Annotated in this window: 44 protein-coding genes (1 of these 44 running past the window's edge); 30 read left to right on the top strand and 14 right to left on the bottom strand. The window is 57.5% G+C overall.

Going from position 1 to position 57,671, the window contains the following annotated elements; all coding sequences use genetic code 11:
- Nucleotides 1-621: the 3' end of a phospholipase D-like domain-containing protein gene (locus MJ639_RS13015; RefSeq protein ID WP_243373410.1), read on the top strand. 891 nt of this gene lie to the left of the window's left edge; only the last 621 of its 1,512 coding nucleotides appear in the window; the start codon falls outside the window, past its left edge; it ends in the stop codon at nucleotides 619-621.
- Nucleotides 622-624: 3 nt separating this feature from the next.
- Here MJ639_RS13015 and MJ639_RS13010 read toward each other — a convergent pair whose 3' ends face one another.
- Nucleotides 625-1,572 carry a lysylphosphatidylglycerol synthase domain-containing protein gene (locus MJ639_RS13010; RefSeq protein WP_243373408.1) on the bottom strand — a complete coding sequence of 316 codons (948 nt, stop codon included), beginning with the start codon at nucleotides 1,570-1,572 and terminating at the stop codon, nucleotides 625-627.
- A 60-nt stretch (nucleotides 1,573-1,632) separates the two neighbouring features.
- Complete coding sequence (locus MJ639_RS13005) at nucleotides 1,633-2,406, bottom strand: endonuclease/exonuclease/phosphatase family protein (protein WP_243373406.1); 774 nt, start codon at nucleotides 2,404-2,406, stop codon at nucleotides 1,633-1,635.
- Nucleotides 2,407-2,864: 458 nt separating this feature from the next.
- Between MJ639_RS13005 and serA the strand changes: the two genes are divergently transcribed.
- From serA to MJ639_RS12990, 3 genes are all read left to right on the top strand, one after another.
- Nucleotides 2,865-4,112: a phosphoglycerate dehydrogenase gene (gene serA, locus MJ639_RS13000; protein WP_243373403.1), complete on the top strand. Its 1,248-nt coding sequence runs from the start codon at nucleotides 2,865-2,867 to the stop codon at nucleotides 4,110-4,112.
- A 64-nt stretch (nucleotides 4,113-4,176) separates the two neighbouring features.
- Complete coding sequence (locus MJ639_RS12995; RefSeq protein ID WP_243373401.1) at nucleotides 4,177-4,710, top strand: hypothetical protein; 534 nt, start codon at nucleotides 4,177-4,179, stop codon at nucleotides 4,708-4,710.
- A 172-nt stretch (nucleotides 4,711-4,882) separates the two neighbouring features.
- Nucleotides 4,883-5,506, top strand: a complete 624-nt coding sequence (locus MJ639_RS12990; RefSeq protein WP_243373399.1) for a hypothetical protein — start codon at nucleotides 4,883-4,885, stop codon at nucleotides 5,504-5,506.
- On the opposite strand, the gene MJ639_RS12985 is transcribed toward MJ639_RS12990, so the two are convergent.
- From MJ639_RS12985 to MJ639_RS12975, 3 genes are all read right to left on the bottom strand, one after another.
- Nucleotides 5,497-6,330, bottom strand: a complete 834-nt coding sequence (locus MJ639_RS12985) for an inositol monophosphatase family protein (protein WP_243373397.1) — start codon at nucleotides 6,328-6,330, stop codon at nucleotides 5,497-5,499. The genes MJ639_RS12990 and MJ639_RS12985 overlap by 10 nt on opposite strands.
- A 25-nt stretch (nucleotides 6,331-6,355) precedes the next feature.
- Complete coding sequence (locus MJ639_RS12980; protein ID WP_243373390.1) at nucleotides 6,356-7,192, bottom strand: aldo/keto reductase; 837 nt, start codon at nucleotides 7,190-7,192, stop codon at nucleotides 6,356-6,358.
- Nucleotides 7,193-7,253: 61 nt separating this feature from the next.
- Complete coding sequence (locus MJ639_RS12975) at nucleotides 7,254-8,234, bottom strand: S1C family serine protease (protein ID WP_243373388.1); 981 nt, start codon at nucleotides 8,232-8,234, stop codon at nucleotides 7,254-7,256.
- Between the two features lie 181 nt (nucleotides 8,235-8,415).
- Here MJ639_RS12975 and hemN point away from each other — a divergent pair, with 181 nt between their 5' ends.
- The 14 genes from hemN to MJ639_RS12905 all read left to right on the top strand — a co-directional run bounded on the left by hemN (nucleotide 8,416) and on the right by MJ639_RS12905 (nucleotide 22,593).
- On the top strand, nucleotides 8,416-9,759 hold the full coding sequence (gene hemN / locus MJ639_RS12970; RefSeq protein WP_243373386.1) for an oxygen-independent coproporphyrinogen III oxidase: 1,344 nt from the start codon (nucleotides 8,416-8,418) through the stop codon (nucleotides 9,757-9,759).
- 147 nt (nucleotides 9,760-9,906) lie between these two features.
- On the top strand, nucleotides 9,907-11,571 hold the full coding sequence (ccoN, locus tag MJ639_RS12965; RefSeq protein WP_243373384.1) for a cytochrome-c oxidase, cbb3-type subunit I: 1,665 nt from the start codon (nucleotides 9,907-9,909) through the stop codon (nucleotides 11,569-11,571).
- An 11-nt stretch (nucleotides 11,572-11,582) separates the two neighbouring features.
- The gene (gene ccoO, locus MJ639_RS12960) at nucleotides 11,583-12,317 is read left to right on the top strand and encodes a cytochrome-c oxidase, cbb3-type subunit II (RefSeq protein ID WP_243373382.1); all 735 of its coding nucleotides are present in this window, start codon (nucleotides 11,583-11,585) and stop codon (nucleotides 12,315-12,317) included.
- A 10-nt stretch (nucleotides 12,318-12,327) separates the two neighbouring features.
- Nucleotides 12,328-12,483, top strand: a complete 156-nt coding sequence (locus MJ639_RS12955; RefSeq protein ID WP_243373374.1) for a cbb3-type cytochrome c oxidase subunit 3 — start codon at nucleotides 12,328-12,330, stop codon at nucleotides 12,481-12,483.
- Between the two features lie 4 nt (nucleotides 12,484-12,487).
- The gene (ccoP, locus tag MJ639_RS12950) at nucleotides 12,488-13,372 is read left to right on the top strand and encodes a cytochrome-c oxidase, cbb3-type subunit III (RefSeq protein WP_243373373.1); all 885 of its coding nucleotides are present in this window, start codon (nucleotides 12,488-12,490) and stop codon (nucleotides 13,370-13,372) included.
- A gap of 143 nt (nucleotides 13,373-13,515) precedes the next feature.
- Nucleotides 13,516-14,976 carry a cytochrome c oxidase accessory protein CcoG gene (ccoG, locus tag MJ639_RS12945; RefSeq protein ID WP_243373372.1) on the top strand — a complete coding sequence of 487 codons (1,461 nt, stop codon included), beginning with the start codon at nucleotides 13,516-13,518 and terminating at the stop codon, nucleotides 14,974-14,976.
- 13 nt (nucleotides 14,977-14,989) lie between these two features.
- A complete protein-coding gene (locus MJ639_RS12940; RefSeq protein WP_243373371.1) occupies nucleotides 14,990-15,484 on the top strand; it encodes a FixH family protein in 495 nt (164 codons plus the stop codon).
- Between the two features lie 15 nt (nucleotides 15,485-15,499).
- Nucleotides 15,500-17,749, top strand: coding sequence for a heavy metal translocating P-type ATPase (locus MJ639_RS12935; protein WP_243373369.1), 2,250 nt, complete (start codon nucleotides 15,500-15,502; stop codon nucleotides 17,747-17,749).
- A 3-nt stretch (nucleotides 17,750-17,752) separates the two neighbouring features.
- The gene (ccoS, locus tag MJ639_RS12930; RefSeq protein ID WP_243373367.1) at nucleotides 17,753-17,902 is read left to right on the top strand and encodes a cbb3-type cytochrome oxidase assembly protein CcoS; all 150 of its coding nucleotides are present in this window, start codon (nucleotides 17,753-17,755) and stop codon (nucleotides 17,900-17,902) included.
- Nucleotides 17,899-19,014: a hypothetical protein gene (locus tag MJ639_RS12925; RefSeq protein WP_243373366.1), complete on the top strand. Its 1,116-nt coding sequence runs from the start codon at nucleotides 17,899-17,901 to the stop codon at nucleotides 19,012-19,014. The genes ccoS and MJ639_RS12925 overlap by 4 nt, the downstream gene beginning before the upstream one ends.
- 180 nt (nucleotides 19,015-19,194) lie before the next feature.
- Entirely contained in the window at nucleotides 19,195-20,691 is a 1,497-nt protein-coding gene (locus MJ639_RS12920; protein WP_341482666.1) for a PAS domain S-box protein, read from the top strand.
- Nucleotides 20,681-21,295, top strand: a complete 615-nt coding sequence (fixJ, locus tag MJ639_RS12915; RefSeq protein ID WP_243373350.1) for a response regulator FixJ — start codon at nucleotides 20,681-20,683, stop codon at nucleotides 21,293-21,295. Before MJ639_RS12920 ends, fixJ begins: the two co-directional genes overlap by 11 nt.
- Before the next feature lie 125 nt (nucleotides 21,296-21,420).
- A complete protein-coding gene (locus MJ639_RS12910) occupies nucleotides 21,421-21,801 on the top strand; it encodes a response regulator transcription factor (RefSeq protein ID WP_341482663.1) in 381 nt (126 codons plus the stop codon).
- Nucleotides 21,802-21,915: 114 nt separating this feature from the next.
- The gene (locus MJ639_RS12905) at nucleotides 21,916-22,593 is read left to right on the top strand and encodes a helix-turn-helix domain-containing protein (protein WP_243373348.1); all 678 of its coding nucleotides are present in this window, start codon (nucleotides 21,916-21,918) and stop codon (nucleotides 22,591-22,593) included.
- Between the two features lie 29 nt (nucleotides 22,594-22,622).
- On the opposite strand, the gene MJ639_RS12900 is transcribed toward MJ639_RS12905, so the two are convergent.
- From MJ639_RS12900 to MJ639_RS12885, 4 genes are all read right to left on the bottom strand, one after another.
- The gene (locus MJ639_RS12900) at nucleotides 22,623-23,210 is read right to left on the bottom strand and encodes a 3'-5' exonuclease family protein (protein WP_243373345.1); all 588 of its coding nucleotides are present in this window, start codon (nucleotides 23,208-23,210) and stop codon (nucleotides 22,623-22,625) included.
- A 23-nt stretch (nucleotides 23,211-23,233) separates the two neighbouring features.
- Entirely contained in the window at nucleotides 23,234-25,330 is a 2,097-nt protein-coding gene (locus MJ639_RS12895; RefSeq protein WP_243373343.1) for a response regulator, read from the bottom strand.
- A complete protein-coding gene (locus MJ639_RS12890; RefSeq protein ID WP_243373340.1) occupies nucleotides 25,327-31,164 on the bottom strand; it encodes a HAMP domain-containing protein in 5,838 nt (1,945 codons plus the stop codon). The genes MJ639_RS12895 and MJ639_RS12890 overlap by 4 nt, the downstream gene beginning before the upstream one ends.
- A 217-nt stretch (nucleotides 31,165-31,381) precedes the next feature.
- The gene (locus MJ639_RS12885) at nucleotides 31,382-32,305 is read right to left on the bottom strand and encodes a LysR family transcriptional regulator (protein ID WP_243373332.1); all 924 of its coding nucleotides are present in this window, start codon (nucleotides 32,303-32,305) and stop codon (nucleotides 31,382-31,384) included.
- 143 nt (nucleotides 32,306-32,448) lie between these two features.
- Here MJ639_RS12885 and MJ639_RS12880 point away from each other — a divergent pair, with 143 nt between their 5' ends.
- The 4 genes from MJ639_RS12880 (at nucleotide 32,449) to MJ639_RS12865 (ending at nucleotide 37,192) form a co-directional block, all read left to right on the top strand.
- Entirely contained in the window at nucleotides 32,449-33,405 is a 957-nt protein-coding gene (locus MJ639_RS12880; protein ID WP_243373330.1) for a glutathione S-transferase family protein, read from the top strand.
- 60 nt (nucleotides 33,406-33,465) lie between these two features.
- The gene (locus MJ639_RS12875; RefSeq protein WP_243373328.1) at nucleotides 33,466-34,515 is read left to right on the top strand and encodes an LLM class flavin-dependent oxidoreductase; all 1,050 of its coding nucleotides are present in this window, start codon (nucleotides 33,466-33,468) and stop codon (nucleotides 34,513-34,515) included.
- 143 nt (nucleotides 34,516-34,658) lie between these two features.
- Nucleotides 34,659-36,035: a pyridoxal-phosphate dependent enzyme gene (locus MJ639_RS12870; protein WP_243373326.1), complete on the top strand. Its 1,377-nt coding sequence runs from the start codon at nucleotides 34,659-34,661 to the stop codon at nucleotides 36,033-36,035.
- Nucleotides 36,032-37,192, top strand: a complete 1,161-nt coding sequence (locus MJ639_RS12865) for a cystathionine gamma-synthase (protein WP_243373324.1) — start codon at nucleotides 36,032-36,034, stop codon at nucleotides 37,190-37,192. Before MJ639_RS12870 ends, MJ639_RS12865 begins: the two co-directional genes overlap by 4 nt.
- A gap of 48 nt (nucleotides 37,193-37,240) precedes the next feature.
- On the opposite strand, the gene MJ639_RS12860 is transcribed toward MJ639_RS12865, so the two are convergent.
- Nucleotides 37,241-37,498: a hypothetical protein gene (locus MJ639_RS12860; protein WP_243373322.1), complete on the bottom strand. Its 258-nt coding sequence runs from the start codon at nucleotides 37,496-37,498 to the stop codon at nucleotides 37,241-37,243.
- Nucleotides 37,499-37,969: 471 nt separating this feature from the next.
- On the opposite strand from MJ639_RS12860, the gene MJ639_RS12855 reads away from it, so the two are divergent.
- Entirely contained in the window at nucleotides 37,970-41,188 is a 3,219-nt protein-coding gene (locus MJ639_RS12855; protein WP_243373320.1) for an acetoacetate--CoA ligase, read from the top strand.
- Nucleotides 41,189-41,313: 125 nt separating this feature from the next.
- Here the strand turns inward: MJ639_RS12855 and MJ639_RS12850 are convergent, their stop codons facing one another.
- A complete protein-coding gene (locus MJ639_RS12850; RefSeq protein WP_243373318.1) occupies nucleotides 41,314-42,747 on the bottom strand; it encodes a glycosyltransferase in 1,434 nt (477 codons plus the stop codon).
- Between the two features lie 522 nt (nucleotides 42,748-43,269).
- Here MJ639_RS12850 and MJ639_RS12845 point away from each other — a divergent pair.
- The 3 genes from MJ639_RS12845 to MJ639_RS12835 all read left to right on the top strand — a co-directional run bounded on the left by MJ639_RS12845 (nucleotide 43,270) and on the right by MJ639_RS12835 (nucleotide 47,050).
- On the top strand, nucleotides 43,270-44,256 hold the full coding sequence (locus MJ639_RS12845) for a UDP-glucuronic acid decarboxylase family protein (RefSeq protein WP_243373316.1): 987 nt from the start codon (nucleotides 43,270-43,272) through the stop codon (nucleotides 44,254-44,256).
- Nucleotides 44,257-44,298: 42 nt separating this feature from the next.
- Nucleotides 44,299-45,594 carry a lipopolysaccharide biosynthesis protein gene (locus MJ639_RS12840; RefSeq protein ID WP_243373314.1) on the top strand — a complete coding sequence of 432 codons (1,296 nt, stop codon included), beginning with the start codon at nucleotides 44,299-44,301 and terminating at the stop codon, nucleotides 45,592-45,594.
- Nucleotides 45,595-45,733: 139 nt separating this feature from the next.
- Nucleotides 45,734-47,050 carry an O-antigen ligase family protein gene (locus tag MJ639_RS12835; protein ID WP_243373312.1) on the top strand — a complete coding sequence of 439 codons (1,317 nt, stop codon included), beginning with the start codon at nucleotides 45,734-45,736 and terminating at the stop codon, nucleotides 47,048-47,050.
- Between the two features lie 34 nt (nucleotides 47,051-47,084).
- On the opposite strand, the gene MJ639_RS12830 is transcribed toward MJ639_RS12835, so the two are convergent.
- Complete coding sequence (locus MJ639_RS12830; RefSeq protein WP_243373310.1) at nucleotides 47,085-47,939, bottom strand: glycosyltransferase family A protein; 855 nt, start codon at nucleotides 47,937-47,939, stop codon at nucleotides 47,085-47,087.
- 878 nt (nucleotides 47,940-48,817) lie between these two features.
- Between MJ639_RS12830 and MJ639_RS12825 the strand changes: the two genes are divergently transcribed.
- From MJ639_RS12825 to MJ639_RS12815, 3 genes are read left to right on the top strand one after another with little or no spacing between them, the layout of a single operon-like run.
- Entirely contained in the window at nucleotides 48,818-50,278 is a 1,461-nt protein-coding gene (locus MJ639_RS12825) for a sugar transferase (RefSeq protein WP_243373308.1), read from the top strand.
- A 47-nt stretch (nucleotides 50,279-50,325) separates the two neighbouring features.
- Nucleotides 50,326-51,156 carry a WecB/TagA/CpsF family glycosyltransferase gene (locus MJ639_RS12820; RefSeq protein WP_243373292.1) on the top strand — a complete coding sequence of 277 codons (831 nt, stop codon included), beginning with the start codon at nucleotides 50,326-50,328 and terminating at the stop codon, nucleotides 51,154-51,156.
- 3 nt (nucleotides 51,157-51,159) lie between these two features.
- Entirely contained in the window at nucleotides 51,160-52,239 is a 1,080-nt protein-coding gene (locus tag MJ639_RS12815; RefSeq protein WP_243373290.1) for an NAD-dependent epimerase/dehydratase family protein, read from the top strand.
- 218 nt (nucleotides 52,240-52,457) lie between these two features.
- Here MJ639_RS12815 and MJ639_RS12810 read toward each other — a convergent pair whose 3' ends face one another.
- A complete protein-coding gene (locus MJ639_RS12810) occupies nucleotides 52,458-53,804 on the bottom strand; it encodes a polysaccharide biosynthesis/export family protein (RefSeq protein WP_243373288.1) in 1,347 nt (448 codons plus the stop codon).
- A 223-nt stretch (nucleotides 53,805-54,027) separates the two neighbouring features.
- Nucleotides 54,028-55,698 carry an FAD-dependent oxidoreductase gene (locus MJ639_RS12805; RefSeq protein WP_243373279.1) on the bottom strand — a complete coding sequence of 557 codons (1,671 nt, stop codon included), beginning with the start codon at nucleotides 55,696-55,698 and terminating at the stop codon, nucleotides 54,028-54,030.
- Between the two features lie 335 nt (nucleotides 55,699-56,033).
- Between MJ639_RS12805 and MJ639_RS12800 the strand changes: the two genes are divergently transcribed.
- Nucleotides 56,034-57,428: an aspartate aminotransferase family protein gene (locus MJ639_RS12800; RefSeq protein WP_243373277.1), complete on the top strand. Its 1,395-nt coding sequence runs from the start codon at nucleotides 56,034-56,036 to the stop codon at nucleotides 57,426-57,428.
- The last annotated feature ends 243 nt before the right edge of the window (nucleotides 57,429-57,671 follow it).

Here is a 57,671-nt window from a genome sequence, read left to right as displayed (position 1 = left end):
CAGTACATGACGGCGCCCTATATCGGCGATGTCCTGGAACAGCACCTTTCCGATCCTCTCGGCCCGGAAATCGTGGTCATTCAGACACATGAATCGCACGGCTGGGCGGAAAAGAAGGTGATGGGGACGAACCGAGACCGTCTCATCCGCCGCCTACGCAAGGCCGACCGCTATGACCGCCTGCGGGCTTATTATCCAGTCGTGCCGTCCGAAGGTGGCTCCTGCCAGGTTCTGATCCATTCCAAACTTATCATCGTGGATGATACGTTCCTGCGCATCGGATCCTCGAACCTGAACAACCGTTCGATCGGCCTCGATACGGAATGCGACCTCGCGATCGAGGCGACGAACGACGAGATGCGTCGGACAATTGCCGGCTTGCGAAACCGTCTCTTGGCGGAACATCTCGATACTGATCCAGATGTGTTTGCGGGGATGGTCGCGGAAGCTTCCGGCTCTCTAATTGCCGCCATTGAGCGTCTCAACGTAAACAGACGTCGCCTGCATTCTTTTGATGCGATGTTCGATGAAGGCCCGGCTGCTCCAGCCATCGGCACGGGGCTGCTCGATCCCCTCGAACCGTTCGAGCCTCTCTGGTTCCTGAAGCGTCCGAGAGATTGAGGCTCAAGCCCTCGCCGGCGCGTCACTTATCTCGGCATGGTTCTGCCCCTTCCGACGGTAGGCAAGTTCCGTGATGAGGAAGACGAGGATGCCGATGCAAAGCGGGATGAGGAAGTAGACGAAGCGGAAGACCAGAAGAGGTCCGATCAGGTCCTGCCCCGGCAGGAGATACATGACGACACTTTCGATGACTCCCAACCCACCTGGAACATGGCTGACGAGCGCTGTCGTGTTGGCGATCACATAAACCGACGCGACGCCGACATAAGCCACGTCGGTCACGGCTGCCAGCGCCTGATGAAGACAGGCTGCAACAAAAGCAAAGTTGACCGCGCCGATAATAGTCTGTGGGATGGCCAGGCGCAGCGGCGGGATTTCAAATGTCCAGCGCCAAATACGCAGTGGCTTCTTCACGATGGCGGAAAGCACGAGGTATAGCACTGGCAAGGCTAAGCAGCCGGCGCCGAGAGCAATCACAATGGGCTTCGAGAGGCCCGTGATCTCAACGGCAAGGCTCGTTTGCAGGAGCAGAGCTGCTCCTCCGAGGACCATAAGACCCAGCCCGACTGTGATGCCGCAAAAGACGATCACCTTGGCGACCTGCTCTGCGCTCAAGCCCCATCGCGTATAAAAGCGATAGCGCACGGCTCCACTGCTCAGAAAGGCAAGGCCGATATTGTGACCGATCGACAGGCTGGTGAAGGAAGCCCAGGCCGCCCTGTAATAGGGCTGAGGGCGCCCCACATAGCGCAGGGCGAGATAATCGAAACCGCTGAGGCAAAGATAGCTGGCGGCTGCAAACCCGCCTGCCGCGGCTAGGCGCGCCGCAGGAATGGCAGCGACGGCATCAAAGAGCTGATCCAGGCTGTAGCGGCTGAGCGTCCGATAAAGCAGGAAACCCGCAAGGCCGATGGCCAATACCGCAATCAGAGGCTTCCAGATCTTACGCATCCATACTCCTGTCTTCCGAACTCTTCACATCAAGCAATCCTTGGCCGTAGAGGTTCCCTGCTATTCGCGTGCATGCTCGGCATCGATCTTGTGGCTTCTGACAGGCATGACCTGGAACTCGACCATGAGGGGCAAATGATCGGAGGCGACGCGAGCCGCGGGTGAGCGCAGAGACTCGACCCGAACCACATGGATCGACCGGCTGACGAAAGCATGGTCGATCCTCAACATCGGCAGACGTGACGGAAAAGTCGGCTGCGCGCGCTGCAGCGGCAGGGCAACCTGCGCATCACGCAGATAGGCTGTCAGACGCCGATACGCGCGAGACCGGGGAGAGGCATTGAAGTCGCCAAGCAGGATCACCGGCTCCCGGCAGGCCGGATGGCCGAGCCATTGAGGCCCAAGCAGGCAATCCACCTGCGCCAGTCGCTCGCTCCGGCGAAGACCGAGATGCGTTGTGATGATCTGGACATCGGTTCCGCCGAGATTGATCGATGCCCATAGGGCGCCCCTCGGCTCAGGCGCGAAGCGCCCTGTTCCGCCTGGGAGAGGCCCTGCTTTTACCAGCCGGGAGGGACGATGGGTGAGGATGGCGTTGCCATATTCCTCCTCCAGAACGCGAAGGCTGGCATGAAAGTGCATCTGCATGCCGAGCGCCTGGGCGATGGCATGGGCCTGATCCACGCTGCCGGTCCGCACGCGCCCGACATCGAGTTCCTGGAGCGCCACCACATCGGGCTCATAGGCCGCAATCACATCGGCAATGCGCCCCGGCGAGAGCCGCCCGTCCGTTCCAAGACAGCGACGCACGTTGTAGGTCAGTATCCGGGGCACCTCGCCTCCTTTCCATGGCCATCTCTGCACAGGCAACAGGCTGCGCAACGGCAGCCTCACCAGCACTAACCCTCAAAGCGCGCATAATTTCCCTGCAAAGCTGCGCAATATCGTTTTATGAGAAGATCGGAGACGCCCTTGCTGGATCAGAGGGCGAGGCCAGTGCCTCAAAAAAAACGGGAGCCGTGCGTACATCCGGCACCGGCTCCCGCCCTGATGACCAGCTGCCCCGAGCAACCGGATTGGTTCATCATAGTCCTGAACCCGAGGACGGCGGGGGCGCATAGGGGGTATGAAATTCCCTCCTTCGGGGAACCTCCCCCCTTGCAGACTCCTATGGGAATAAGGCACTGACCATACCGGGCGGCAGAGCCATAGCCGGCAAGGGCACCAATAGGGAAATTTCCCCATTACCCTCAAAAGCCTATGGCGTGGCCTGATAGGTGAATGGAGCCGATATGAGCGAGCAGTTCTCTCTGCAGAAAGATAAGATCCGCGTGCTCCTGCTCGAAGGAGTCAACGAGAGCGCTGTCGAGCTGATCCGCTCCGCCGGGTACACCAACGTGACCTATCTGAAGACAGCACTCGATGAGAAGGAGCTGATCGAAGCTCTCCAGGGCGTGCACATTCTTGGTATTCGTTCGCGAACCCAGCTGACTGCCGAGGTCTTCGAGGCTGCAAACCGCCTCATCGCCGTTGGCTGCTTCAGTGTGGGCACGAACCAGGTGGATCTCGAAGCCGCCCGCCATGCCGGTATCCCGATCTTCAATGCTCCCTTCTCCAATACGCGCAGCGTCGCCGAGCTCGTGATCGGCGAAGTTGTCATGTTGCTGCGACGTGTCCTCCCGAAATCTGCGGCGGCTCATGTGGGCGGCTGGGACAAGTCGGCCATCGACAGCCACGAGGTACGCGGCAAGACGCTCGGTATCGTTGGCTACGGCAATATCGGATCGCAGCTTTCATACCTTGCCGAGTCCATGGGCATGCGTGTGATCTTCTTCGATCTGACCGACAAGCTGCGGCATGGCAACACCGAGCCTGCAGATAGCCTGCACGATCTTCTTGCGCAAAGCGACGTGGTGAGCCTGCATGTTCCGGAGACACCCGCCACTCATGGCATGATCGGCGCAGCCGAGATCGCCACCATGAAGAAGGGTGCCTACCTCATCAACAACAGCCGTGGCACGGTCGTGGATCTGGATGCGCTTGCAGAAGCATTGAAGAGCGGCCATCTGCGCGGTGCGGCCGTCGACGTATTCCCTGTGGAGCCTGCCTCCAACAAAGATCGTTTCGAGACACCGCTCCAAGGTCTCGACAACGTCATTCTCACACCACATATCGGCGGCTCCACGGAAGAAGCGCAGGAGCGCATCGGCGCCGAAGTGGCCCGAAAGCTCATTGACTATTCCGATGTCGGCTCGACCATCGGCGCCGTGAACTTCCCGCAGGTGCAATTGTCGTCCCGCGCCACGGGAACGCGCTACATTCACGTCCACCGCAACGTGCCGGGCATGCTCGGACGCCTCAACCAAGCCTTCTCCAAGCGAGGCCTCAACATCACGGCGCAGCATCTGCAGACTGATGGCGAGATCGGCTATGTGGTGATCGAGGTGGAAGGGCAGCCCGAACACAGCCGAGAGACCCTTGAGGAAATCCGCAACCTGGAAGGCACAATCCGCGCCCGCCTGCTCTATGCCCTGGGCTGATTGAGCCGACCTCTCCAAGTGCTGGCCCTTTTCTAAAGGTCCCGATCATGCTTGGATTGCCGAGATGTTGACCCGCGTTCAGGAACGGATTCGCAGCATTCTGCAGCACACGGCGACACGGGTCGCTGATAGGGCGCGACTTCCTGCTGTAGTCGTGGACGACGTCGAAGTGATACTTGGGCTCGAACAATCACAAGAGAGGCCAGCAGAGGGACGGCACACAAGGTATGTGCGTTCCGCATCCATCACTCCAGAAGAGCCGGATTCTTCAAAAGACATGAGCGCTTCCGTCGATACACTTGCCGAGCAGATGCTGACCCTGGTGGATATCGTTTCCGCCCAGGAAAAGGACATCAAGGCCCTCAAGGAACAGTGCCGGAAACTGGAAGAACACAACCAAGCTGTCATGGTCGCCTTCTCCGCTTTCTTCCACGTGCTGTCGGTGGGCCGTGTGGCGAAGGCCAGCGAGATCACATCCCTGCTGCAGAACATCAGCAAGATCGCCGAACAGGAAGGACGTCCAAAGGAATCCGTGGCCTTCCTCCAGGAACTCGCCAGGATGGTGCCCGGGCATTCCGATGCCGAACCCGGCGCTTAGGCAAGATTTCTCCCTTTCTGGCGTTGCGCCTCAAATTTTAAGCTTCCCTTAACCTTAAGAATTCATGATCAGGCGTGCCGCACCTTGCGCGGCCATCCGGCACGAGCACCCTGACCTCTCTGCCTTGCCAGGATTCATCCGTTGACGGCACCTTCAGGGAAGGAAGCAGTTCATGCCGGTGGAAAGGGCTCACGTCGCGATTGAGAACCTCATCGCCGACCATGTCGCCGCTTCCTTCAGGTCGAAGGAGCGAACCGCCGTCGCTGATAACACGGCAGCCCAGATTCGCAGCCGCATTACGGATCGTTTCCAGCATGCCAAGATCGGTTCCGAACAGGATAACGCTCCGCCGGCGATCGTGGCCCTGCGCGACCGCATCATCACGATTTTCTCGCCGCCCCAGAAACTCGATCCCGCTCACGATCGAGCGGAGCAGCTGACTCTCCTGCAGGCCAGCATTGAAGAGCTTCGCCGCCATACCGCGACAATCGCCATAGAGCGGCGCGAAGAGCAATCCCGCAAGCCGCGTCACGTCGATCTGCTGTTGGAGCGTCAGCAACTCGTTTTGAAGAACGAGTTCACGGAAGGCTTCGGCCGGGTCGAGACATGGCTCGTGTCGATAGCGGCACTCGCTCTCGTTCTGCTCAGAGCCATCGACTTCCTTTGGGCTCTGCCGATCCTCGCTCTCGGCATCGGACGGTCATGCTATCTCGACCGGCAATGCAAGAAGCGCAGCGCGAGGATTGCCGAGATCGATGCAATGATCGAACCTGCGCCAAGACAGCCTTACAACTGAGACAGCAGAAGCGCATCGCGCAAGACCTGCCAGCTTTCCCTGTCCGGCGCAGAGATTAGGCCGCCTCCCCGATTGGAGGCCCGATATGGCGATCCATCGAAATGCGCCGTATAGCCCCCGGCTTCTTTGTGGATCAGCCAGCCTGCGGCGTGATCCCACGGCAGCACGCTCGATGAGAATGAAAAATGCATGTGCCCGCTAGCGATCTGGCGATAGGCATGCGCCGCACATCTCAAATTGGTGACCATGGCTATACGCGGGAAAGAGCCAGTTACAACAGGCATCAAATCCGGCGGAAGATAGCGCCACGACACATTGCCAGCCATTTCTGCGAGCGCAACAGGGGATGCGACACGCAAAGGCGTGGTGCTACCGTCTGGCCTCTGCAGCCATGCACCCTCTCCCCGCACGGCCACGGCCCAGTCATCGCAGATCGGGTCGAGAATGACGCCACAGACCACCTCTCCCTTCATGACGACGGATGCCATGACGCCGAACAACGGCAGACCCGATGCAAAATTGAGCGTTCCGTCGACGGGATCGAGGATAAAGGCGAGATCCGCATCATCCAATCCATCGAGCAATGCCGGATCACGGCTTACGCCCTCTTCACCAATCACGAGCGCATTCGAAAAGGCGCGCAGAAGCTCTGCTCCGATCTTACGTTCCGCTGCTTCATCCGCGTCCGTGACCAGATCGAGCTGCGATGACTTGGTGCGTATCTCACCGGCGGATAGATTTCTGAAACGTGGGAGGATCTCTGTCTGCGCGGCATCTCTCAGGATTTCCGCAACTCTGAGGGCATCGGCTCTGGAAAAAATCATAAGGCTCACGTGCGAAGAAGAGGCATCAGATCATTTCGAGCGGACGCTTGCGCCTCGGCGCCGGAAACGCGGCATCAATGGCATCCAACTCCTCAGCACTCAACCGAATATCGAGGGCCTTCCTATTGTCGCGCACATGAGAGATGCTGGAAGCCTTGGGAATTGCAATAGTTCCGGGCTTCAGAAGCAGCCAAGCAAGGGCGATCTGGTAAGAGCTTGCGCCATGGTTACGGCCAATCTCCTGTAGAATACCGGATTTCGGAAGCCTCCCCTGCTCGATGGGACTATAGGCCATCACGGGCATGTTTCGCTCGGCCATCCAGGGGATCAGATCGTATTCCGGCCCACGCCGCGTCACGTTGTAGAGCACCTGATTGGTCGCGCAGTTTCGCCCATTGTCGACAGAGAACAGTTCTTCCATGTCATCCGTGTCGAAATTGCTCACGCCCCAATGGCGGATCTTGCCTTCGAGGCGCAGTTCCTCAAAAGCCGCGACGGTCTCCTCCAGTGGAACACCGCCTCGCCAATGCAGCAGATACAGATCGAGACGGTCCGTGTTGAGGCGCTTCAGGCTTCTCTCGCATGCTTCGCGGACACCGTTGTGGCTGGCATTATGCGGATAGACCTTGCTCACGAGGAACAGATTATCACGCTCAGTCCCGAGGGCTTCTGCGATGAGTTTTTCCGACGCTCCCTCACCATACATTTCAGCCGTGTCGATCAGTGTCATGCCCAGTTCGACGCCGAGACGCAGCGCTTCGATTTCCTGTGCATGTCTGCTGCTAGTCTCGGCCATCTGCCAAGTGCCTTGGCCAAGCGCGGGAACGGCTTCGCCCGTTGGCAGCGTCACTGTTCGTGTCATCGGATTATCCTGAGGAGTTGAGGCCACATGTTCGGAGCGTGATTGAAGTCGCCCCCTCAATCTATTGCAGTTTCGGCGTTTTCATGAAGCGTCCGCGATCGGCTGAGCGGATCGTCACGTCGAAGGTATCCCCTTCCCGCTCCAGCGTCAGCGGCACATCCACGCCTGCAGGCCCCAGCGCCCAGATGGCTTGGTAGAACTCCGCGAGCGATGTCACGGCCTGCCCGGCGACGGCATGAACATTGTCGCCAGCCCTCAGGCCCGCCCGCTGCGCGGGCGCGTCGCCTGCAAGACCGATGATGGAAACCAAGTCCTCTTCCGTCTCGGACACATAGAAGCCGAGCCAGGGCTTAGCAGGCTTGCCGACCCGGCCGAGGGTCAGAAGATCGTCGAGGATGGGCTTCAGGAGGTCGATCGGCACGCTCATGTTCAGGGGGACGATAGCACCGCCTTGCGCCTGGTGCTGCAGTTGGAGGGAGCCGATGCCGACCAGATCGCCACGTGGGCCAATGAGGGCCGTGCCGCCCCAATTGGGGTGAGCGGGAACAGTGAAGATGGCATTGTCGATCAGATATTCCCAATAGCCCGCAAATTCCTGGCAGGCGACCACCTGGGCCGAAAGAGAATGGGTGCTGCCACCGGCGCCGCCCATGACTACCTGATCCCCCGGCGACAGGCGCCTGGAATCGCCTAGCGACAAAACCGGCAGCCCGAGAGGTTCGAGCGCCTGCACCAGCCCGAAGCCACTGTCGTAATCATAGGCGATCACGTGAGCCTCGACCGTCCGCCCCTTGTTGGTGGTGAGCCAGACCTCCTCGGCTTCGGCGATCAGGTATCCGATGGTCACGACAAGGCCATCGGCGCGGATGACGACACCCTGTCCGGCCCGCTCGATGCCAAGAGTCTCCGCCGTGAAAGCATCCTCCGGCACCCGGGCGCGGAGCGAAACAACGGCGCTCAGGGCTTCCCGGAGATCATAGGAGAGAGTGTCCTGGTCGGGCTGGAATTCGGGCGGGATCTGCCATTCTTCCGGAGATTGCATCGGAAAACTCCTTGAACCCTGCCCTCCAGCCGGCGGATGCCGGAAGACGCATCATCTTATCAAGATGGCGGAAAACGCCCGCCGTTCAACCCACAACCCCATGATGAGTGGAAACGGAGCCAGTTCCAGAGGCTTGACCTAAATCAAGGCCTTCTGCGCAAGGGCAGCGCAAGAAGCTGTCATGACGCCAGAACTCATTGCCCGCTACGATCAGCGCGTGCCGCGCTACACGAGCTATCCCACCGCCCCGCATTTCAAACCGGAGGTGGGAGCGGATACCTATGCCAAATGGCTTGCGGAGCTTTCTCCCAGAACGGCTCTATCCCTTTATCTGCACGTTCCGTTCTGCGCCGAGCTGTGCCTCTATTGCGGCTGCCACACCACGGTCGCCCGCAGCTACAGCCCTGTTGCGTCCTATGTGGAGCTTCTGGAGCAAGAGATCGAACTCGTCGCCCAACAGCTGCCGGAGCGCATGGACGTCACGCATATCCATTGGGGCGGCGGAACGCCGACGATCCTGTCAGGTGCCGATCTCAGGCGCATCATGGGCCTGCTGGAGCGCTCCTTCGGCATCAGCTCCACCGCCGAGATCGCGGTCGAGATCGATCCGCGCACGCTCACTCTGGAACATGTGAACGCACTCGCTGCCTCTGGCCTGAACCGGGCGAGCCTTGGCGTGCAGGATTTCGATCCCAAGGTTCAGAAAACCATCAACCGCATCCAATCCTTCGAGCAAACCGCCAAGGTGGCTGACTGGCTGCGGAATGCCGGCGTGACCGGACTGAACCTCGACCTGATGTATGGCCTTCCCTACCAAACGACGGAAAGCGTGCTGCGCACGGTAGAGCAGGCTCTGCAGCTCGACCCCGACCGGATCGCACTCTTCGGCTATGCCCATGTTCCCTGGATGAAACGCCACCAGGCCCTCCTGCCTGAGGAAACCATGCCGGACGCCATCGAGCGGGTCGAACAGAACACGGCAGCGGCAGCTGCTCTCGTCGAAGCAGGCTATGTCCAGATCGGGCTGGATCACTTCGCAAAGCCGAGCGACCCCATGGTAGCGCAACAGCGCGAAGGCCGCCTGCACCGGAATTTCCAGGGTTACACGACCGACGAAGCCACGGCTCTCATCGGCTTCGGCACCTCGGCCATCGGCTCCCTGCCTCAGGGCTATGTTCAGAACGCATCGAGCACTGTTGCCTATCGCGAGGCTATCACAAAGGGGCAGCTCGCCACTGTGCGCGGAATTGTCCTGACGGATGACGACCGGCTGCGCCGGAGCATCATCGAGCGCCTGATGTGCGACTTCTCGGTCGATCTTCGAGGAATCACACCTGACGAAGCAGCCTCCACCTTTGCGGGCGAGCTTGCCGCCATCGATGACATGGCGCGCGACGGGCTTGTGAAGCGCAAAGGCCTATCCATCCAAATTCCGGAGGAGAGCCATCTTCTGGTTCGCAACGTCTGCGCGGCCTTCGACCGCTATCTCGAGAACGGGGCGGCGCGTCACTCTCGCGCCGTGTAGGTACTCAACGGGTTGTTTCAAGGGATTTCACGGGGGCTTTAGGCCCCCGTTTGATTTGCATCAATGCCCCTTGCCTATCCCACTCCTAGTGAGGGAGCTGATGGCGAAGCTCAGGGCCTCGCCAAAATTTCAAAACGGTCGAGACCTATGGCTCAAACGGCAACAACTCCTAAAGGAATGACCTTCGGCGAAGCAGGCTCCGCTCTTGCCTTCGCCGCCCTTGGCTTCCTGAGCATCATCATCGCGGCAAAAGCCTACACGCCCGAATACGCGTTCCATGCCTATCTCTTTGCGGCCGCGAGCGTCGCGTCCGTGTTCGTCATCGTCAATCGCTACTACGAGCGCCCGGCCGCACTACCGCCGCTGACGATCAACGGCAAGCCCAATTACAATATGGGGCCTGTGAAATTCGCCACCATCGCCTCCATCGTCTGGGGCATCGCCGGCTTCACCATTGGTCTCCTCATTGCCCTGCAGCTCGCGTTCCCGTCGCTCAACTTCGACACGTCCTGGCTGTCCTTCGGGCGCATGCGGCCGCTGCACACTTCCGCAGTGATCTTCGCCTTCGGCGGCAACGTGCTGATCGCCTCGTCGTTCTATGTCGTACAGCGCACCTGCCGCGCACGGATGGTTGGCGACATCGCACCCTGGTTCGTTGTTCTCGGCTATAATTTCTTCATCGTCATCGCGGGCACGGGCTATCTGCTCGGCATCACGCAGGGCAAGGAATATGCCGAGCCCGAGTGGTATGCCGATCTGTTCCTCACCATCGTCTGGGTCACGTATTTCCTGGTCTTCCTTGGCACGGTCATGCGCCGCAAGGAATCCCACATCTACGTGGCGAACTGGTTCTATCTCGCCTTCATCCTGACCATCGCCGTTCTGCACCTCGGCAATAACGCGACGATCCCCGTCTCGATCTTCTCGCCGAAGAGCTACATCGTGTGGTCGGGCGTGCAGGATGCGCTGGTGCAGTGGTGGTACGGCCATAACGCGGTCGGCTTCTTCCTCACCGCCGGCTTCCTCGCCATCATGTATTACTTCATCCCGAAGCGGGCCGAGCGGCCGGTCTATTCCTACCGCCTCTCCATCATCCACTTCTGGTCCCTGATCTTCATGTATATCTGGGCCGGTCCGCACCACCTGCACTACACCGCGCTTCCCGATTGGGCGCAGACTCTCGGCATGGTGTTCTCGGTGATGCTGTGGATGCCCTCCTGGGGCGGCATGATCAACGGCCTCATGACGCTCTCAGGCGCATGGGACAAGCTCCGCACCGATCCCGTGCTGCGCCTGATGGTGGTGTCCGTCGCCTTCTACGGCATGGCTACCTTCGAGGGCCCGCTCATGTCCGTGAAGGCAGTGAACTCCCTGTCGCACTACACCGACTGGACCATCGGCCACGTGCATGCCGGCGCTCTAGGCTGGGTCGCCTACATCTCCTTCGGCTGCGTCTACTGCCTCGTTCCGTGGCTGTGGAACAAGAAGGAGCTGTACTCGATGAAGGCCGTCTCCTGGCACTTCTGGATCTCGACCCTCGGCATCGTCCTGTACATCTCCTCGATGTGGGTCGCGGGCATCCTGCAGGGCCTCATGTGGCGCGCCTATACCAGCCTCGGCTTCCTCGAATACTCGTTCATCGAGACCGTTGAGGCGATGCATCCCTTCTACATCATCCGTGCACTCGGCGGCGCATTCTTCGTGGCCGGCAGCCTGATCATGGCGTGGAACGTCTGGAAGACGATCACCAGCGCTGAGGCTGCCGTGGAAGAAGCCCATCCGGCACAGCCCGTCCTTGTCGCGGCGGAGTAAAGGAACCGATCATGTCATTCTGGTCCCGTCACAAAATCTTCGAGACCAACTCGATCATCCTCGTCATCGGCGTGCTGTTCGTAATTGCGATTGGCGGCCTCGTGGAAATCGTGCCGCTCTTCTACCTGAAGAGCACGATCGAGAAGGCTGAAGGGATACGTCCCTACACACCCCTCGAACTCGCTGGTCGCAACATCTATGTGCGTGAAGGCTGCTACAACTGCCACAGCCAGATGATCCGCCCGCTGCGCGACGAGGTGGAGCGTTACGGCCACTACTCTCTCGCCGCAGAGAGCATGTACGACCGTCCGTTCCAGTGGGGTTCCAAGCGCACCGGTCCGGATCTCGCCCGCGTCGGCAACAAGTATTCCGACGATTGGCACCGCGACCACCTGAAGGACCCTCGCGCCGTCGTGCCCGGTTCGATCATGCCGAGCTATCCGTGGCTTGAGAAGAACGAGCTCGACATGTCCTCCGTCTCCGAGGACATGAAGATCCAGGCAATGCTCGGCGTTCCTTACACCGAGGACATGCTGAAGCTGGCTGAAACCGATGTTCGCATCCAGGCCAATGCCGACGATCCGAACGCCATCGATCTCGCCAAGCGTTACCCGAACGCTCAGTCGCGCAGCTTCGACGGCAATCCGCAGAAGGTCACCGAAGCGGATGCTCTGATCGCCTATCTGCAGATGCTCGGCACGCAGGTGGACTTCAAGCTCTACGACAATAAAGCCAACGTGCGCTGAGGATAGAGACATGCCAGCCGCCTACAAATTCTTCGCCGAATTCGCCCAGACTTGGGGACTGCTCTACTTCGTAGGCGTCTTCCTGATTGTTCTGGTTTATGCCCTCGCACCCTCGCGGAAGGAGCGCTTCGACGCAGCCGCCCGCATGCCTCTCCAGGAGGATTGATCCTATGGCCCATGAAAACCACGGAAAGGTCGACGCCGTCACCGGCGTGGCCACGACCGGTCATAGCTGGGACGATATCGAAGAGCTCAACAATCCGCTGCCGCGCTGGTGGCTGTGGACCTTCTATCTCTGCATCGTGTGGGCGATTGCCTATTGCATCGTCTATCCGGCCTGGCCGCTGGTGTCGTCCTACACCAAGGGCGCTTTCGGCTGGCACTCCCGCGATGCGGTGGAAGTCGAGCTCGCAGCCCTGAAGGATCAGCGCTCGGGCATGACGGCGAAACTCGCTGCAAGCTCGCTCGATGAGATCAAGCAGGACCCCGAGATGTTCGCGTTCGCGCGCGCCCAGGGCAAGGCTTCCTTCGGCGACAATTGCGCGCCCTGCCATGGAGCAGGCGGCGGTGGCGCCAAGGGCTATCCGAACCTGAACGATGACGATTGGCTGTGGGGCGGCTCGCTGGAGCAGGTCCATAAGACGATCCAGTTCGGTGCCCGCTCCACCAGCGACCAGGGCCATTCCGGCAGCATGCCTGCCTTCGGTCGCGATGGAATGCTCAAGCGCGAGGAAATCTCACAGGTGGCGGATTTCGTGCGCTCCCTATCGGGTCTGCCCACGGAGAAAGGCATCGACCTCGCAGCCGGTGCCAAGGTCTTCGCCGACAATTGCGCGGCCTGTCACGGCGACAAGGGCCAGGGCATGCAGGAGATGGGCGCGCCGAACCTGTCGGATAAGATCTGGCTGTTCGGCTCCGACAAGGCGATCATCATTGAGGGCCTCAATAATGGCCGTGGCGGCGTGATGCCTGCCTGGCATGGACGCCTCGACGACACAACCATCAAGGCTCTGACGCTCTACGTCCATTCCCTGGGCGGCGAGCTGAACCGCTAAACTGCGTCAGACGAACCTCATACGTATTTCCACTGGTGGCCGGAGGACCTTTCTCTGGCCGCTTGCTTGACCCAAATCAAGGCACCGCCTCGACCCGTCTTCTATTCAGGTCTCTCTTGGACTGAGAACCTGCGACGGATTCGATGGCTGAAGCTCCAGTTTCCTCCTCTCTTGCGACGGCAAAAGCCGAAGACGCCCCGCTTTATGCGCCGCGCAAGCAGATCTACCCGCAGGCCGTGAAAGGCCGCCTCCGCACGATCAAATGGATCGTGCTGGCCATCACCCTCGGCATCTATTATCTCCTGCCCTTCATCCGCTGGGACCGTGGCCCCAACGCTCCCGATCAAGCGATCCTCGTCGATCTTGCGAACGGCCGCTTCTATTTCTTCTTCATCGAGATCTGGCCGCAGGAAGTCTATTATTTCACCGGCCTCCTTGTGCTGGCCGCGCTCGCTCTCTTCCTCATGAATGCGGTCGCGGGCCGTGTCTGGTGCGGCTATCTCTGTCCCCAAACCGTCTGGACGGACCTGTTCTATGCCGTCGAGCGCTGGGTCGAGGGCGACCGTCGCGAGCGCATGCGCCATGACAAGGAGAAGCTCACCCTCAAAGTGGCGGCGAGGAAAGGCCTGAAACACTTCATCTGGCTGATGATCGCCTGGTGGACCGGCGGCGCGTGGGTTCTCTATTTTTCCGACGCGCCGACGCTCGTCTATGACCTTGCCACCTTCCAGGCGCCGATGGTCGCCTATATCTGGATCGGCATTCTCACCTTCACCACCTACACGCTTGCAGGCTTCATGCGCGAGCAGGTCTGCACCTATATGTGCCCCTGGCCGCGCATTCAGGCCGCGCTGACGGATGAATACGCCCTCAACGTCACCTATCGCTATGACCGTGGCGAGCCGCGCGGCTCGATGAAGAAGAACGAAGTCCTGCGTAAGCAGGGTCTACCGGCAGGCGATTGCATCGATTGCGATCAATGCGTCGCCGTGTGCCCCACCGGTGTCGACATCCGCAAGGGCCTGCAGCTCGACTGCATTCAGTGCGGCCTGTGCATCGACGCATGCAACTCGGTGATGGAAAAGATCAACCGTCCCCTGAACTTGATCGCCTACGACACGGACATGAACGTAAAGGCCCGCATAGAGGGTCGCCCGGAAGTGCGCAAGATTGTGCGCCCGCGCACCGTCTTCTATGCCGGCATCATCGCCATCGTCGGCGCCGTCATGATCGGCTCGCTCGCCATGCGCCAGACAATCTATCTGAGCGTCATGCACGACCGCAACCCGCTCTTTGTGCGCCTCTCCGACGGCTCGATCCGCAACGGCTTCACTATCCGCGTGGCCAACAAGAACCTGGATGAGCGCAGCTACGCCCTCACCGTGGATGGTCTCTCCGGCGCAAAGCTCGACATCGTGGGTGGCGAGATCGACCAGCAGGGACGTGCTGTCATTAAGGTCGGTCCCGATCAGACTCTGGAAGCGCGCGTGCTCGTGAGCTCCCATGGAGCCGATGTGCCCGCATCCACAGACATTCATTTCACGCTCTCCGACATCGTCACCGGCGACACCACACGGATGAGCGACTACTTCAAGGCGCCTTAGGAGGATCATGCCCATGTCCGCGACAACAGCCGCACGTTCTCCCCGCGTTATCACAGGGCGAACCGTCCTCATCTATTTCATCTCGTTCTTCGGTGTCATCTTCGCCATGAACTTCGTGATGATCCGCTTTGCCCTATCGAGCTTCAGCGGCGTTGAGACCGAGAGTTCCTACAAGGCGGGTCTCACTTTCAAGAACGATGTGGCGGCAGCTCATGCGCAGGATGCCCTGCACTGGTCCGTGGAAGCGAATGTCCAGCGCGGCGAGAACAGCATCATCCTCATCACGGCCCGCGACACCAAGGCTCAAGCCCTCTCCGGTCTCACCGCACAGGTGAGGCTCGGCCATCCCACGGACAAGCGCAAGGACGTCACCGTCGATTTCGTGGAGACCTCCACCGGTCAGTTCCGAAGCCTTACTCCGCTTCCCGAAGGCCGCTGGGATCTCGTGATCGACCTGAAGCGTGGGGAAGATGTTGTCTTCCGTTCCAAGAGCCGTGTATCCCTTTAACGAAAGAACAGGATCATGCCCGAGGCTCTCGATCTATCCATCTTCGTCAAGCGTCAGGACGACGGGACGGCGCATCTCGATCTGGCGATCGAGGGCATCGATTGCGCCGCTTGCATCGACGAGATCGAGGGCGGCCTGTGCCGGTTGGATGGCATCCTTGATGCACGCCTGAACTACACAACGCATCGCCTTGCGGTGCAGTGGCAGGATGGGACGGTGACGCCCTCCGCCGTGGTCCAGGAGCTGCAGCGTCTCGGCTATCGCGCCCATCCTTATCAGTCACGCCTTGTGGAAGAAGAGGAAACCAGGCGTTCACAATGGCTGTTGAAGTGTCTGGCAGTTGCCGGCTTCGCCTCCATGAACATCATGCTTCTGGCGGTCTCCGTCTGGTCCGGCAACGTGACCGACATCACCCCAGAAACGCGCGATTTCTTCCACTGGCTTGCTGCCTTCATTGCAATGCCGGCCGTGGCCTATGCAGGCCAGCCGTTCTTCCGCAGCGCCATCGGGGCATTGAAAGCCAAACGCACCAATATGGATGTGCCTATCACCATCGGCATCCTGCTCGCGCTCATCATGAGCGTGGTGGAAACCATCAACCACGCAGAGCATACCTATTTCGACTCGGTCGTGATGCTGCTCTTTTTTCTGCTGTGTGGACGCTATCTCGATCAGGCCATGCGCCGCCGCACCCGAGCCGTGGCAGGGAATCTCGCTGCACTCAAGGCCGAGGTAGCGCACCGCCTCGATGACAACGGTGAAGCCGTTCTGGTGCCGACTGCCGCGCTCAATCCCGGCGACCGTGTCTTGATTCGCCCCGGCGAGCGCATCGCCGTCGACGGCATCGTGATCGCCGGCAGCTCCGAACTCGATGAGAGCCTCGTCACAGGCGAAACTATCCGCCGCTCGGCTGCCTCGGGAGACGCAGTTTATGCGGGCAGCATGAACTACGACGGCACGCTCACCCTCCAGGTAACCGCGGCCGGCAAGGGCACGCTTCTCGACGAAGTGGAGCGACTTCTCGAAACGGCAGCCGCTGCGAAATCTCGCTATGTGCAGTTGGCTGACAAGGTCGCACGCGGCTATGCACCTGTGGTGCATCTGACCGCGGCCCTGACGGCAATCATCTGGATCGCCTTTGGCGCATCTGTGCATGATGCGATCATCACCGCCGTGGCTGTTCTCATCATTACCTGCCCCTGCGCGCTGGCATTGGCGGTTCCCGTCGTGCAGGTTGTGGCCTCGGGCGCCCTCTTCCGCTCGAATGTCTTCCTTAATTCCGGAGACGCTCTGGAGCGCCTCGCATCGACCGACACCATCGTGTTCGACAAGACGGGTACGCTAACCTTGCCCGAGATGCGCGTCGTCAATGCGGGCGCAATCCGCCCTGATTTGCTGGAAGCGGCAGCAAAGCTTGCTCTTTCGAGCCATCATCCCCTGGCAGCAGCGGTGGCACAGGAATCGAAGGAGCATCGTCCGTACGAGGAAGCGACGGAGGTTACGGGCCAAGGTGTGAAGGCCGTCGTTCACGGCGTCGAACTCCGCCTCGGCAGCCCGGCATTCTGCGGCGCCGTCGATCTTGCGGCGGCGATTGCAAACAAGGATGCCGACGTTTCCCTCATTGCCTTTGCCTGCGGCCATGAGCGCACCCTTCTGCTCGTTCGTCAGGCTTTACGTCCGGATGCCGTGGCGTCGGTCAAGGCGCTGCAGGATCTCGGCGTCGATTGCCGCATTCTCTCGGGCGACCGGCCTGAAGCAGTCGCTCCCATCGCGGCGGCTCTCGGCATCCGCGATTGGCGCGGCGCTGCAAAGCCAGCCGACAAGATCGCCGCCATCGAGGCTTTGAAAGTGCAGGGCCGCAAGGTTCTTATGGTGGGCGATGGCCTCAATGATGCGCCTGCCCTTGCATCGGCGGATGTCTCCATGTCCCCTATCACCGCCGCCGACATCACGCAGGCGCAAGCGGACGCAGTTTTTCTTGGCGATAGACTCTCGCCAGTGCTTGATGCGCTAACCATTGCCCGCCGCGCCCGCGCGCTGATGCGTCAGAATCTCATGATCGCGCTGGTCTATAACCTGATCGCCGTTCCTCTGGCTTTCATGGGCTATGTGACCCCGTTGATCGCGGCACTCGCCATGTCCGGCTCGTCGAGCCTGGTCACCCTGAACGCCCTGCGCGCAAGAAGCATGAAGGCTAAGGCCTTGTCAGAGACTAGCATGCCTACCAATGCAACATCGGCCGTTCCGGCCCTCCAGGGAGCATGATCCATGGAAGTCCTTATTTATCTCGTACCGACGGCATTGCTGCTGGGTCTCTCCGGTCTCGCAGCCTTTCTCTGGTCGCTCAAGAACGGCCAGTATGACGATGTGGAAGGCGCTGCCCTGCGCATGCTGAGAGACGATGACATCACCAAATGACCATCTCTTCTGCCATACCGCGAGCGGGACGGCTCGACTGCCTCTGCGAACCGATCGAAGCATCTGACGGCGCGCCGGATCACGGCGGAACCGCATTGCTCGCGATCGCCTTTGCGCTGTCCGTGCTCTCACAGGTTCTGACCCTCACCATTCTTCCGCTCGCGGGCCTGTCGTTCGCACCGAGCGGAGCATGGGCAACTCTGCCCTATGCCGCCTTCTATGCCGGTGCGGCGCTGGCAAGCCTGCCTGCCTCCCTGCTGCTTGATGCCTTCGGCCGCCGCGCCGCGTTTTCGCTCGGCGCAGGCCTCGGTGTCGCAGGCGGAATGCTGACAGCCTGGTCTCTTCTGCAATGGCAATTCACGGGCTTGGTGTTGGGCGCTTTCTGGCTTGGTATCGCCAGCGGGTTCAGCCTGTTCTATCGCCATGCGGCTGCACCGCTTGGCGTTAAAGGCACGGGTGCCGTTCTTATGGTCTTCGGAGCCGCGACCCTTGCCGGGATACTGGCGCCAAGCGTCGCCGCCTTTGCCGAAAGCCTTGCCGTTCCCCACACTCTCGTGGGCATGGCAGGCGCTGCCGCCTTGGCGCATGTGGGCTCGCTTCTGGCGACTGCAGCACTGCCCTACAGGCGCTTTCGCCGTCCTGCGGGCGAAGTCGCTCCACTCTTGGGATGGCGGCGCATCCTGTTGCCGAGCCTCGTGGGAGCACTCGGCTGGTTCGCCATGACAGCGCTGATGGGTGCAACGCCGATTGTCATGGTCGGCTGCGGCCTTGAAGAGGCTGTCTCAGGCACGATCGCTTGGCATGTGATTGCCATGTACGCGCCATCTCTTGCTCTTGCTGGCCTCCCAAAATCCATCCGGCCCCGCTCGATTGCTATGTCTGGATGCGTTCTGATTGCAGGAGCTACAATCGTCTTCATGATGTCCACGGCAACGGCTGCCTTCACCCTTTCGGCCGCGCTTCTTGGGGTCGGCTGGTCCCTTGTGACCATGGGCACGACCCTCTGGGTCCATGAGGGTGGCGAACCTTCCCGCTGGCTCCTCGGCCTGCACGATGCAGCACTACTCGGCTCGGCCTTGCTGGGAGCTCTGACTGCCGGCCTCCTGCAGTAGCCTTACGACCCGGCGCAGCAACAAGACCGGTATGAACGCGCCTATGCCTGTGCTAGGAACGCGATAGGAATGGTGACCGTTTCCCTGAGGCGAGCATTGCCGCCTCGTGAGAAGGCACCCTGACTGGAGTTTCCTTTGACTGCCTCGGCCCTTGTCCCTTCTTCCCTTTCGCAGCAGGATATCAGTTTTCAACTCCTGGTCGACGCAGTCACGGACTATGCGATCTGCATGCTCGACACTGAAGGAAGAATCATCAGCTGGAACACCGGTGCCGAGCATATCGGCGGATGGGGCAAGGACGAGATTCGCGGGCGTCACTTCTCCATCTTTCACACGCCCGAGGATCTCGAAAACGGCAAGGCTTCCCGCGAGCTTGAGATCGCTCGTGACACAGGGCGCTATGAAGAACAGGGCGTCCGCCTGCGTAAGGATGGATCCAGCTTCATTGCCAATGTCAGCCTCACGACCTTGAGGAATGAGACTGGCGAACTTCTCGGCTATGCCAAGGTCATGCGCGACATCACGGAGCGTGTCGCTGCCGAGGAGGCATTGAGAACCCGAGAAGCGCATCTGCGTTCCATCCTGGAAACAGTACCGGATGCCATGATCGTTATCGACGAGCAGGCGCGAATCCAGTTCTTCAGCGCCGCCGCCGAGCGCCTGTTCGGCTATAGGGACCGCGAGATCATCGGCAAGAATATCAAGATCCTCATGCCGAACCCGTATCGGGACCAGCATGACGGTTACATGCATCGCTATCTCACTACGGGCGAGCGCCGGATTATCGGCATCGGCCGCGTGGTAGTGGGCCAAAGCAAGGATGGCTCCACCTTCCCCATCGAGCTTGCCGTCGGTGAGATGCGCTCGGGCGGCCAGCGCTATTTCACCGGTTTCATCCGCGATCTGACGGAACGCCAAAGAACGGAAGCCCGTTTGCAAGAATTGCAGTCGGAGCTCGTGCACATGTCGCGCTTCACCGCTCTCGGCGAAATGGCCTCGACTCTGGCACACGAGATCAACCAGCCGCTTACCGCCATCGCGAACTATCTGAAGGGCTGCCGGCGAATTCTTCAGCGGATGGAAGGACAGGATGTCCCGATGCTCGAAGGCGCCGTCAATCAGGCCGCCGAGCAGGCCCTGCGCGCAGGCCAAGTCATCCGTCATCTGCGTGAATTCGTAGCCAGGGGCGAAAGCGAACGCCACATCGAAAGCCTGCCCAAGCTCGTTCAGGAAGCCAGCGCCCTCGCCCTTGTCGGCGCGCGGGAAAAGGGCGTGCGCGTCACATATGAGTTCGATCCCAACGCTCCTCTCGTTCTGGCGGATCGAATCCAGATTCAACAGGTGCTTCTCAATCTTATCCGCAACGCCATCGAGGCCATGCAGGACGAACCGCGCCGTGAAATGGTGATCGCGACGCATGCATTGCCGATAGATGGGCTCGTGGAAATCAGCGTGGCCGATACCGGCACCGGCATCGAACCGGAGGTTCTCGAAAAGCTCTTCCAGCCCTTCGTCACGACGAAGAAACACGGCATGGGTGTAGGGCTTTCAATCTGCCGAACCATTGTCGAATCCCATGGCGGAAAGATTTGGATCGAGTCGGAAGTAGGCCGGGGCACGACGTTCCGGTTTACGCTGCGTAGTGTCAGTCAGGAGGAGTTAGCGAATGCCGAGTGAAGCGATCGTGCATGTGGTGGATGATGATCTGGCGGTGCGCCAATCGCTGTCATTCCTGCTCGCCTCGGACGGCTTGCCGGTGCGCCTCCACGAGTCGGCTTCCGCCTTCCTGGACAGCGTCACGACTTCTCCTGACGGATGCATCGTGACGGATGTGAGAATGCCGGGGATCGACGGCATCGAGTTCCTCCGTCGCCTGAAAAGCCGGGGCTTCACCTTGCCCGTCATCGTCATGACAGGGCACGCAGATGTGCCGCTTGCGGTGGAAGCCATGAAGGAAGGGGCTATCGATTTCATCGAGAAGCCGTTCGATGACGATCTTTTCCTAGCCGCCGTAAGGGCTGCTCTAAAGCAGCAAGAGAAACATGCGCACCAGGATGCCCATGCGGCCGAGGTTCGAGCCCGTGTCGGAGCCCTGTCGGAACGCGAGAGCCAAGTGCTTGAAGGCCTCGTTGCCGGCAAGGCTAATAAAGTGATTGCATACGATCTCGGCATCAGCCCGCGCACGGTTGAGATCTATCGTGCGAACGTGATGACGAAGATGCAGGCTTCCAGTCTCTCCGAGTTGGTGCGCATGGCCCTCCTCGTGGGCGTGCGATCGTAAATCCGGTAGCCCTTAAGGACTATTCCTGAGGTTTCAGAATGCTGGGGGTTGACCCATATCAAGCCCTCCCTTCTCAAATTGGATTACGTTTCCCCTAATCCAAACCCAGGGGCCTTTAGGACCTGATGATGTCCATCACACCAGGGCCGGTTATCGTCGTGGACGACGATGCCGCCGTTCGACAATCATTGAAGTTCGCCCTCGAGCTCGAGGGGATGAACGTGCGCCTCTATGAGAGCGGCGCCGAACTGCTGGCCGAACAGAACCTGCCCGAAGACGGCTGCTTGGTTGTCGATTACTACATGCCCTCCATGAACGGGGTCGAGCTGATGGACAGGCTCCGACGACGTCTGGTCAAGCTTCCGGCGATCCTGATCACTGCCCGGATTACGGATGATATGCGCAAGCGCGCCGCCCGCTCCGGATTCCGCCAAGTCATTGAAAAACCTTTGGAAGACAGCACTTTGCTCGACAGCATCCGGGGAGCCCTCGGCACTCCGGCCTGACAATTTCCAGCCGGCATCAGGGATATCCCTTAGGAGAGCATCTGAATTTTGCCCTCCGCAGCGTCAGGCTACCTCTGGGCTCACGTCAGACACGAACCAACGACGAGAGTTCCGATGCACACCGCGCAGGCTTCCCTCAACACCCAGTCCATCCCGAATGCTGCGCTCCTCCGCACGCCCACCGCTTCGCGCAATACTCCGGAACTCGGCACCACCCGGACAGTGGCCAAGGACGAGGAAGTCTTCGCCGAAGGGGATCGGGCTGCTTACTTCTACAAGGTCGTCTCCGGTGCGGTGCGCACTTTCAAGCTTCTCAGCGACGGACGCCGCCAGATCGATGCCTTTCACCTTCCGGGCGACATTTTCGGCCTTGAATCGGGCGATGAGCATCGCTTCAGCGCCGAGGCACTGGGCGATGCCACCATCATTGCCTATCGCCGTTGCAGCCTGGAAGTTCTCGCAACCCGCGATCAGGCTTTTGCCAATCAGGTGATCGCCTCCACGATGCGCGCTCTCGAACGCGCTCAGGATCATATGCTGCTGCTTGGCCGCAAGCACGCACTTGAAAAGATCGCCACCTTCCTGCTCGTTCTGTCGGAACGCCTGACAGAAGATGGTCATGTCGATCTGCCCATGTCGCGCATCGATATTGCCGACCATCTGGGTCTCACCATCGAGACGGTATCCCGCTCGTTGACCCAGCTTGAGCGTCAGGGCGTCATCGAGCTCCCGGCCCACCGCCGTTCCATCGTCCTGCGCGACAAGGCTGCTCTCCAGCGTCTCGAAGCCTGATTTTCTGGCTTTCTTAGTCGTACGAAGCCTCAGGCCGATGGTTTGTGGCTTCGCACGTATTCATGCGCGCGTATCTGTACATCCCGCCAGATACCGAGTTCACGCTTGGTATCTGCAAGAGCACGATGAGCGGGATCGCCTTGGTCTTCATCTTTCAAGCGAGCTTGCGCAAGAATATCCTTTGCTAGCCGCGCATGATCGCTTTCCGCGATCCCAGCCCCCCGCAAGATCTTTATGATCGCGTTCGCGTGCGCAACGTCCGTGTCTTCTAGACGTAAGGCGTGACGAGGTAACCCAGCCCCGCGTAATAACTTGCTGAGCCACTGCCCGTCCCAGGAGGGAGCGGTGGCATAAAGAGAATGTCCTGCAAGAACCTTCAGCATGCGCCTTGCGACGTCGTCATGCGGCGTGCCTTCGGATATGATTTCTTCACGTGTCAGGCGATGTGTCGCCTCCGCTGCTGGATCCCAATCCGTCCAGAAATCCGGCGGTTTGATGAGGTAGCTTTCTTCTCCCCCAGAGGCGAAGACCCATGCAACTTCGATCGGATAACTTTCCTTGCCGAGCGATGAGGCTTCGAAGTCGAGGAAAACAATATCCTGATTTTCGCTCATCATGGGCTCTTAAGCAGAGGGGCGTCTTAAGCGGATGCGGCAGCCAACATGGGGAGGACGTTTCCGTTAAGCAGCTGCGGCCTTTCCAGAAGAGCCTGGATTTTCTCGGCAAGATCCGTCGCGCGATAAGGCTTATAGAGGAGATCGACATCCTCGATCGTTTCTTCGCCATCCACATAACCTGTGGTGAGAAGCACCTGAATATCGGGCTTCTCGTCCCGGATCATCCGCGCGAGATCGATGCCGCTGAGCCCGCCCGGCATTCGCACATCGGAGAGAACCAAGCGCACCCGATTATTGGCCTTCAGCAAGCGCGCGGCCTCATCGCCCGTTTCCGCCTCAATCACATCGAAACCCAGCGATCTAAGGGTTGAGATCGCGACCTGCCTGACAGCCGGGTTGTCTTCAACGACTAGAACTGTCTGTCCGGCCCCGAAGGGTTTCGCATCTAAAATCTGCTTTTCGCTTAGGCTATTTGCCACTCCGTGAGCCCGAGGCAGGAAGATGCGGATAGTCGTTCCTTCATTGGGAATGCTATCGATTTCCACATGGCCGTGGGATTGCTGAACAAAACCATAAACCATGGAAAGACCTAGACCGGTTCCCTTGCCGCTCTCCTTGGTCGTAAAGAATGGCTCGAACACACGCTGGAGCACTTCCGGAGGCATGCCAGTTCCTGTGTCACGAACCGTGATCAGGACAAACTCGCCAGGATTCTCGACTTTCTCATCCAGCCTTTGCGTACCAATAGAGATCGACAGGTCGCCTCCTTCCGGCATTGCATCCCGCGCATTGACTGCGAGGTTTAGAAGAGCAGCCTCAAGCTGCGCACGATCAACCTCGATCGGATAAACCTTATCGGAAAGGTCCAAATTGACGTTGACGCGCTCGCCGAGCGTACGGCGCATCAGCTCCAAAAGGCCAGGCATTAAGGCTCCGACATCGATAACGGAAACCTGCAGGGGCTGGCGGCGCGAGAAGGCCAGGAGCCTGTGGGTGAGATCCGCACAACGCTGTGCGCCCTCCATAGCCATCCGGACTCTGGGCTCCGCCTTTGCATTCCCCTTGATGGTTTTCTGCAGAAGATCGAGATTTCCGATGACGACGCTCAGCATGTTGTTGAAGTCATGCGCGATGCCGCCCGTCAAACGTCCCACCGCCTCGAGCTTACTGGCATGGAGCAAGTTCTGCTCCATCTGCTTGCGCTCAGTGATGTCGAACCACATACCGAAGAATTCGCGCGGGCGCCCTTCGTCATCATGCATCAACATCGTCTGGTCGAGGAAGTAGCGCTCCGTGCCATCCGCACATCTCCACCGATATTCCAGAGTCACAGCTCCCTGGTTTGTCAGCTCCTTGAGCTGACTCAGCACACGTTCGCTGTCATCCGGGTGGAGACGTGACGACCAGAAATCGGGGGATTCCAGAAAGGCCTTGGGCGGAAAGCCCGTGATGCGTTCGATACTCTCGTTCGTGAAGTGAAGCTGGCGATGATCTTCCGCGACCGAAGCGGTGTAGAGGGCAATCGGCAGCGATTCCAGAACGATGGATTGATGCTCCTCTCGGCGGCGGAGAGCCTGTTCAGTTTTGAGCTTTTCGCTACGGACCCTCAGGTTCTCCATGAGAAGGCGACGCTCCTCCTCGCCCTGCCGTCGGATCTCCTCCGTCTTGCGATACAGATCGACAAACACGTCGACCTTCGAGCGTAAGATAAGCGGCTCGATAGGCTTGAAGACATAGTCCACCGCGCCGGCGGAATAGCCGCGGAAGACATGCATGTCGTCTTTGTTGAACGCGGTGAGGAATAGGATCGGGACACGCGACGAGCGGGGCCGGTTACGAATAAGCCCGGCCACTTCGTAACCGTCGAGACGCGGCATCTGTACATCAAGCAGGATGACGGCAAAGTCATGCTTCAGGACGTGCCTGAGAGCAGCTTCGCCGCTATCCGCCGTGACAATTTCGATCCCCGGCGCCCGAAGAATCTCCTCAACCGCAACAAGGTTGCGCGGGTCGTCGTCAACGACCAATATCTTCGCAAGCACGGGATTGGACATGGCGCGCCCTTGGATCTGAGGCCTCAGATCCAGTTCCGGCCCGCCCTGTCCGCTACGTTCCATCATGTCCTCAGACCGGTCTCTGCTGCACCATTGGAGTGCATCTTCCCCTCAGGCACATAGGTGCTTCGACTCAGTTGAACGCGCAAAACCGCGAGAAGTTGATCAATGTCCACAGGTTTCGAGACATAATCCGTCGCACCCGCCTCCAGACATTTCTCCCGATCGCCTTTCATGGCCTTGGCCGTGACGGCAATCAGCGGAAGATCGCGGTAACGAGGATCCTTGCGAATTTCACGCATGGTCTCGTACCCGTCCATTTCAGGCATCATGATGTCGACAAGTGCGATATCAATATCTGGAGCGTCCCGTAGCTTCTCTATGCCCTCCAAGCCGTTTTCGGCGAAGATGACGCTGAGACCGTATTGCTCGAGTGCGCTTGTCAGCGAGAAGATGTTGCGCATGTCATCATCGATGATGAGGACCTTATGTCCTTCAAGCGCGACCTCCCCCTTCGGACTGACGATGATTTGCTCCTCCTCCGGGATCGCATTGATCGAACGGTGCAGGAAGAGCGCCGTATCGTTGAGAAGACGCTCGGACGACCCCTCACCTTTCAGGATCACCGTCGCCGCGATCTGCTCCAGGCGGCGTTCTTCCGCACGGCTCAGATCCTGCCCGGTGTAAATGACGATGGGGAGTTCCTCGCCGCCCTTGGTCTTACGAATGCGTTCGATGAGTTCCGCTCCCGGAAGGTCAGGAAGTCCGAGATCAACCACGGCACAATCGAACCGGCGCGCTTGGATCGTTTCCAACGCCTCCTCGGCCGTCGCAACAGCCGTCACATCCACCTCTTCGCCTTTCATCAACTCGAAGATACTCATGCGCTGATTATCGTCGTCTTCGACCAGGATCAGCTTCTTCACCGGGCGGTCGATGAAATCCTTGGTGCGGTTGAGCGCCGTCAGCAGGGATTCACGGTCGACCGGCTTTTCGAGGAATCCGAAGGCACCGGCCCTGAGACCGCGCTTCTTCTGATCATCCACCGAGATCACATGGATCGGCACATGACGGGTCCGCGGATCATGCTTGAGCAAATCGAGCAGCGCCCATCCGTCCATGTCGGGCAGACCGATATCGAGCGTTATCGCATGCGGCTTGTAGCGATGCGCGAGAGCCAACGCAGCAGCGCCATCCATGGCGATGAGACCCTTGAAGCCCTGCTCGCGCGCCAACTCGAGAAGGACGGACGCAAACATCGCATCATCTTCAATGATCAGGACGACCCGATCACCGGACACGATGGCATGCCTGTCATCGAGCGATGCAGAGAGTGCCATGGGAGCAGATGGCTGACGCAGAATCGTGGAAACCTCTTCTGGGATGACCGCTCCTCCACCATTGGGGCGAGCGTTTGCAGCCGGAGCCTGAGCACCGTGATTGGCTGGCGGCTCAAGCGGCACGAACAGGGTGAAGGTCGAACCCTGTCCCGGCGAGCTCGACACTACGATCTCACCACCGAGAAGGCGCGCGATCTCGCGGCTGATCGAGAGGCCGAGACCCGTCCCGCCGTATTTGCGACTCGTGGTTCCGTCGGCCTGCTGGAAGGCCTCGAAGATGATGCGCTGCTTATCTTCCGGAATACCGATTCCGGTATCCGTCACGGCAATCGAAATCCATTGGCTTCCGGCACGCAGGGGTGATCCTTCAGCCGATCCGATCTGCAACCGTACGCCTCCTTTTTCGGTGAACTTGAAGGCGTTCGACAGAAGATTGCGGAGCACCTGCTGGAGCCGTTTCGAATCCGTACGGATCGTCGGCGGCAGGTTCGGCTCGACGTCGATATGGAAGTCGAGCTTCCGCTCTTCGGCGATCTGACGGAAGGTGCGTTCCATGTGGTTCACGAGATCCTTGAAACCAACACTCGTGACCTCCAGGCTCACCGTCCCGGATTCGATCTTCGACAGATCAAGAATGTCGTTGATCAGCGCCAGAAGGTCGGAACCCGCGGCGTGGATGGTCTTCGAGAACTCTTTCTGCTTGTCCGTCAGATTTCCATCCGGATTCTCGGTGAGGAGTTTTGAGAGGATCAGAAGCGAGTTGAGCGGGGTTCGCAGCTCGTGGCTCATATTGGCCAGGAACTGGGACTTATAGCGCGATGTGAGAGAGAGCTGCTCGGCTTTCTCCTCCAGGGCGGTTTTAGCCATGGAGACCTCGCGGTTCTTGTCCTCGACCTCCTGCTTTTGGAGTTCGAGCAGGCGAGCCTTGTCCTCCAGTTCCTCATTGGATTTCTGCAGGGCTTCCTGCTGCTGGCGAAGGAGCTCCTCCGACTGGCGCAGGGTAGCGGCCTGCTGCTCAAGGCGATCGTTGGTATTCCTCAGCTCCTCCTGCTGGCTCTGCAGCTCAGTGGTGAGAAGCTGAGACTGCTTGAGCAGACCTTCCGTCCGCATGTTGGCAGCGATCGTATTGAGAACGATGCCGATCGATTCCGTCAGCTGGTCGAGGAACGACTGGTGCGTTTCCGAGAAGCGGCTGAACGAGGCGAGCTCGATGACGGCCTTGACTTCCTGCTCGAATAGAACCGGAAGCACGATGATGTTGAGAGGCGTCGCTTCACCCAAAGCCGAGCTGATGCTGATGTAATCGCTCGGGGCATTGGCAACGAGAATGCGTTTCTTCTCATATGCCACCTGGCCCACGAGGCCTTCCTTCAACCGGAAGCGATTGTTGAGATGCTTGCGTTCCGTGAAGGCATAGGATGCCACGAGTTCGAGCATCGGCTCGCTCTCGTCGGTATCGACCGTATAGAATACACCGTGCTGCGCATTCACCAGCGGGGCGATTTCCGACAGGATCATGTTGGAGACGGTAGTGAGATCGCGCTCGCCCTGCAGCATCCGCGTGAACTTGGCGAGATTGGTCTTGAGCCAGTCCTGCTCCGCATTCTTGAGCGTCGTATCGCGCAAGTTTCGGATCATCTCGTTGACGTTGTCTTTCAGCGAAGCAAGCTCGCCGGATGCCTCCACCGAGATCGACCGGGTCAGATCGCCCTTTGTCACGGCGGTTGCCACGTCTGCGATGGCGCGCACCTGCGTGGTGAGGTTAGCGGCCAGTTGGTTCACGTTGTCGGTAAGGTCGCGCCACAGGCCGGCAGCGCCCGGCACCCTCGCCTGGCCGCCCAGCTTTCCTTCGACGCCCACTTCGCGGGCCACGTTCGTCACCTGATCGGCGAAGGTGGCAAGCGTGTCGATCATCTCGTTGATCGTATCGGCCAGAGCCGCGATCTCGCCCTTAGCATCCACGGTGAGCTTGCGCTTGAGGTCGCCTTCTGCAACCGCTGTCACGACGCTGGCGATACCGCGCACCTGACCGGTGAGGTTATTCGCCATCATGTTCACGTTATCCGTGAGATCCTTCCAGGTGCCGGCAACACCTCGCACCTGCGCCTGACCACCGAGTTTGCCCTCGATACCCACTTCACGGGCCACGCGGGTCACTTCCGACGCGAAGGAGTTAAGCTGGTCCACCATCGTGTTGATCGTGGATTTGAGTTCGAGGATTTCACCGCGCACATCCACGGTGATTTTCTTCGACAGGTCGCCGTTCGCGACCGCTGTGGTGACTTCCGCGATGTTACGAACCTGGCCGGTCAGGTTCGCGGCCATCATGTTCACATTCTCGGTCAGGTCTTTCCAGACGCCGCCGACGCCGCGCACTTGGGCCTGGCCGCCGAGCTTGCCTTCCGTGCCCACTTCGCGGGCCACACGGGTCACCTCGCCCGCGAAGGAGTTAAGCTGGTCCACCATGGTATTGATGGTATTCTTCAGTTCAAGAATTTCACCCTCGACCGCGACGGTGATCTTCTTTGACAAGTCGCCCATGGCGACGGCCGTGGTGACTTCCGCGATGTTACGTACCTGCCCTGTCAGGTTTGCGGCCATCATATTCACGTTGTCGGTGAGGTCTTTCCACGTGCCGGCCACGCCGCGCACCTGGGCCTGGCCGCCTAGCTTACCCTCGGAGCCCACTTCCTTCGCAACACGGGTCACTTCCGAAGCAAACGAGTTGAGCTGATCCACCATGGTGTTGATGGTGTTCTTCAACTCAAGAATTTCGCCGCGCACTTCCACGGTGATCTTCTTGGACAAGTCGCCCATGGCGACGGCGGTGGTGACTTCGGCAATGTTACGGACCTGACCAGTCAGGTTCGCAGCCATGAGGTTCACGTTGTCGGTGAGGTCCTTCCACGTACCAGCGACACCTTCCACGCGGGCCTGACCACCGAGCTTACCCTCGGAGCCCACCTCACGCGCCACACGCGTCACTTCGCCTGCAAACGAGTTGAGCTGATCCACCATGGTATTGATGGTATTCTTCAGCTCAAGAATTTCACCGCGCACTTCCACGGTGATCTTCTTCGATAGATCGCCGTTCGCGACTGCGGTCGTGACTTCCGCGATATTACGCACCTGGCCCGTCAGATTGGCGGCCATGAGGTTCACGTTGTCGGTGAGGTCTTTCCACGTTCCGGCCACGCCGCGCACCTGCGCCTGACCACCGAGCTTACCCTCGGAGCCCACCTCACGCGCCACGCGAGTCACTTCGGAGGCGAAGGAATTAAGCTGGTCCACCATGGTATTGATGGTGTTCTTCAGCTCAAGAATTTCACCCCTCACCTCCACGGTGATCTTCTTCGATAGATCACCGTTTGCGACCGCGGTCGTCACTTCGGCGATGTTACGCACCTGTCCTGTCAGGTTCGCAGCCATCATGTTCACGTTCTCGGTGAGATCGCGCCAGACACCGCCGACGCCTTCCACCTGCGCCTGACCACCGAGCTTACCCTCGGAGCCCACTTCCTTCGCGACGCGGGTCACTTCGGAGGCGAAGGAATTGAGCTGGTCCACCATCGTGTTGATCGTGGATTTGAGCGCCAGGATCTCGCCCTTTACATCCACGGTGATCTTCTTGGATAGGTCGCCGCGTGCAACGGCGGTGGTCACTTCGGCGATGTTACGGACCTGACCCGTCAGATTCGCCGCCATCATGTTCACATTCTCGGTCAGGTCTTTCCAGACGCCGCCGACGCCGCGCACTTGCGCTTGACCACCGAGCTTGCCTTCGGTTCCCACCTCGCGCGCCACGCGCGTCACTTCGCCCGCGAATGAATTGAGCTGATCCACCATGGTATTGATGGTGTTTTTCAGCTCAAGAATTTCACCCTTCACATCGACAGTGATCTTTTTCGACAGGTCACCCATGGCGACGGCGGTGGTGACTTCGGCGATGTTACGCACCTGGCCGGTCAGGTTCGCGGCCATCAGGTTCACGTTGTCGGTGAGATCCTTCCACGTGCCTGCGACGCCTTTCACCTTCGCTTGACCACCGAGCTTACCTTCCGAACCCACCTCGCGCGCCACGCGCGTCACTTCGGAGGCAAAGCTACCGAGCTGGCCCACCATGGTGTTGACCACCTTACCGATACGCAGGAACTCACCGCGCAAGGGACGGCCTTCAGTCTCAAGTTCGATGGTCTGGCTGAGATCGCCCTTCGCCACGGCGCCGATCACGCGGGCCACTTCGACGGTCGGCTGAACGATGTCGCCGATCATGGAATTCACGGAATTGATGCATTCGCTCCAGCAGCCTGTCGCTGCATCCAGGCGGCCGCGTTCGCTGATGCGGCCTTCCTTGCCCACGACCTTCGCAACGCGGTCGAGCTCGCTGGCGAGCCCCTGGTTCAAATCGGCAATGTCGTTGAAAGCCTCTGCAATTTCGCCATCGATCCCGATCAAATCGGACGGCAGGCGAACCGAAAAGTCGCCCTTCCGAAACGCACGCAGGACTTTGAGCAGCAGCCTGGGATCAAGCTGCGATGTGGCAGATTCAACTTGTGGCATGAAGCCCCCCGTAACACTTTCCCGGGCGTACGGCCCGGCACCCCTTGCTGTCAGGCAAGCCGACGGGTGTGTTCACCACCTCTGGACGGAAGCCGACCATGCTCAACGTAGGCACCCGGCAAAAGTTCCAAGGGAGGCAGGATACCAAGGTATGCTCAGAGAGCACGCCGCATGGCATGGTTAATCCTCAGACGGGAAACCCAAGCTTTTGATTCATTTATAGTTTGAGACCACGATCCCAAGGCGGATTGGGTCCGAACCGTTGCGCCAAAAAATCGACGAAGGCTCTCACCTTGGCAGGTGGGTGGCGGTTCGCTGGGTAGACCGCAAAAACCCCCGGCAGTTCGAGCGGAGGATGATCGAGCGTCAGCGCCTTGAGACGCCCAGCCCGGAGTTCATCGCTGACGACGAAGGTGGGTTCATAAATCAGCCCTTGCCCCGCAACAGCTGCCGCCACCAGTGCATCGCCGTTATTGACGCGGAGGTTTCCTCTGATCGCCACCTTCACCTTGCCGTCATCGTCGAAGGCCCATTCATCGGGCCCCAGGGCGCGGGACAAGGTATAGCCCAGGCAGTTGTGATCCTTGAGATCAGCAACCGTTTTTGGCGCTCCCTTCTCGGCGAGATAAGCGGGCGATGCACATACCACGAGCCGGCACGGCGCTATCCTGCGGGCGATCATCGTGGAATCCCTTAGGCGCCCGATGCGAACGGCCACGTCCCACCCTTCCTCTATCAGATCGACGAAGCGATCATTTAAGCCGAGATCCACCGTCACAGCCGGGTGGAGGCGGGAGAACTCCGCCATCAGCGGCGCCACCTCACGGAAACCGAAGGAGAGCGGCGCATTCACGCGTAGCATGCCCCGGACCTCGACGCGCTCGGCGGAAGCTGCGGCTTCCGCCTCCTCGACCTCGGCTAGAATCCGCTCTGCGCTCTCCAGATAGCGCCGCCCTGCCTCAGTCAGAGTCAACCGGCGGGTGGTGCGGTGCAGGAGCTTGACGCCAAGCCTCTCCTCGATGGCGCCCACATGCTTCGTCGCCATCGTTTGGGAAATCCCCAGAGACCGGGCCGCCGCCGACAGACTGCCGAGGGCGGCAACCCGCACGAAAATCTGCATACCGGTGACGCGATCAAGCATGGATTTCACTCCCCAGAGGTGAAGTCTTATCCGTCGGGCCCGGATTATCAACAAAAGAGGTGATGACTAGATGAGATTTAACAGCTTCCCATTAGCCCGCTTGCCGAGCCGACGAAGCTATCAACCTCCCCAAGGATCTCACCATGCTCGTGAATGGAAAATGGACTGCCGACTGGCACCCGGTTCAGGCCAAGGATGCTAAAGGCGGTTTCGTCAGGCAGACATCGAGCTTCCGTAATTGGGTCACACCCGACGGCAGCGCGGGCCCTACGGGAGAAGGCGGGTTCAGGGCAGAGGCCGGGCGTTATCACCTTTACGTCGCACTGATCTGCCCCTGGGCTTCGCGTACGCTCATTGCACGCACTCTGAAGGGGCTTGAGAGCGCCATCAGCCTTTCCATCGTCGAGCCCGCCCTTACCGATCAGGGCTGGCGCTTCGGCGAGGGCGCCGGCGCCTGTGACGCGATCAATGGCGCAACCTACATGCATGAGATCTATACGAAGGCCGATCCCGCATTCACGGGCCGCGCGACCGTGCCGGTGCTGTGGGACAAGGAACGGCAGACGATCGTCAACAACGAATCCGCCGATATCGTGCGCATGTTCAATTCAGGTTTCGGCAAGCTCGCGAATGATCGCTTCGATCTCTATCCGCAAGACCTGCGCGCCAGCATCGATGCCCTCAATGACATGATTTATCCAAGTCTCAACAACGGCGTTTACCGCGCAGGCTTCGCGACGACGCAGGAAGCCTATGAGGAAGCCTTTCATCAGGTCTTCGCCACGCTGGACCGGCTGGAAGGTCTGTTGTCGGATCGCCCCTTTCTTTTCGGCGAGTGCCTGACGGAAACGGATATCCGTCTCTTCGTCACGCTCATCCGCTTCGATGCGGCTTATCATGGGTTGTTCAAGTGCAACCTGCGGCGCATCGTGGATTACCGGAATCTCTCCGCCTATCTCGATCGCATGCTGGATATTCCCGGCATTGCCGGCACGGTGCGCATCGACCACATCAAGAAGGGCTATTATTCCATCAAGGCTCTCAATCCTAACGGCATCGTGCCTGTCGGGCCCGATCTGCCCTTTGCCGGAAAGCTCTAGGGTATCGGCGAGAAGGCTGCGGCCTGATAAGATCTTAGATAGTTGTCTCACGAGGCTGCCATGGAACTCGGCATTTACACCTTTGCGGAAAGAACTCCGGATCCGAAGACGGGACATCTCGTGAGCGCCGAGCAGCGATTGCGCGATCTCATCGAGGAAATCGAGCTGGCCGATCAGCTCGGCATCGATGTCTTCGGTGTCGGCGAGCATCATCGTGCCGACTACGTCGCATCCGCTCCCGCCGTCGTTCTGGCGGCGGCAGCAGTGCGTACGAAGAACATTCGCCTGACAAGCGCCGTCACGGTGCTGAGCTCGGATGATCCTGTGCGCGTGTTTCAAGATTTCGCGACCCTCGACCTGCTCTCAGGCGGACGCGCGGAGATCATGGCGGGACGCGGCTCCTTCATCGAGTCGTTCCCGCTCTTCGGTTACGATCTCAACGATTACGACGCACTCTTTGCCGAGAAGCTCGATCTGCTTCTGAAGATCCGCGATCAGGAGCGCGTGACATGGTCAGGCGAGCATCGGGCGCCGCTCCACGAGCAGCCGGTCTATCCGCGCCCCGTTCAAAATCCTCTGCCGATCTGGATCGCGGTGGGTGGCACGCCGCAATCGGTGGCGCGTGCAGGCGCACTTGGTCTTCCCCTCGCGATCGCCATCATCGGCGGAGAGCCGGAGCGCTTTGCGCCGCTCGTCTCGCTCTATCGGGAAGCGGGGCGCCGTGCCGGGCATGATCCGTCTCGCCTGAAGGTCGGCATCAACACCCATGCCTATGTGGCGCCCGCGTCCAAACAGGCCGCCGACGAATTCTTCCCGCCCTATGCGGATGTGATGTCGAAGCTCGGTCGCGAGCGCGGCTGGGGGCCAACGACACGGGAGCATTTCGAGGCTATGCGCTCCCCTCGTGGCGCTCTGGCTGTCGGCAGCCCGCAGGAGGTGATCGACAAGATTCTCTTCCAACACGAGATCTTCGGCCATGACCGCTATCTGGCCCAATTCAGCGTCGGCACCATGCCTCATGACCAGATCATGAGAAGCATCGAGCTGTTCGGAACGAAGGTCGCGCCAGCCGTTCGCCAGGCTCTTCGAGGCCGCGCCCTATCCGAGTGAGCGCCTTTTGCCGGGATCCCGCCCCTGCCCTTCCACATTGAGCGGATAACACCTCCAGGGAAATCTTGGGGAGGCCTATAGGCAGATATATTTTTCACATCTATATAGAAGCAATAATATATTTCACATAAGGATTAAGTGAAATGAATGCTCGTGGAGCCTTGGACCTGATCGGCAGGACACCTCTTGTGGAGGTGACGCACCTGGATACTGGTCCTTGCCGGCTTTTCCTGAAACTCGAAAGCGCCAATCCGAGCGGGTCCATCAAGGACCGCCCGGCCCGCGCCATGATCGAGGCAGCGGAAAAGAACGGCAGCCTGAAGCCGGGCGGCACCATCGTGGAAGCCACGGCAGGCAACACGGGCGTAGGCCTTGCCTTGGTCGGCGCGAGCAAGGGCTATCGCACCCTGCTCGTGGTGCCGGACAAGATGTCCCGTGAGAAGGTGCTGCACGCCAAGGCTCTGGGGGCAGAGGTCGTGATCACGCGCTCGGATGTCGGCAAGGGGCATCCCGACTACTATCAGGACCTGGCTCAGAAGATCACGAACCAGACGCCCGGGGCCGTCTATATCAACCAGTTCGAGAACCCGGCCAATCCGGCAGCACACGAGGCAAGCACGGGACCTGAGATCCTCGATGGCATGGATGGGGATGTGGATGCAGTCGTCGTCGGCGTAGGCTCCGGCGGCACGCTGACGGGCATCGGGCGCTTCCTCAAGAAGGCCTCTCCCAAGACCGTCATGGTTCTGGCCGATCCCGCAGGCTCCATTCTCGCACCCCTTGTCGAGACCGGCGAAATGACGGAAGCCGGCTCCTGGGCCGTCGAAGGCATCGGCGAGGATTTCGTTCCGCCCAATTGCGACCTGTCGCTGGTGAAGAAAGCCTATTCGATCACCGACAAGGAAAGCTTCTCGGCTGCGCGCGAATTGCTGCGCAAGGAAGGCATCCTCGCGGGTTCGTCCTCGGGCACGCTGCTTGCTGCCGCTTTGCGCTATTGCCGCGAGCAAAAAGAGCCGAAGCGCGTGGTCACCCTCGTCTGTGATACGGGCGCGAAATATCTGTCGAAGGTCTTCAACGACGCCTTCATCGCACAGGAAGGCTGGCTCGACCGCAAGCCGACGGGCACCGCGCGCGACGTGGTGATCAACCCCTTCGGAGAAGGCGCCACGATCTTCGTCTCCCCTAATGAGACGCTCCGCTCGGCTTTTGCCCGCATGCGCTCATCCGACATCTCTCAGTTGCCGGTGATCGACGAAGGCCGCGTGGTCGGACTCATCGACGAGAGCGATATTCTCGACGCGCTTGTTGCGCATGAGAGCGCTCCGCAGAGCGTCTTCAACAAGCCTGTGCGCGACGTGATGGTCACGCGCCTCCAGACCATCGCTGCCGAGGCGCCGGTCAAGGACCTTCTGCCCCTCTTCGCCGCCGGCCTCGTGCCGGTGATCATGGATGGCGACAACTTCGTTGGCCTCGCCACCCGCATCGACCTTATCAACTTCTTCCGGATTCAGGCCCAATGACCGCCCGTAACCAACTCGCATTCTCCACCCGCTGCATTCATGCAGGCCAAACGCCGGACCCCACGACGGGTGCGGTAATGATGCCGATCTATGCAACTTCGACCTTCGCTCAGGAAAGCCCGGGCGTTCACAAGGGCTTCGAGTACGCACGATCACAGAACCCTACCCGTATGGCGTTCGAACGCTGCATCGCTGATCTCGAGGGCGGCAGTGCCGCCTTCGCTTTCTCCTCCGGCCTTGCCGCGAGCGCGACGATCCTCGACATGCTGGAGCACGGCTCGCACATCATTGCGTCCGATGATCTTTATGGCGGCACGCGCCGCCTTTTCGAGAAGGTGCGCAAGCAATCTGCCTCCCTCGACATCACCTATGTCGATCTCGGCAATCCGGAAGCGGTAAAGGCGGCCCTGCGCCCGAACACGCGCCTTGTCTGGGTGGAAACGCCCACCAACCCGCTTCTGAAGCTTGCGGATCTCGAGGCCATCGCGCAGGCCACGCGCGGTCATGGTACGCTGCTTGTCGCGGACAACACTTTTGCAAGCCCCTGGGTGCAGCGCCCGCTGGAATTCGGCTTCGACATCGTCGTGCATTCCACGACGAAATATCTCAACGGCCATTCCGACATGGTGGGCGGCGTCGTGATCGTCGGACAGAACCAGGAGGTGCGTGAGAAGATCGCCTTCCTGCAGAATGCCGTCGGCTCTATCTCAGGCCCGTTCGACAGTTTCCTCGCCCTGCGCGGTCTGAAAACCCTATCCTTGCGGATGGAGCGGCACTGCACGTCGGCTCTCAAGATTGCCGAATTCCTCGAAGCTCATCCTGGTGTCGATGGCGTGATCTATCCAGGCCTTGCTTCACATCCCCAGCACGGACTGGCGAAGCGCCAGATGCGCGGTTTCGGCGGCATCATCACCGCCCGCATCAAAGGCGGCCTCGCTGTTGCGACGCGCTTCCTGGAGCGCTGCCAGCTCTTCACGCTAGCGGAGAGCCTCGGCGGCGTGGAAAGCCTGATTGAGCACCCGGCCATCATGACCCACGCCTCTGTTCCAGCACAGGTGCGGGCCGAGCTTGGGATCGATGATGGACTGGTACGCCTGTCGGTGGGGATCGAGGACGCCGACGATCTGATCCAGGATCTGCGCTCGGCTCTCGCCTAGACGAATGCCCACAACGAGAAGGCTCGGAAACCTGGGCTTTCTCTGGGCCTAATGCAGTTTTGATCGCATCCGCTTGATCGTTGCATCGAGCAAAGCCATGGCAGCATCTCGGCTGGCCATGGAAAGCGCGGATATGCCGACCTCCCCCTTGTCTGCCCCTGCAGTCTCAAGAATGGCATAATAAGCCAGATCGCGCTTCGGCCCGCTGGCTTCGTGCTTGAGGGTACTGATGGCTTCAATGATTCCAGTATGCTCCCCCGCATCAACGAGATCACGGGCCTTCGACAGAAGGGCGAGCACGGTCATGTAAGTATCCATGTTAAGAATTCCATCTTGCAAGAACATCATGAATTTGAAGCAACAGCCAATTCGCTCAGTATGAGGAATTAGAGTTTCCCTGCAAGAGTATTTCATGTGAGACGACGCCCAGGTTGGTATGCCTTTTCGCCTCACCCTCTGACTATATTTTCCTACATCGAACCTTGGGTTCATTGCACCAACCCAACCTTTTTTCTTGGGAAGATGCTTCCCATAGCAGCGCTTGATAAAGCCTCTCTGCCGATCGGTTAAGATTCTCAGCAAGTCTTTTCGCCTGAAACACAAGACCGATCAGCATCACATTGAACAACAGAGGATCGACTCCAACGACTTGGAGTTTTGCAGAACCGTCGACGTTGAGGGTACCTCTACATAACTCTATTTGGCCCCTCTCAAGCGCGATAATTTAAATAAGGAGTACGCGATCCTCTCATTCAATTGGCATTGAGCAAACTTTCCATGACGATCCACTTCACGGGAAATCCTTCCGAGCCTGATGCCATGCGGCTCAAAAGTGGTATTGCGGCCTCCTCTTCCTCTGCTTCTTCCCACAAACGCCCTGTGATCTTTCGACCGACGGAGGCAACGATTTTTGCCTCCCAGATCACTGCCTTCATGAGCTATTGCGCGGCCCGAACCGGTTTGAGCTTTCGCGACCCTGAGGCTTTCTATCGCTTTTCCGTTGCTGAATTCCGCACATTCTGGCGCCTCTTCCTCGACTGGTCCGGCATTATCCACGAGGGGATAGCGGATCAGGTTTGCGTTGGAGATATTTGCGAAAGCGCGGTCTTCTTTCCGGATTTGAAGTTGAACTACGCAGAGAACCTGTTGCGCATCGATTCCGAGGGGGCTGCAAACAGGCCGGCCTTGATCGCTTGTCACGCCAGGCGGCCTTCGGAGACGCTCACTAGAAGACAGCTTCGTAATCAGGTTGTGCGGTGCGCACAAAAGCTGGAGAGCCTTGGCGTCAAGGCTGGAGATCGCATCGTCGCTGTCGCGCATAACAACGCGGAGCTGGCTATCGGCACTCTGGCGGCTTTAGCGATCGGGGCGACCTTCTCATCGGCTTCTCCCGATATGGGCTCTGCAGCAATCCTGTCACGCCTGCAGCAGCTTTCCCCTTCCGTGCTTTTGGCAAACCTCCTTACATCCGATCAGAAGGCAGCCATTCCATCACTGAAGGATGTCATTCAGGGGCTGCCTTCGCTTGAGCACCTCATCCTTCTCGATTCAGGCGAGGTTCCGGAAGGTATTGATCTGCCGGCCTTCCGGCTCCGGGACTTCATTGGGAGTATCGACGACCCTTCACTTTCGACGAGTGATGAACCATTCACCTGGACGCGCTTTCCGTTCAATCATCCTCTCTTCATTCTTTTCTCATCCGGTACCACAGGCCGGCCGAAATGCATCGTACATGGAGCGGGCGGAACCCTTCTTGAACACGTGAAGGAACATCGCCTTCACAACGATATGTCACTGCGCGACAAGCTGTTCTTCCACACGGCCGCGTCATGGATGATGTGGAACTGGCAACTTTCAGCTCTGGCATGCGGGGCTGAAATTGTGGTCTATGATGGCTCACTCAGTGGCGCGGAAACCTTATGGAAGATCGTTGCCGATCAAGATGTCACCATTTTTGGGACTAGCCCTCCCTATCTCAAGCTTTGCAACGATTCAGGCTATTCCCCAAGACAGTCTGCCCCTCCTCGTGTACTCCGTTCCGTTCTTTCGACCGGATCGATTCTGTATGAAAGCGAATACGAGTGGCTTCACGCCAATGTCGGCACGATTCCGCTGCAATCGATATCCGGTGGGACAGATATCATCGGATGCTTTGTTCTAGGCCATCCCAATCTGCCTGTTTATGCGGGCGAAAGTCAGTGCCGAAGCCTGGGCCTCGATGTCAAGGCCGCCCAACTAACAGGCAAACTGGTCGATGTGGGCATGGGGGACCTGGTGTGCTGCAACCCTTTCCCATCTCGACCTCTCGGCTTCCTTGGAGATCCTGATGGAAAGCGGTTTCATGAAGCGTATTTCAGCCAGAACCCTGGAGTCTGGACGCATGGCGACCTGATCGAACTGACGCGGGAAGGCACAGCCCGGATGCATGGTCGTTCGGACAGCGTTCTGAACGTCAACGGAAACCGGATCGGACCTGCTGAAATCTATCATATCCTATCGGGCATCTCTGAGATTCAGGAATGCATGGTCGTCGAACAACAGACGCCCGGTGGCCTTGACCGATCACGCATGGTTCTCCTTGTGGTTCCCTATGAAAAAGGGGGCCTGACCAACCCACTGCGTCAGCGCATCCGCCGTGAACTCTCTCAACAGGCTTCTGCTGTTTACGTCCCAGCCGTGATGGCCGAGGTCGAAGAGCTTCCAGTTACCTATAGCGGCAAACGCTCTGAACGGGCTGTGCGGGATGCCCTGAATGGCACCCTTTCAGTCAACGCGGAAGCTCTACGAAATCCCGCCTGCCTGGAAATCATCAGACAAAAGGTAGCGCAGGAGGATGCTAAGCTTGCCGAAGAGGCGCTGGCAGATGATCTCGAGGGTGAGCACCTCGCTCAAGAAAGCGATAAAGCAGTGGAGATTCTCATCACTGTCGAGCGCCTCTGGCGCAGATTGCTGCGCCATCCCGCAGGAGAACAGGACCGCTGGAACGAATCCGGAGGCGACTCTCTAAAACTTCTCCAATTTGCCTTCGAGTTGGAGGAAGCCCTTGGCCGAGACCTGTCCCTTGACTGCCTTCAAATGAACATGACAGCCAGGGAATTCGCCTCAGCCATAGAAAGGCTGATCTGCTCACCCACTCCCACTCTCCAGGAAACAAACGGGCGCAAGATTGTCTTTCTCTTTCCTGGAACGATGGGTGACACGCCGTACTTGGCCAAGTTCCGATCCGAATTTGGCCCGGAAACTCATTTCGTCGTCATCAAATATCCGAGCTGGCAGGATATGCTGGAATCCTACCCGACGCTTGATGATTTGGCAGCGTTGGCAGAAGAGCAAATCGTATCTGCTCTTCCTGTTGGAGACATTCGCATTGCCGGTTTCTCCCTTGGGGGTGCGATTGCCTCCATCGCGGCTGCGCGCCTCTCCAAATCTGGGCGCAACATCACCTTCATCGCCGTTCTCGACACCAACATCAGCGATGGGGCCGAGAAGATGGATTATAATACCGAGTACGCAGATGGCACTCCTCTGAGTACATTTAGAAAAGTGACAAATATTTCAACAAGCGTTATCCGCGGCAGACCGGATTCCGCTAGAGCCTATGAGCGCATGCGAACTGGATTTTTATGGAGATTGTCACGGTCCCTTATACATCCCGCGCTGATCCCTGTTCTACGCTTGTGCAAGCGTTCAGACTTCGGCTTCCTACCGACAGCTATGCGGTTTGAATTGACGAGATGTCTCGCCGGCTCCCTACAGATGCACGCTTTCCGGCAATGGCTCCGTGAAGATGCGAAAATGCGCCTTCCTGGAAAAGTGGCCCTGTTCCGCTCAGAGCAAAGCCGGACAACCGCCCCTCCGGATCTTGGGTGGGGCGAAGTCTTCGACAAGATCGACATCATCGATGTCGCAGGAGATCACGTGGGAATGCTAAGACAGCCTCACCATCGCAGAATGGTAGCTGAGAGCTTCGCAAAAATTCTTGATGATGTGAGTTGAATTATTCCCAGATCGAAGCTCGTTCTAATCGCTGAACGCGAGTACGATACCAATCATCGCAAACTCTCGGAGCTTTAAGTCTCACGCCCTGAAATCTGATTTTCGTTTATTCGAGCTATGGTCTTTTAGCGGGATATACCATCCATGACGAAAGGGCCGCTCAATCCTGCGAAAGCCACGCTGCCTTCATTGAGTGAAAGCGCTGCATCGCTGCTCCCCGCGATACGCCAGTATTGTTGCGAGATCTGCCAAGCCTTGCTGTCCCAGCTTAGTTCCTTTGCTCGGGAAATCGCGCCAGCAGACATGCGCTGCACTTTATCAGGATCAGACAGAAAGCCCTGAATAGCATCGGCAAAGCCGGATATGCTGGCTTCAGGGCTCAGCATATCGATCTTTACCCCGCAGGATTCGTTAACCGCAACGCTCATTCCGCAGGCATTGTGACAGAGAACCGGAACGCCAAGCGACAAGGCCTCAAGAACAACATGCGGGGTCCCCTCCTGGACGCTGGTGTGAACTAGAAGATCACTCTGAGAAACCTCTCGCAAGGCTGCCTCATGAGACATCTGGCCTGCCCATTGAACCTGATCCGCAACACCCAATTTTTGCGCTATCTCCTTCCATCTCGACGTTTCAGGCCCCTCCCCCAGAATCGTAAGATTAACAGGAGAGCTGGCTTCAAGTCCCTCTTGATCTCGCTTAATCTTCTCCAAGGCATGCAGCAAAATAGGCAGAGCTTTACGACCTATGTGCTGACCGCTCCAGACGAGCTTTAGCGGGCGTTTCCCATCGAACTGACGTGGCATAACGTCGTTGCGAATGACCGCTCCCGACTCAATGAAGTTCTCGGCCGAGTATCCCCAAGTCCCATTGATCAGCTCCATGCTCTCTTTGCCAACTGCCCAGATATGGCGTGCGGTTCGCGCGGCAGCTCGGCAACGGGGATTAGCATGTTTTTGGATCATGTTCTGCATATTGCGAACAGCATAGAACGTCCGATCTCCCCAGCCCATGAGGGGAAAATATGAGAAAGGAATGTCCGCCGCACCTGTTACCGGTCCCCAAACAAAGGGAGCAGAAAGCTTCCAGAGATATCCTGGCTCCCGATACCCGGTAATATTGAGATGATGAATAATGTCGAATGGCTTCTGCGCATGGAGTTCCGAAGCGATCTGATAAACTTTGCGCTGCCACGCATTATACCCAATATAATAGACTGTTCGCCGCCTGATGCCCGTTTCATACTGGAAAAGAAGACACAGAAGCGGCGCCTTAATGAAATTGAACGTTAAGCCGGGTATCGGCCCTCGCTGAGCCAAGTACGTCTCGATCTCATCGCGATAGGCTTGCTCATCCGCACTATGTGAGTTCGGAGAGCAGAGAACAGTCACGTCATGCCATTGGGCAAGCCTTGAAATCAGGTTCCATCCAAGTCCAGGCTCTGAACCACGGACTGGAGAAACGGCTTGAGCTGAGATGAGTACACGCAGGCGACGTCCATGGGGAATTCGTGGAAGAAGCACTTCATTTCGCTCAATCTCTACGACCACTGTTGTCATCCATATACTTGAACTTTTATCGAGTCGTACGAGCGATCACGAACGTCTTGATTAACTGATACAATTGCATCTCGCACATGACATTTATAACAATAGAAGCGGCGGGAAGAGCAATATTAAGAAAGAAGTACCCACTTGGTAGAGGCCGACATGCGCCGTCCGTCTAGTGAGCACTCAACTAGACGGCTCAATTCGAATCAGCAGATTTTCTAGTAGGAAAAACATTCTGGGCAGATAGCTATCTGCTAAGAATATCCCTCACCAGCTGAGGAAAGACAGACAAAGCTCTTAAAGAAGCTGAGCAAATGACACTCAAAAATCTATCAGAGCGTCAACATGATTTGTGCCTAGCTGAATTCGCTCTGGCTAGCGCCTGTAGGCCATAGAAAAAGAATGTACCTCGGGAGTACCTAGGAATCCCGCCTGCGCATTCGGATTCCTCTTAAGTGTCATTGAGTAGATCCGAACTGTATGTCTCCATGTTCACATATCATGACCAGCAACTCAATGGGGACCATAGGTATGAGCAAGAGAATTCTGGTTACGGGCGGCGCGGGCTTTGTCGGCTCTCATGTCTGCCAAAGGCTTCTGAAACAAGGACATGAAGTTCTCTGCGTCGATAACTTCTTCACCGGGTCTCGAGCAAATATTCAGCCCCTTATCTCGGATTCAAAATTCGAGCTGATGCGGCATGACATCACGTTCCCGCTCTATGTTGAAGTGGACGAGATTTACAACCTTGCGTGCCCCGCCTCTCCCGTTCATTACCAGCATGATCCTGTCCAAACCACGAAGACAAGCGTTATGGGCGCAATTAATATGCTCGGTCTGGCGAAGCGCTTGCGCGCTCGAATCTTGCAAAGCTCGACAAGCGAGGTTTATGGCGACCCCGACATTCATCCGCAGCCGGAGAGTTACCGCGGCCACGTGAATATTACCGGCCCTCGCGCATGTTACGATGAAGGAAAGCGGTGTGCAGAGACGCTTTTCTTTGACTATCAACGCCAGCACAACATGGCCATCCGAGTTGCCAGAATTTTCAATACTTATGGTCCTCATATGCATCCTGAGGACGGACGAGTTGTCTCGAACTTCATCGTCCAGGCCCTGCGGAATGAGCCAATCACCGTTTTCGGCAATGGCCAGCAAACAAGATCGTTCTGCTACGTTGACGATCTCGTCGACGGCTTGCTGCGCCTTATGAACACGGACGGAGTTGATGGCGCGGTCAATCTCGGAAATCCGGTTGAGACAACGGTTGGGGAACTAGCTGAAATCATCATCGAACTGACTGGTTCCAGATCCGAGATTGTCAGCCGCCCCCTGCCTCAAGATGACCCTAGGCAGCGTTGCCCTGATATTACACGAGCTCGGAATCTTCTCAAATGGGAGCCGACCGTTGACCTGAAAACCGGTCTCGGACGAACGATTGAGTATTTCGACAAACTCCTGTCTCGTGAGGAAGATGTCGTGCGGCAGCTCCGCAAGCCAGAGGCCGTTCTGGCTTAAGGAACTCTCCTATACTGAAAGTTAGGCTGGAGCCGTTGGCGCATGCTGAACTTGAGACGCTTTCATTCAGCATCGTGGTCCTTGGTCGACCAGGCAACTGTCAGTCTAGGAACTTTCCTGGTCAACATCATCCTGGCCAGGCATCTGTCGCCTCATGATTATGGGCTGTTCACCATCCTCTTCGGCGCCATCTTTCTGGTGCAAACGGTGAGCGGCTCCCTCGTCTTTTATCCGCTGTCCGTACGGGGTGGAGCTGCCGACGGCGAAGAGCGTATGGCGATAATCCTGAACGCCGTCATCCTTGGGACAGTTCTTGCCATCGTCATGGCGCTCGTGCTGGCAACTTTCGCCAACACTTTCTTAGATTATCGGCTGGTCTTTTGCGCTCCCGCTTTCTACATGGCCAGACAAATTCAGGAAACCCTAAGGCGCAGTCTGTTTACTCAGTTTCGATATAGCGCCGCACTGATTGGAGATATCATCAGCTACATTGGACCATGCATTCTGCTTATCTATCTCACCGGCCGCTTTGAGGTGTCGCTTGAGATCGCTTTCTATGCAATGGCCCTCACATCCTGCCTAGCGATTATCGTTCAGTTGATCCAGGGTGCCGTATCCTGGTCCGGCTCTCTTCAACTCCGCAAAGTCGCAGGAGAATTTTGGCATCTCGGGAAATGGTCATTTACGAGCAATGTCGCATCAAGAGTTCAAGAGCAAATTCTCCCATTCTTGCTCGCTATCACGTCTGGGCCTTCAGCGACAGCAGGCCTGCAAGCGTCTCTCAACATCACAAATGTTAGCAACCCAATCATGGCAGGATTGGCCAACGTCATACCCCAAACCACGGCGCGAGCATCAGAGCGAGGTATGGTTGAAGCATGGCGGGCTGCTTATCCGCTGATCCTATTCGGCTCTCCTCCGATCCTCTTACTTCTCGTCACCTTACTCTACATGCCGGAATCAATTCTCGCTTTGGCCTATGGTGGAGAGCCGCATTATCTGCAACTCGGCGATGCCATCCGTCTTCTGGCGATTGCAACCGCGCTCAACTACGCAACATTGGCAGGCAGTGCGTTTCTCTTTGGTGCCGACGCAGGCTACCAAGTCCATCACATAGAGATAGTCGGAACATTTATCGCCATTGTTGCAGCTGCTCTCCTAGTGCCTCTCTATGGGTTGATTGGCAGCTGTTTGGCATTGGTCATCACGAACCTATCTCGATCGATCCTGGTCTACCGCCAGATCTTTCATCTTGTTTCGAAGCCCGTATCAGAAAACGATGCTCGGCAGAAAATGGCAGATAATACCGTCGGCATAGGGCACTCCGCAGGAAGCTGATCCTCAAAAAGGCAGCGTCCCAACCAAGGCAATCATCAGTATCGGCCGATTTGGAGTCTTATCTTTGCGAGTTTCAAACACGTATCAGCCAACTTATGAAGCCTCGTTTCTCAATTCGTTTAACGATTACTATCTCCGCATGCTCGTCTTCGCCTTGGCAGCCTATGCATTCTCCGGGCGAGGATTTGCGTATGTTGGCCTTCCACCTTTATATGCAGGCGAGTTTGTTTTGGTTCTTGGATTGGTTGCCTTTCTTCTCAGTGGGTGCTGGCTAGCAGTTCTGACGACCATCCCCAGCGTAATCCTCCTTTCGTTGCTCACATGGGTCACGATTCAAACGCTGCCGTACATAAAGATTCATGGCTTCAATGCCCTTCGGGACAGCGTCGTCATTACCTATGGCCTGTTCTCATTCATCCTAATCGCGCTTGTTGTTGAGCAACCGGTGCGGCTGCTCGCGATCACACGAAGCTTGGCGAGACTGCTATTCATATTCTGCCCTATCGCAGTGATTGCATACTATATTACCAGAATTAACGGGCGCAGCGTTGTCTCTTGGCCCATCGAGGGAAATTTTCGCGTTCTAGAAGTTCGCCCAGGGGAGATTGCCGTTCACCTTGCAGGGGCTGCCAGTCTCGCGATCGTAGGCTTCCTGCGTGTAAGCAAGATATGGATTGTCATCCTTGTTCTCGGTATCGCTCTTATCGCCACTCAAAGCCGCGGCGGCACGCTTGCGTTCCTGAGCGCTGTCATCCTAGCTGCGGTCCTCATGAATAAAGTACGGGTCATTCTGAGGATTCTCATGGCCGGCGCTCTTGCCATGACACTTGCCTTCGCGCTCGACCTCAAGGTGGATTTCGGATCGAACGAAGGCGACCGTTCCCTCAGCGCCAGGCAGATCGTCGAGAATCTCACAAGCATCCTGGTTTCATCCGATGAGGGCAACCTGGATGACAATAAGCTATGGCGTCTCCGCTGGTGGAGCGACATCAGGGATTACACATTTCATGGCCCGTACTTCTGGTCCGGCAAGGGCTTCGGGGTCAATCTCTCCGAAGCTGACGGATATTATGCCGACAGTAGCGATGGGGCGCCGCCGTTAAGGAGTCCCCATAATGCCCATATGACTGTCCTCGCCAGAGCCGGCATCCCAGGACTCACACTCTGGTTCCTGCTTGGATCGAGCTGGTTTCTGATGATGATGAGAAATATCTACCTTGCGCGAGTATGCAGGGACAATGCATGGGCAGGTTTTTTCGTCTTCGTGACATCCTATGTAACAGCGATCGTCATCAATGCGAGCTTCGACGTCGCTCTCGAAGGCCCTATGCTCGGGATCTGGTTCTGGACATTGATCGGGATTGGAATCGGCGGATCCATTATCTATCGCGCTTACGGCCAGAGTCCTTTCGGGATTTGGGCAATTTATCCAGGTCAACGAGAACTGAGCCAATAATATAGCCGCGGACAATCCCTCCAGATACGGCCACCTATCCCAGCATGCCGCTGACTTTGAGCGCTCTCCGCCCCATGAAAGAAGCAAAACTTTGAGGCCCATGTTCGGGCGGCATTGCGAGGATCAGCCGATTATCGACCAATATCTTCTCACCCGTTGAGTTAGCGATACGCTGATTTAGGATCACATGCTCGCAGACATCATCTTGATCTTCGCCGATGTATGACGATGAAAAATAATCCGACGGGCGATAGACACAGAGCCCGTTGAAAGCCGATTCACAGAGCCTCACATGTGATCTCGTGAACTCTCTTTGCACTTTGAACAAATTGTCCCGCATAAATTTATAATATCCAAGCATGTTGCCTTTAGCGCTCATGATCTCTGGATATATGTTCTTCTCGAAGAAAGCGCTGCAGCGAAGCGCAGAGATATCGTAGTAGTAAGGAGCTGATGTGGCCGACACTCCGAAAATGTTTCTTTTGGCGTAAATTTGATCTGCGGTCTCAAGGAGCATTTCGGAGGAAAGGTTGGTTGCAAGTACATTGTCGACATCAATCACGCAGACGTACTTAACATCAGGAAATCGCTCTGCTGCATAGCGAAGCAACATTTCTCTCCCCTCCGCCATACGGCGAAGGCGTGATGGCATGCTGCTCATGAATGACGTATCGACATGGACGACATCACGGCTCTGCAGTTGTCTGCTCTTCAGGCAATCGCCTGTACCATCGGTCGAACCATTCTCCCCAACCACGGCGGCAACTTGAATACCTTGCGATGCCGTCTTTTCTAATAGAGCAAAGAGTTTCGGTAGGAACTTGGCACAGTTTCGCGCCAGGGACAGAAACACTATGCCATTGTCATAGACTTTCAACTTTTCCTGCAAGCGTATTTCATCCTATTCTTATAGGCGCTAGCATCAAGTTAGCGCAGTTCTCAAATGTCCGGAATCCTGTTGTTTTCGACACTCGTCCGCTGAGACAAGCAAGCGCACTCGAACGATCGAGAGAATACGTTCCAGCCCCCTCTCGGGAGAGAGGCCTAATATACTTGGCATATTGGCTTGGGATGAGTCTTTATTTTGGATTACGCCGTAAGGATTGCTATTCTAGCCACCCCACTCAGGATAATGGATACTCTGAAGGGCCCGAGACTTTTCTTCGACAAGAGCATTCAATGAGATGTCAAAATATGCAGAAGCGAACGATCCGAATGGTTTCTCAGAATGCGATTTTTTGAGGGCCTCGCATAGCTTCTCAGTAGCGGATGAATGCGATGTCTGATCCCGTGGCGCCTTCTAAATTTTAATCGGTTGATTTCGCGGAGTTGGAAGCCATTCCCGATCTAATGAAGGCGGATCTTAAACGCGTGTAGTGCGCATGAATCGCTCTCCCCGAGGCCAGATCCTTTTAACATCAATGGAGATCTGGAGCAGTACAGTTAGCGATGAGGTTACCACCAATTCTCTCTATGTCCTCACATATGTATTCGCTATTCTCCGTTGGATATTTCATCAATGTCCGAGGCAGGCATGCCAAGGATGTTGATGGGAAAAGTCCCTCAATTAAGTCAATGCAGAAGGGTCATGATCTGTTTGCATAGACGGCTGACAGTCAGCCAAATCAGATCGGCAAAGTGACTTCAGTCCATAGCTCAACCGCCACGCAAAGTTTCGAAGAATGCGCGCTGCTTCACATCGTTTGCCATAGAGAAGCGTCCGCAATCACTCGATAGGCGCTCTCAAATAGGAGTGAAGGCCTAATCATGAGCATACTTGAGACGAAAGACACGATTTTAACACTCCCGGATTCCTTCAAGCCGGCCTCGTCTCCCGTACAACCTTCAGGTTCTCTCAAAGGTCTTCAGAGACGGGTTTTGATTAGAGGTGCGCTCGTCCTCGGAGATATCGCGACCGCATCAGCATCAGCAGCAATCGCCTATGAAGTGGCAAGAGCACTGCTGCCTATCGAATTCTTTGCGCCAATCTCAGCGCTCGCAGTAATAGCCTTTTACGCCATCATGGGCCTTTACACAGATTGGGGCCTAAGCCCGATCGAGCGATTGCGGATCCGCACGTTAGGAGCGCTGGCATATGTCGCGGTCAATTCGATCCTGACCTTTGCTACAGGATTTCCGCTTGCAACAGCTGCTTACGTCGTATGCTCGGCAGGTCTCCTCGTCATCGTGGGACACTATGTTGAATGGTTCATCAGGCAAAGTCTTGTTCAATTGAAGATCTGGGGCGTCCCAACGGTCATCATTGGCTTGCGTCCCAATCATGCTCTTGCGGAGTCCCTCATCGAGCAACCTGACTTAGGACTGCGCCCAATCGGCTTCATTTGTGACGACATGAGCAACGCGGCGGAGATTGAACTCACAGATCTTCCCATTCTTGGTCGCATTAACGACGACAAACGTTTGAAGAGGGACGCAGAAATCGCGCTTGTCACGATCGATCTTGCCGAAAAGCTCCGTGAGCTCGATCACCTTCAATTCGAGCATGTCATCGTGGTGCGAGACACCGATAACGGCCAAGGTATCGGGCTCCATGCCAGAAGTTCTGGGGAGACGATCGGCTCCGAGATTCAACGCGGCATCTATAAGCATCATAACCTCTGGATTAAGCGTCTCCTCGATCTCATGATCAGCATCCCTCTCGCGGTAGTGGCAGCTCCCATCATCGCCATTCTGGTCCTGGCTATCCGGTTTATTGATCCTGGTGCGGGTCTGTTCTGGCAGAATCGCGTGGGCCAGTACGGGCGCACGATCAAGATCTGTAAATTGCGGACGATGTACCTGGATGCAGAGCAGAGACTTGAAGCGCATCTTGCGAACTGCCCTGCTGCACGTGAAGAATGGAACTCACATTTCAAGCTTACGAACGATCCACGTGTTTTGCCATATATTGGCAACTTCATCAGACGCTCCAGCCTCGATGAGCTACCGCAGATTTTCAACGTTCTGCAGGGTAGCATAAGCCTCGTCGGCCCACGCCCCTTCCCCGAGTACCATCTCAAGAGCTTCGACGCTGACTTTCAGGAACTCCGGGCCAGCGTTCCACCAGGGCTGACGGGTTTCTGGCAGATCTCGGCCAGGAGCAACGGGAACCTTAGCGTCCAAAAACGTCAGGATTCTCTCTACATTCGGAATTGGTCGGCCTGGCTCGACCTCTGGATACTTCTGCAGACCATTCCCGCTGTTCTCATGGCGAAAGGGGCACGCTGATGTGCACATCTGTCCGGCCGGAAGCATTCTATCGGAGAGCGTGAGCGATGTTCGTCCAACATGCCGATCCGATAGCTCTTGAGGGCACGCGAGCGTCTCGAGCGTGGCCATCCAAGCTCCCGATCCTGGGCATACCGATCAGCAAGACAGACTATTCTGAAGCTGTGAATTGCATCATTTCCTCCGCTCGAGAGAGAAAGCCTGCCATTGCGACGGCGCTTGCGGTCCACGGAGTGGTTGAGGCCGCGCGCGATCAGGAAATGGCGAAACGTATCGCAGCCTTCGACCTCGTCACACCCGACGGGCAGCCAGTGCGTCATGCCTTGAACGCGATCTACAAAACGAACCTCACTGATCGTGTCTACGGACCTGCTTTGACCCTTCTGATATGTGAGAAGGCCGCAGAGCTTGGAATTAAAATTTATCTCTATGGTTCGACGGATAGGACCGTCCAGAGGCTGAAAGCGTCGCTCGAGGAGCGCTTTCCCAGCCTCTGCATCGCTGGGGCGGAACCATCCTTGTTCCGGCCGTTGAGCCAGCAAGAGAGTGCGGCTCTTGCAGAGCGGATAGAGATGAGTGGAGCCGGCATTGTCTTCATCGGCCTCGGGTGTCCACGGCAGGAAAACTTTGCATTCGAGCATCGCGACATCATCCGCGCCGTACTCGTGTGCGTCGGAGCTGCTTTTGACTTTCATGCCGGCGTGAAACGCCAGGCCCCTGGGTGGATGCAAAGACTGTCCCTGGAATGGCTGTTTCGTCTCCTCCAGGAGCCGAGGCGTCTCTTCAAACGCTATGCCGTAACGAACACCTATTTCCTCTGGCACATCCTCCGCCAATACGCGCAACCGCAATCTCAGCACCGCACCTATGAGGGTTAATCTATGAAGTCTATTCTGATCACAGGCAGCGCTGGCCTGATCGGCGCCGAAGCCGTGCGTTATTATAATAAGATTGGCTACAAGGTTGTTGGTATTGACAACAACATGCGCGCTCGTTTCTTCGGGCCGGATGGAGATACGAGCTGGCAGCGCGCCAAGCTGCAGGATGAGTGCCAGAGCTATACCCATGTCGATGTCGACATCCGCGACCGAAACAAAATCATGTCGCTGTTCGCCGATTTGAAGCCGGACGCTATCATTCATTGTGCCGCACAACCAAGCCATGATCTCGCCGCCCGCATCCCCTTCGATGATTTCGAAGTCAACGCTTGCGGGACGTTGAATCTTCTCGAGGCAACCCGGCAGAGCGTTCCTGAAGCACCTTTTGTCTTCATGAGCACCAACAAGGTCTATGGCGACGCACCCAATGAACTCGCACTTGTCGAGCTGGCAACCCGATGGGACTATGAGGACCCCGCATTCGCGAATGGAATTTCCGAAAGCTTCAGCATCGACCAGTCTAAGCACAGCCTTTTTGGGGCCAGCAAAGTCGCCGCCGATGTGATGGTGCAGGAATATGGCCGTTACTTCAGCATGAAGACAGTTTGCTTCCGTGGCGGCTGCCTAACAGGAGCAGGTCATTCCGGCGCCCAGCTTCACGGATATCTTGCTTATCTTTTCAAGGCTGCGGCCGAGAAGAGACATTATACGATCTTTGGTTACAAAGGAAAGCAGGTCCGCGACCAGATTCATAGTCGGGACGTGGTCGCTGCCTTCGACGCCTTTATCAGGAACCCACGTTCTGGTGCTGTGTACAATCTCGGAGGAGGCAAGTCGAACAGCGTCTCTGTTTTAGAGTCGATCGACCGCGTCGGGCAGCTTCTTGGCCATAGCATGAGCTGGAGCCTGAGTGCAGAGAACCGTATCGGTGACCACATCTGCTATTACACTGATCTCACACGTTTCCAGCGCGACTATCCCGAATGGAGCCTGTCGACCACTATCGATGACATTTTTGAAGAGTTTGCGTCTGCTCATTTCTCTAGCAGACGAGAGATTGCAGAATCTCTGCTTCCGGCATGAAACCGAAATAATTCGGCTCTTTAACGTATCGCCCGGTATTCGACACCGGGCGATACTTTTAGGCCCAGAGACTTTTCTGAAGCTCTCAACTTAGCAGAGTAAGGATTATAAGGCTTCCGCCCATGGATAAATAAGCGGGCGTGAGGCGCCAACCTGCGTTCGTCTTATCTGGCAGGTTAGCGTCGCCAAGGATCAATTATCTCATGATCCAGGTGCATTCAGCGGGACTTGCTTAAGGCATCTTGAGCGAGGCTTTCGGCTTGCATTGCCATATTGGTCTGGGATGACGCTCCAAGCGAGGCGGCTTCTCGTGAGCTAGGCCGCATTTCAACGATATCGCCGGGAGCAAGTGGTGTCCTCGTATCTGCCTGGAATGACTCGGTTTTGCCATCGCGGATTCGATGAATGATAGCTGTATGACTTACTTCGGTTGCAGAGCCTGCCAGTGTTGCACCACCACCCTGCTGTAGACGCGCTTCGCGCACCTCCCGAGCGACAGGCAGTGTAATCTCGATCTCGCTCAAGCGGGCGCGAACATCCTGCAAATCCGTCAGGATCCTTTGCTTATAGTTATTCTCTGACTCCTGGAGCCTCATGGCGATCTCGCCTTTCCGGATCTCTAGATTGACCTGCTCGGCCGCCAGGCGGGCGACACTGGACTTGTAGGTTGCTTCCTGGCGCTGATACTCGATCAACTGGAAGCGCCTCGTTAAGCCGCTGGAGACGAGATTGTTATAATCAGCGAGGGTCATTTGAATCAGCTCGAGCTGCTTTTTTTCTGACTCTGACTGCTGTTGAACGGCGACCGCTTCAGCGTCGAGGCGAGGACCTTGCTCTCGAAGCAGCCGCAGCTCCTGCTCGTGCCCTTTCTTTTGGGTCGTCATGATCCCCTGCTCATCCTGCAGGATTCGTAAAACTTCGGGGTCTTCACGGGAGAAAGGGAAAGAGTCTTGTAAAGCGATCTGGGACGCGCCCTCAAGCTGTGCTTCCAGGCGAGCTTTCCTGACGAGCAGCGACCGGCGGCTGGCCTGAAGCACCCTCAGGCGCTCGTCTGCCATCAGAAATTCGGATCTTGCGCCGGATGGCAACTGTTCAGCGACCCTGAATCCTCCAGCCAAGGCAAGCGCGCCCATAACCGAGATCCCATAGCGGAACGGATAGCTCCCGGGGGTCCTCACATCTCCCACGACATAAATCGGTCGCGGTTCGGTAACACGCACACTGGCGATGGGCTGCTGAAGATAGCCATTGGCGAGGCGTTCCACGATAACCTTTTCGGCTTCGGACGCTGTCAGATCCTTCAACCCAACAAGGCCGACGGCTGGCAAGGTCACGGACCCGTCATTGTCGATCATGTGATCGCCCGAGAACTCAGGTTGCCCGAGAACAACGATCGATACCCGATCACCTGGCGCGAGTTTGTAACTGCCACTTCCATCAGGATTGGCGTAGCTCGTGCCGGCACGTGGGATGGTGAGGATCAATGCCAGGGCGATAGGCAAGACAACCGAGGAAGATTTGGAGATACAAACCTTGCTGACTGTCTGTTTGAAAAACGGCTTCATCCCTGACCTCGCAGAATATGGGCGTAAGTTCTGCCCGCCATCACCACTCAATGATTTCCCATTGAGTGGCGGATAGGCATCAGCCTTAAGCTAGAACCTTTGGGGCCTGCTGTTTCTTCAAATTCGGACGATCGAGCGCACTCGTTGGGAGTAATCCAGGGTTCCCACGCAAGTTGGTGCCGCGATATATACGGATCCCGATTCCGCTATGTTTCTCCTCCTCTCAGGAGCCAGCAGCGGAGCCGACTCTCATAGGCATCTCATAAACGACGCTCTTTAATGTGGCAGGCTCCTGCGAGCGCGTGACGCGATGCTTGAGATGGTCAGATAACCGGTGAGCAAGCGCAACGATGGTCAATGTCGGCATGTCGTTGCCGCCGGTCGGGAAAACGGAGCTTCCTGTTACATACAGATTTTCGAAACCATGGACGCGACAATCCTCGTCAACGACACCCTGTGCAGGATCGTGGCTCATACGGGTGGTTCCCATATGATGCCAAACCCAGCGGGCAAGCTCCAACTCGCTTTTCGAAGCACCAGGCACGACCGCAGAGCAATTGATGCCTCGGCGCGAAAGCGTATCGACGAGAACCTCCTGGTTCCGCCTCAACGTCCGCTCCACCAGGGGGCCTAGGCGCCATTCCAGGCGCACTGCCTGCTGGCCAAGCGCATCGCGACGATTATCCAGCATGACGCGACTATTCAGAACCGGTTCCTGTTCCATGACCGTCACAAACTCCCAGTGGGTGGACGGGCGCAGATAACTGAAGGTGGTTCTCAGTGCATTGGGAAGATCGCGAAAAATATTCACAGCCCTTCGGATCGGAGCATCGGGCATACGAGATTTCTTCAGCCAGAAGACGGTCTCTCGAAGCTCGCGTCCGCCATCGCCCTCCGAAGCTGCCGGAGCAGGATAGATCCATGTCCGCGCATTCAGAAGCTGTTCCTCGCGCTGGATCTCCGGCCTGATCATGAAACCGAGACCAGAGACTACCTCGTTGGAGCTGGCCTGGCTAAGGCGTCGGCGAACGGCATTGGCCGGATAGAACTGGCGAACAATATCGGGCAGTGTATCCCCGGAGAGGCGCCCCCAATGAAACCGGGGATTCTCCATGAAGCAGCGCCCCACGAGATCCCGGTCGTTGCCTATCCCCTTTGGATGCTCTCTCGTCGACTGAAGCATGATCCGAGGGTTTTCGATCCCGCCCGCGGCGAGAACGATCCAGCGGGCAGAAACGGAGAAGGATCTTCCCGAAAGGGATTTAACGTTGACCCCTGTCACCCTGTTGCGCAGGGGGGCGGAGACGATTTCCGTGACTGTTGCATGCAACAGAACGTGGATATTGTCGGCAGCAGCAAGGTCATCATAAGCATCAGAAAGACAATGCCCCGTTGCCGGCGCCAAAAGGCTCTCCTCCACGGTCAGAGGTGAATCGCTCAGATCCAACTTGTCTTCGGAGGCACGATTCTCGGCGAGATCCGTGTCGAATGGATGCGTGGATGGCAGTTGCAGCGTCTCCAAGGCTCGGAGATAGAACGGTTCGAGTTCCTGCCGCGTGATAGGCCACCCGCTCATGGGAAACCAAGGGCGCTCCGAAAAATCGATGTCGGCAAGCGGCTTGCACCAGCCACCCCAGCCGAACTTGCCGGTTGATCCACCGAATTTGCGGACGCGGCATAGATCGAGAGCCTCGTAATGCACACCCGCATTCACGCCTTTCGCCAGTCTTTGCGACTTGCGCTCGAAATCACGACCTCCGCTTTCAAGAATTACGACACGTATGTTCGATCCGAGAAAGCCCTTGGCGAGCGTTATCCCAGCTGGCCCAGCACCAATAATACAGATATCGGCATCTAGCGTCTCATGAGGGTAGTTTTCGGCGTCAGAGAACAACTTCTTATCCTTTCAGAAGACGCTAGGAATATCTCGATTATTGTTATTGCTATTGGCCAGTCCTTTTAGCTGATCCGCCCCTTGGAAAAGCAAAACTTCCTAGAAACATGCGTTCTCATATTTAAGAGTTTTGCCGTTATTCTATGAAGGAAGAATACGGGGTAGTTCTTGAGTGTAGTTGTATCTCTAAGGCTTTGCTGAGAGGCTGAATCAGATGTCTTCGGGGCCGTTTTTGACGGTTGAACCCTGTTTCACAACACAGTCACCGCTCCATCTGCCTGAATTCCGAACTTGCAGCAAAGCCGAGTGATATCAGCAGGAGCCGCTAGTCGATCATGACAATAGACTTAAGAGAGATCTTCGACCAGAACGAGGCTGATCGCTACGCTCTTCATGCTCGGCACCTGAACAAGCATCTCGTGCGCCACTTGGCTTCGATCGGGTATGATACTTCCTTCACCCGCGGCCAAGGCGCTTACCTCTATGATCGTGACGGCGAGGAGTATCTCGATCTTCTTGCAGGCTGGGGCGTATTTGCCGTTGGCCGCAATCACCCGACAATAAAGGCCGCACTGAAGAGCGCCATCGACAGCGATCTTCCCAATCTCGTGCAGATGGATGTCTCGGTCCTGGCAGGCGTGCTGGCGAAAAAGCTTCTTGCTCATGTTCCCTATCTTGATCGCGCCTTCTTTGCCAATTCAGGAGCAGAGACCGTCGAGGCCGCAATCAAGCTCGCGCGCGCGGCGACAGGAAGGTCACGCATCGTTTATTGCAGTGATGCTTTTCATGGACTGACCTACGGCGCTCTTTCCATGAATGGTTCTGATGTCTACAGGAACGGTTTTGGATCCTTGCTGCCTGATTTCACTGAAGTGCCCTTCAATGATCTTGAAGCTCTGGAAAGGGCTTTGAAGGACAGTGACGTTGCGGCTTTTGTTGTCGAGCCCATCCAGGGGGCGAGCGTCAAAATTCCCTCTGATGATTACCTGCCCTCGGCAGCCTCTCTCTGCAAGAAATATGGTGCCTTGCTTGTGGTCGATGAGATCCAGACAGGAATAGGCCGTACAGGACGTTTCCTTGCCGTTGATCACTGGGGCGTCGAACCTGATATGGTGCTTTTGGCAAAGGCCCTATCAGGGGGCTTTGTGCCGATCGGGGCCTTGCTGACAAAGGATTGGGTCTTCGAGAAAGTCTTCGAGCGGACGGGACGAGCCGTGGCTCATGGATCGACCTTCTCAAAGAATGATCTTGCCATGGCAGCCGGCATCGCAGCATTGGATGTCATTGAATCCGAGAGACTTGTTCAAAGAGCGGATCAGCTTGGCGAACATCTGCTCACAGAATTCCGAAACATGGCTCGGCATCATGAGATCATCCGGGACGTGCGCGGCAAAGGCCTCATGATGGCAGTGGAGTTCGGCGCTCCGCAATCATTCAAAATGCAGGCTGCCTGGGGGACCTTGGAAACTGCGAAGAAGGGCCTGTTCTCGCTTCTCGTGGCCATTCCATTACTGAAGGATCACAAGATTCTTACGCAGGCCGGCCAGCGTTTCATCAAGCTAACCCCAGCCCTCACCATATCCGAATCCGATTGCGATCGAATTTGTCGCGCATTCGATGCGGTCCTCGGCGAGAGTGAGAGAGTACCGAGTGCCATCTGGTCTCTTGGTATGTCTCTGATCGGGAATATGCGAAAAGCACGAGGCATGGCTCAGAGCGCAAGCGCCTAGCCATAATCGCAACAAGCTGTCTCAGAGCCGCTCTGCCGAAAGAACACATTGGCAGAGCGGCTCTTCAACATCCGCCCTTCGAAGTCAGGTCAAGAACGGCGGGCGCGTTTGCTGCGGATGAGACGGAGCCACCCTGATCTTTCGCGCTGAACTGCGACCAGTTCATGTCCGAGCCCCAGGCCCAGTTCCCGCTGTTGGCGTCCATGTAGTACTTGTTGTTCGAAAACGCGTTCCCGCCGTTCA

The organism is Microvirga solisilvae (genome assembly GCF_022808595.1).
Taxonomy (GTDB): Bacteria; Pseudomonadota; Alphaproteobacteria; order Rhizobiales; family Beijerinckiaceae; genus Microvirga; species Microvirga solisilvae.
This window is presented reverse-complemented; position numbering and strand designations above follow the sequence as displayed.

Bases quoted from the DNA above. Each gene is read 5' to 3' on its own strand.
- MJ639_RS12875 (WP_243373328.1), top strand. From the start codon at position 33,466: ATGGAACTCGGCATTTACACCTTTGCGGAAAGAACTCCGGATCCGAAG.
- MJ639_RS12890 (WP_243373340.1), bottom strand. From the start codon at position 31,164: ATGCCACAAGTTGAATCTGCCACATCGCAGCTTGATCCCAGGCTGCTG.
- hemN (WP_243373386.1), top strand. From the start codon at position 8,416: ATGACGCCAGAACTCATTGCCCGCTACGATCAGCGCGTGCCGCGCTAC.
- MJ639_RS12935 (WP_243373369.1), top strand. From the start codon at position 15,500: ATGCCCGAGGCTCTCGATCTATCCATCTTCGTCAAGCGTCAGGACGAC.
- MJ639_RS12990 (WP_243373399.1), top strand. From the start codon at position 4,883: ATGCCGGTGGAAAGGGCTCACGTCGCGATTGAGAACCTCATCGCCGAC.
- MJ639_RS12870 (WP_243373326.1), top strand. From the start codon at position 34,659: ATGAATGCTCGTGGAGCCTTGGACCTGATCGGCAGGACACCTCTTGTG.
- MJ639_RS12910 (WP_341482663.1), top strand. From the start codon at position 21,421: ATGATGTCCATCACACCAGGGCCGGTTATCGTCGTGGACGACGATGCC.
- MJ639_RS12995 (WP_243373401.1), top strand. From the start codon at position 4,177: ATGTTGACCCGCGTTCAGGAACGGATTCGCAGCATTCTGCAGCACACG.
- fixJ (WP_243373350.1), top strand. From the start codon at position 20,681: ATGCCGAGTGAAGCGATCGTGCATGTGGTGGATGATGATCTGGCGGTG.
- MJ639_RS12975 (WP_243373388.1), bottom strand. From the start codon at position 8,234: ATGCAATCTCCGGAAGAATGGCAGATCCCGCCCGAATTCCAGCCCGAC.
- serA (WP_243373403.1), top strand. From the start codon at position 2,865: ATGAGCGAGCAGTTCTCTCTGCAGAAAGATAAGATCCGCGTGCTCCTG.
- MJ639_RS12820 (WP_243373292.1), top strand. From the start codon at position 50,326: ATGTTCGTCCAACATGCCGATCCGATAGCTCTTGAGGGCACGCGAGCG.
- MJ639_RS12905 (WP_243373348.1), top strand. From the start codon at position 21,916: ATGCACACCGCGCAGGCTTCCCTCAACACCCAGTCCATCCCGAATGCT.
- MJ639_RS12845 (WP_243373316.1), top strand. From the start codon at position 43,270: ATGAGCAAGAGAATTCTGGTTACGGGCGGCGCGGGCTTTGTCGGCTCT.
- MJ639_RS12860 (WP_243373322.1), bottom strand. From the start codon at position 37,498: ATGACCGTGCTCGCCCTTCTGTCGAAGGCCCGTGATCTCGTTGATGCG.
- MJ639_RS12850 (WP_243373318.1), bottom strand. From the start codon at position 42,747: ATGACAACAGTGGTCGTAGAGATTGAGCGAAATGAAGTGCTTCTTCCA.
- ccoO (WP_243373382.1), top strand. From the start codon at position 11,583: ATGTCATTCTGGTCCCGTCACAAAATCTTCGAGACCAACTCGATCATC.
- MJ639_RS12940 (WP_243373371.1), top strand. From the start codon at position 14,990: ATGTCCGCGACAACAGCCGCACGTTCTCCCCGCGTTATCACAGGGCGA.
- MJ639_RS12815 (WP_243373290.1), top strand. From the start codon at position 51,160: ATGAAGTCTATTCTGATCACAGGCAGCGCTGGCCTGATCGGCGCCGAA.
- MJ639_RS12855 (WP_243373320.1), top strand. From the start codon at position 37,970: ATGACGATCCACTTCACGGGAAATCCTTCCGAGCCTGATGCCATGCGG.
- MJ639_RS12840 (WP_243373314.1), top strand. From the start codon at position 44,299: ATGCTGAACTTGAGACGCTTTCATTCAGCATCGTGGTCCTTGGTCGAC.
- ccoS (WP_243373367.1), top strand. From the start codon at position 17,753: ATGGAAGTCCTTATTTATCTCGTACCGACGGCATTGCTGCTGGGTCTC.
- MJ639_RS12865 (WP_243373324.1), top strand. From the start codon at position 36,032: ATGACCGCCCGTAACCAACTCGCATTCTCCACCCGCTGCATTCATGCA.
- MJ639_RS12900 (WP_243373345.1), bottom strand. From the start codon at position 23,210: ATGATGAGCGAAAATCAGGATATTGTTTTCCTCGACTTCGAAGCCTCA.
- MJ639_RS12800 (WP_243373277.1), top strand. From the start codon at position 56,034: ATGACAATAGACTTAAGAGAGATCTTCGACCAGAACGAGGCTGATCGC.
- MJ639_RS12885 (WP_243373332.1), bottom strand. From the start codon at position 32,305: ATGCTTGATCGCGTCACCGGTATGCAGATTTTCGTGCGGGTTGCCGCC.
- ccoG (WP_243373372.1), top strand. From the start codon at position 13,516: ATGGCTGAAGCTCCAGTTTCCTCCTCTCTTGCGACGGCAAAAGCCGAA.
- MJ639_RS12955 (WP_243373374.1), top strand. From the start codon at position 12,328: ATGCCAGCCGCCTACAAATTCTTCGCCGAATTCGCCCAGACTTGGGGA.
- MJ639_RS12925 (WP_243373366.1), top strand. From the start codon at position 17,899: ATGACCATCTCTTCTGCCATACCGCGAGCGGGACGGCTCGACTGCCTC.
- MJ639_RS13010 (WP_243373408.1), bottom strand. From the start codon at position 1,572: ATGCGTAAGATCTGGAAGCCTCTGATTGCGGTATTGGCCATCGGCCTT.
- MJ639_RS12985 (WP_243373397.1), bottom strand. From the start codon at position 6,330: ATGATTTTTTCCAGAGCCGATGCCCTCAGAGTTGCGGAAATCCTGAGA.
- MJ639_RS12895 (WP_243373343.1), bottom strand. From the start codon at position 25,330: ATGATGGAACGTAGCGGACAGGGCGGGCCGGAACTGGATCTGAGGCCT.
- MJ639_RS12810 (WP_243373288.1), bottom strand. From the start codon at position 53,804: ATGAAGCCGTTTTTCAAACAGACAGTCAGCAAGGTTTGTATCTCCAAA.
- ccoP (WP_243373373.1), top strand. From the start codon at position 12,488: ATGGCCCATGAAAACCACGGAAAGGTCGACGCCGTCACCGGCGTGGCC.
- MJ639_RS12880 (WP_243373330.1), top strand. From the start codon at position 32,449: ATGCTCGTGAATGGAAAATGGACTGCCGACTGGCACCCGGTTCAGGCC.
- MJ639_RS12825 (WP_243373308.1), top strand. From the start codon at position 48,818: ATGAGCATACTTGAGACGAAAGACACGATTTTAACACTCCCGGATTCC.
- MJ639_RS12835 (WP_243373312.1), top strand. From the start codon at position 45,734: ATGCTCGTCTTCGCCTTGGCAGCCTATGCATTCTCCGGGCGAGGATTT.
- MJ639_RS12980 (WP_243373390.1), bottom strand. From the start codon at position 7,192: ATGACACGAACAGTGACGCTGCCAACGGGCGAAGCCGTTCCCGCGCTT.
- ccoN (WP_243373384.1), top strand. From the start codon at position 9,907: ATGGCTCAAACGGCAACAACTCCTAAAGGAATGACCTTCGGCGAAGCA.